This window comes from Legionella qingyii (assembly GCF_003990155.1).
GTDB lineage: Bacteria > Pseudomonadota > Gammaproteobacteria > Legionellales > Legionellaceae > Legionella > Legionella qingyii.
Genome location: NZ_RZGX01000016.1, coordinates 1 through 57,671 on the forward strand (window position 1 = coordinate 1; position 57,671 = coordinate 57,671).

The following is a 57,671-nucleotide window of genomic DNA, read 5'->3' on the forward strand; positions in this document are numbered from 1 at the left end:
CGCTTTGTTAGGAATGGGTTCCCGCCTTCGCGGGAATGACAGTGGGTTAAGGCTTTTTGTTATTTCGGAGACATTAAGAATTTTGTTATTCCCGGGCAGACATTAGGGATTTTGTCATTGCTGAGCAGAGTTAGAGATTGTTGTCATACCCGAGAAGGCGTTAGAGATTGTTGTCATTCCCGCGAAGGCGGGAATCTATTCATCAGTGGGCACGGCGCTTTGTTAGGAATGGGTTCCCGCCTTCGCGGGAATGACAGTGGGTTAAGGCTTTTTGTTATTTCGGAGACATTAAGAATTTTGTTATTCCCGGGCAGACATTAGGGATTTTGTCATTGCCGAGCAGACGTTAGAGATTGTTGTCATTCCCGCGAAGGCGGGAATCTATTCATCAGTGAGCACGGCGCTTTGTTAGGAATGGGTTCCCGCTTTCGCGGGAACGACAGTGGGTTAAGGCTTTTTGTTATTCCTGGGCAGACGTTAGGGATTTTGTCATTGCCGAGCAGACGTTAGAGATTGTTGTCATTCCCGCGAAGGCGGGAATCTATTCATCAGTGGGCACGGCGCTTTGTTAGGAATGGGTTCCCGCTTTCGCGGGAACGACAGTGGGTTAAGGCTTTTTGTTATTTCGGAGACATTAAGAATTTTGTTATTCCCGGGCAGACATTAGGGATTTTGTTATTCCTGGGCAACGTTAGGGATTTTGTTATTGCCGAGCAGACGTTAGAGATTGTTGTCATTCCCGCGAAGGCGGGAATCTATTCTTAATATTATCTTTATAAAAAGGGGAATTAATTTGTTGGTTGTTGAAAAAATTATTGGGCATCGAGGAGCTTCGGCTTATGCTCCAGAGAATACTTTGGCTTCATTTGAAAAAGCTTTGACTTTAGGATGTCGTTTCATAGAATTTGATGTAATGTGCAGTGCCGATGGTGAGCCTTTTGTCATTCATGACGACAGTTTAAAGAGAACGACCAATGGACGTGGAGATGTTGGTTTGGTTGAAGCCAGTTATTTACAATCTCTGGATGCTGGCTCATGGTTTTCACGGCAATTTAAAGGCGAGCATATTCCTCATTTTAAAGAAGTCTTGAAATGGTTGTCTTTTTCAGGCGTACAGGCAAATGTAGAAATCAAACCGTATCCAGGTGCAGAAGAACAAACTGCTGTAGCGGTGATGAGTCACATTCAACGTTATTGGCCACAGGGAAAAGACTTACCTTTAGTGTCCAGTTTTTCCTGGGATGCTCTAGTGTTATGTCGAAGTATTGCACCAGAAATGCCCTTGGGGTTGCTACTGCACACATGGGATGAGCAATGGTTGCAAAAAGCAAAACAATTGCAATGTTTTTCAATTCATTTTAATCGCAGAGTGCTAACAGAAGAGCGTGCAAAAGCAATTAAAGCTGCAGGTTATATTCTATGTGCTTATACAGTGAATCGCCGGCGTTTGGCTAATAAATTATTTGGCTGGGGTGTTGATGCAGTTTTTAGTGATTATCCTGACTTACTAGCATGAAAAAATTATTTCTTTTTTTATTCATTATCTTTTCTACCTTCTCTGTTCAGGCAAAACGGGTTGAGTTGATATTTTGGCATGGGATGGCTGGGCATTTGGGGGATGAGGTTAGATTACTTGCAGATGACTTTAATCAAAGTCAAAGTGAATACTTTATTAAACCCGTTTATAAGGGAAATTATGTAGAGACATTAACGAGTTTTGCTGCTGCATTTAGAGCACATCATCCGCCTGCAATTGTACAGGTTTTTGAAGTTGGCACGGCCATAATGGAGTCACCTAAAGGGGTAATCAAACCGGTAGACGAGCTGATGTATGAACAAGGAATGAGCTTGCCCAAAGAGGATTTTATTCCATCCGTCCGTGAGTTTTATAGTAAAGATGGGCAATTGATGGCTTTACCTTTTAATCTCTCTGTTGCAACTTTGTATTACAATCTGGATATTCTTGCCAAAGTAGGTTATTCGCAGGCTAATTTTCCGCGCACTTGGGCCGATATGGAAGTGCTGGCAAAAAAGTTAAAAAAAGCCGGTTATGATTGTACTTATACAACAGCCTATCCAGGTTGGGTGCTTTTTGAATCTTTTTTGGCGATTCATGGATTACCGTTAACTCAAGGGAATCCTGCACGTGCTGTTTATGCAACACCACAATTAGTCAGCCATTTTGAACGTTTGAAGCGTTGGCATTCACTGCGTTATTTTAGATATGCAGGTAGAGTCGATGATGCCACCATTTTATTTACCAGTGGTATTTGTCCATTATTTAGCCAGTCTTCTGGGGCTTATAACAGTTTATCCGCTTTAGTACCCTTCCATTTGGGGATAGCCAGTATGCCTTTGGATACCGCAGTGAGTCAGGTACGACATGCTAATGTGGCTGGTGGTGCTGCATTATGGGCAGTAGCTGGGCAATCAAAGAAGCAATATAAGGGAATAGCTCAATTTTTTGCGTTTATCGCAAAGCCTGAAACACAAAAGCGCTGGCATGGGCATACAGGCTATCTTCCAATAGGTTTACAAGGGAGCTATGCTGATATTTTGCAAAGCAGTAACCATCCTGCTTTATTAATGGCACGTACTGATTTAGCCGGTGAGTTACACGAAAAACAGTTACAAGGTTTTGGACCACAAAATCAGATTCGCGGTATCAATGACGAAGTTTTAGAAGCGATGTTTGCAGGTCTTCTGAGCCCAAAGGAGGCGCTGCAGGAATCTGCTGTACGAACTGATCATGTCTTGTTACGCTTTGTGAGAAATACTAGAGGACAATAATGATAAGGAATTAATCATTTACACAGCGATTTTGAATATTTGTGGGATGAGTATAGTGGATTCTTTCGTAAGTCCTGTGAAGATAAAAAAACCTCCGCCGAGGCGGAGGTTTAAACGAAGTAAAAGAACATTTAATCCTTAATTTACAGAGTCATCTCTTGGTGGGTGATGCCAAGGTTCTCTTCCAACTGCTCTTTCGTTTCTTGCATTTTTTTCAGTGCAGAGGTTCCTTCCTTGAACAATTTTTCAAATTTATTTTCCTCAACTTTTAGTTCTTCTATTTCCTTTTCTACTTCTTCTAGGTTTTTTTGTATTTCGTTTAATACGTCTACCCTATTGGTTGCTTTTATTTCCAGTACCTCTCTCAAGAGTGTTTCTCTCACCCACTGGAGATAGAAAAATGGATTTCTAGCAAATTCCTGCGGAAGAGCTTGACCCACTTTTCCTCCTGGGATAAGCGATAACTCCTTCTCAGCCTTAGCTAACTCCTCAAGCTTGTTTTTTATTGTTCCTTCTGTTTCCAGGCTCTTCTTTATATCATCTAATCGTTCCTGGACTAACTTCAAGTCGCCCTGCAGTTTCTCAATATCACGGGGTAACGGTTTATATTGTTGAAACAGTCTAGAGGTTTGATAGCCTTTTACTGCACTTTGTATGCGAATAGCGGCTTGTTCTTCTGCTTGAGCCCGTTTTTCTCTGTTTTCCATAACTGCTCTTGTTTTTGCTGCCGAATCTTTAGGATGAATGATCTCTTCTACCGTGAGAATTAGACCTTTACCTTCATATTGGTTATCAATGTATTGCTGAGCACGAGCTGAAACATCTTTATTTCTGACACAACGACCCGTTGCCTGAGGTCCTGAAAGGATTCCATTAATCACATTGATATCTGATTCAATCACCGGTGAATGAGTATTTATAATTTGCACATTCAGGATGTCTCTAATACTTACTCCTGTTGCAATGACCTGATCGGCTACAATATGCGTCCTAAGTCCTACTTCAATTTGAGCAAGTTGCTCACCAATTATAGATGAATCCGTACTCATATCGATTGCAGTGGCGTAATTCTCGGTTGCTTTTAATGCCTCCAAGTTAACTGGAGTTGCCTTGGCCACAATATCAGATATAGGTTGTGACGCTTTGATGTTCGCCACCATTGCTTCTGCTCTATCCAAAATCAATTTGACTATGGCGTTTCTTTGTTCAGCAGGCAATTTAGAAATGGGGGCTCCCAGCTTTGTCAGCGCTTCATTTAATTTTACTCTGTCTTTTGCTTCACACTCTTTAAGCTTTGATAAAAATAGATCATGTATCTCGTCATTTTTTATCTTATATTTCGAAATATGCTGATCCCACTCTTTCAAATATTCTTCCAATTTATGAGTTCGGTCCTTCTCAGCAAGATCGGTAGGCTTTTCATTAAAGACAAGTGCAAGAGCATAGCTGTTAATTGTTCTTTGAATATCTTTTTGCTGTTCCGTATCGATATCTTTTTTCAAATCCACTGCACGCACAGGGACGTCTTTTTCTATTGTTTCTTTCTCAATTGCACCATTAAATTTCTTAGCCAACTGTAGTTTTGCTTTGATTTCAGAGTTTCTTCTAAATTCAGCGACTTGAGCTTGGTATTGTTCAATGGTAGCTCCATCTCCACGGGCAATTTTTTGATAGATTTCAGCTAATTTCTCACGCGTTGCTTTGTCATCAGAAAAACCCATATTGCGTTGACAACGGATACGGTTTAATTCCAATGCTTGCTCAATGGCTTGTTGTTCAGCCACACTATCTTCAATCTCTATATGTGCTTTCTTGATCTGTTCTTTTAATTCAACAGGATTAGTATAACCATTCATCCCTTCTTCGAGATAATAATCGTCAAAGTAATGGGCTACAGCTTGTGTAACTAAATCTTTCTCAGCTAAATAAGCTACTTCTGGTTGAATTGGACGAATTGTTCCTAACTCAATTGCAGCTCCAAGACTTAAATCATCCAAAGGTTCCCCTGGGAAAAGATCATACAATTTGGAAGTTGGTGTTGCTGTTAATGCCAGGATTGAATTGCGATCCTTTAATCCTTTCAAAATTTGAGCGTCTTCATCATTAAATGTATGACGATGGCTTTCATCAATTAATACCATGGAATTTTTTATTTCATCGGCAATATACTTGAATAAAGGATGTTCAGCTTGTAAAACGATTTGATCAAAATGATCTTCAGAAGTATTTTCGATCACTGAGGCGAAATACTTCTTGATTTCTTCAATATCCAACTCGGTTAACTGATCCCAATCTGCAACGTCAACATTTCGTTTAATGGTTTCCAAAGTGAAAACGCTAGGAGTATGCTTATTACCATTGACAACACCTGCACCAAGCATTTTTTGTGTTTCAAGCGATTGTTGATCAACTAATGTCTTATCGGGAACAATCATGACGGTGCGTCCAACAGCTTGAGCAATACCCGCCATAACAATACTTTTACCTGAACCAGTTCCCATTACTGCAAGCCGTTGTTCTTTCCCTTCTTTCAGACTGTTGTAATATTTTGCTAATATTTCAGTTTGATAAGCATGTGGAATAAAAGATTTGGTTTCTACGGATAACCCTTTCTTGGTTACCGCACGAAGATCGCCTTCTTTGTCATAGATTAATTTAACGGTAGCTGCTTGAGACGGGTCAAAGAATAATTTTCCTCTACTAACTTCTGCATTAAGTTTACTGGTAATATTCACAGTATACTCTTGTTTATCCTCTTGTATTCCATCATAGGTCATATCAACAGTATATACAGCGCCACCAATAGTGATTGCGGCTTCAAGATGTGGCTTGTTATCTTCTTTTTTTACCCATTGACTTTTTTCTTCTCCTGGTTTGCCTGCCTTTGCTAAAATCGCTTTCACGACATTTCCAATTTTAGGATCTTTCTTTGAGTTTTCTAAATCAATCGAATCCTTCGCTGAGCCAACTGTAACTACTGCTCCACCGGAAACTACTTCTTTAAGTAAGTGAACAGCTGCAACGGTATCGGTGTAATCTTTAAGATCGTCAATTTGTTTTTCAACAATTTTACTTTCTGCGCCCATATGATTTTCCCCTTAAGAATACATTTCTAACATTAAAGTTTAAGTTAGGTCATTGTGAGTTGTATTTGATAAGGTGAGTCACAATTTACCTAATAGGTGGGATTATACAAAAAAAATATTAAGTGACTATTAAGTGATTTTGTTGAAAATAAATTGATCATATGAGGGTATAATTAAAAGGAGCAGTGATGGTAAAGAAAAGATGATTTTGTGTTTTTATTATTTATTGTATTTTAAATTTCTTTTCTTTGTTAATATTTGTGGCGAGATGGCTCTTTTTTTGATAAAAATAAAATTTTATTGGTTTTTATTTTTGAAAAAAAGATAAGATGACACAGGATTGTGAGGCGAGGGCGGCAAATGACATATCTAAAGTTCAATCAAAGTGGGATAAAGAATAAAATTAATTCTCGTCTGGTCAGTTTAGGTCTGGAATCTGATGAGCGAATGATACAAACTCTAGAAGAAAACCCTCAATATATTAATCGCCTCACTTCCTTATTCAGTGTATTAAAGAAATATAATGTTGTATTGAATGATCTGCTTCATAAGGCCATCGCAAGTAATGTTGCTCAAGCTGGTGCTGTGGTCGATTTATTAGAATTTATGCACGAAGTAGGGATCGATCCCGAATTTATTTCCCTGGAACGTGTATTCGTGAGCGCAAAATCAGAAACAACTCTGAAACAAGGGATGCAAATACTTAAAACTAATAACTCACTTGATTCAGCGAGCTTGAATCTTATGTTTGCTTATCCTGAGGAATCTTTATTAATTGCTGATTTAATCGTTAATTTTCAAAAACACGCTTATTCCACTGAGAAAATAATTGAAAAGCTCCATCAATTTTCCGAAGGAAAGATGAGTACAGTAATCGAGCTCTTTACGTTGCTCTTAAGTAAGAACCTCTATTATTTTGAATGTTTCGATATTTTTTTAAGACAACAAAAAAATATAGATAAAATTTATGAAGGTGCAAAAAAACTTGTTGCTAAAGATAAACTGGCGCCAAGCTATTTCGAAGTTATTGAAAAAGATCCAATGAATGCCAATATTCTTGCTAATATTATTTTGTTATTAGATCTCGCATCATTAATTGATTATCGGAAAACAGAAGATGTATTAATAGCAAGCAAATTGGGAGTAGGGGCGTTTCATTTTTTGACCCACTTACAGCATGCAGATATGTTAGATGCTGAAAATTATAACAAAGTTTGTCGATATAATAGTCCTATTCTAAACCACCCTGATGTGATTAAATTGTTTAGTAGTTTTCCTTTGTTTGAAGAATTTGACAGAGAAGAATTAGAAAAAATGTTGTCTTTAATTACTAAAAAAACAAGTGCAGATGCTGATTTGGAAGAATTCATTGAAATGATTGAAAAACATCAATTTAGCAGCAAGCAACATCCCTAAGCAATAGAATTTTTTGCTTAATATAATCATTTTGTGTTATATTTTGTCCTTAGAGAGCAATTTAAGGACAGTTATGGTTGATATAACTAATAGCCAAGATCCCGAGCCAGTGGGAAGTAATAATACTCAAAAGAATAGTACTCAAATGATAATGCAAGTATTAACTAATGATGCAAAATCCACAGCACCCATCCCTGATTTTATTAACCGTCTAAAAAGGTTAAATTTGGGAACCGATCAGCACATGATTAGTCTTATTTCAGACCATCCTGATTATGGTAACCGACTAATTTCTTTATTTAAAGTTTTGAAAGAAGCCAAAGTTTTTATAACTAACGATCTTGAATTAATCATTTCCAAAAATATTAACAGTGTCGGTGGAGCTGTCAATTTGTTTGGATTGATTAAAGAATTAGATATTGATCCTCATGTGCTTTCATTGGATCGTTTATTTAAAGCTGCACGATTTGATTCAAACGTAGCACAAAGCGCGCGAGAATTACATCAGCTAGGTGTGCTTGATTTGGACACTTTTGAATTGTTGCTGACTTATCCAGGACAATCTCTTGACATTACACGCTTGATTATTAATCTTCAAGAACATGCCTACAATGCTTCAAGTTTAGTAGAGAAACTTCGTGATAGTTCGATTTCAGCAAATCATATGAGTATAGCGCTGGATCTGCTTAATTTAATGCTTGAAAATAATAGCTATTATTCAAATGCAATTAATATTCTTTTAAGACAAGAACAATATATCAATAAAATTTATGAAGGGGCTAAAAAACTTGTAGCAGAACATTACCCATTGTGTACCTATTTTGAGTTGGTTGAGGAAAACCCCCAAAATGCTAATATTTTCGCGAAAAATATTTTGTTATTAACTAATGCATCACTCATTGATCGTGACAATCTAGATGATTTATTAATGGTAAGCAAATTAGGTGTTGGAGCCTATCATTTCATGAAGCATTTGCAACTGGCAGGTATGTTAAATGCTGGAAATATGCAAAGAATCTGTCAGCCCAATAATATATTGAATCAAAATGAAATTATTGGAAAATTAAGTAATCTTCCTTTGATAGCGAGATTCGAAAGCGAAGAATTGGAGCGGATGTTAGAATTAGTGAGTAAAGCCGCAAGTTCCGGGACGGATATTCAACTCTTCAATGAAATCATAGAGACACATCTTATTCCATGTGCCGGATGTTCACATCCAGGACTACCGTGATAAATGAGTAAGCAGCTTGGCTGTTTGCTCTTTACTCCTCCAAATCAAAATTGAGTTCAAACGACGAAACTTTTTTCTTGTTTGAGGAAAGTTTAACACGTGAGCACTCATTCTATTCTCGAATGTTTCCTGACTCTTTTACTGAATTTTTGGCAGAGCATTTAATTGCAACTGGATTGCTTGCCGTCTTGCAGCTTCATCCTGCTTTTCTTTTATGGCAATGGAATCATTTATGGCATTAATCTTATGTTCCTGTTGGACAACTTCAGCGCTGTCTATAGATGTATTCGCATCCACGGGTACATCTGGATAAGCTACTTGCGGCGGATTATACCCCGGGGCATAAGTATACTGAATTGGTTGATTTGTTGTTCCAACTACATAGGCTGTTGGAGCACAGCCTATGAGAATAAACATCATTCCTAAGAGACTAACAGTGCAGGTTACCTTTATCATGAGACATCGCCTTTAAAGCATAAGGTGTAATAGCTTTTCACCTCAATTGTATAATTATAGATCAAGTATGTAATTATTTTTTATTGATGGTCTGCACGAAGGCGCAGCTGTGATTTGGATTTTCTGATAATGTTCATAACCCAGGTTCCTATTTACTCCACCTGGGCTATGACTCGATTATAATGGTTCCAGGAAATTACCTAGATTAGGTTTTTGGCCTAAGCGATATTGATAAACAATATAGAACGCCATAATATTTTTTAAATAATTACGTGTTTCTTGCCAAGGGAGCGTCTCTATCCACACATCAATCTCTTTAGGTGGGTGAGTTTTTAACCAATAAACTACTTGTTTGGGCCCTGCATTATATGCCGCGGCAATGAGTATTGGGTGATTGCCAAATCGCTTTGCAAGCTGTTTTAAATAGGCTACACCAATATTGATGTTCTTTTGGGATACAAACAACTGCTTTTGATCATTATAAGGAATCTTGTCTGCTTTTGAGACAACTCTCGCTGTATAAGGCATAACTTGCATTAGGCCTCGAGCACCAACTGAAGAAGTAGCATCATCCCTAAACCCACTTTCCTGACGAATAATGGCATAAATAAATTCTGGTGCTACAGCATATTTTTTAGAATAAAGGGAAATACTGTCTTTATAAGCTAATGGAAATCTTAGCGTAAGTTGATTATTTAAGGTTTCGTTATTACTTAAATAGACCGATTTACCATGCCATTGCAGTTTTTGATCGATCCAGTAGACCAGTGCGCTTGCTTCATCTTTAGGTAATTCACTGATGAAATCATTGAGCAAACGTGATGCTTGAAGTGTTTGCTTAGAGATATAGAGTGTTTGGATTTGCTCAATAAATGTTTGATAGGGTTTCAATACATCCAGGTTTGTTGTGGGAATTTCATTGGTAAAGCTGGGCTTTTTATTAAGGCGGAGGCTGGCAAGAAAACCATAATACTGTCTGTTTTTTGCTAAAGGTTCATAGAGGGTCCGTGCTTCTGCCGTTTTTCCTTGTTCCTCTAAAGAGCGTGCTAGCCAGTATTGCCAACAGGGTTCATCTTTACGTTTTGAATCATTAATTAGCTCAGTGACTTGAGTCCAGTTTTTTCTTTTTAAAGCAAAGCGTATTTGCCAATCCAATAATATATCATTGTAGTATTGTGGTTTGACTTTGGTGAACCATTGCAATGCATCTTCATGATTCCGCATGGCTTTATAAAGTGCGACATGAGCTAAAAAGGCCTGTTGTTGGGCTTGATTAAGCATTTTTTGAGTTTTGCTTTGTTGCCATAGCTTAAGCGCTTTATCCATATTAATCGAAACCATACGCTTGAGGCCATAAAGGTAAATGCTGCTATTTAATCCACCTTGGGGCAGCTTAATGATGTACTCCGGATTTTGATAAACGGCATTTAAATTATTTAACTCAGCTGTATGAGGTGTTTTATATTGTTTTAATAAATAACGAGCTAATTGGATATTGCGTTGCTCCAAAGCTAAATCAATTCGTTGAGTAATTAAATTTTGGTCAAAGTTATTATCGTTTAGAAGCAAAGCAAACAAGCTGTTGCAAGAGGGTGGCCTTGAATCACCGCTTAGCCATAATGGAATTGAAGCTTTTAATGCTTCTTGTTCTTTGCCTGTATTGTAGTTTGCAATTTGCTCATAGCAAACGAGATTCAGATCATTAGAGGGTTGATAATATTGGCTAAAGTGAGTCCAGTCCTTATTTTTAGCTAATTCATACAGCCATTTTTCACGCAATTTTGTTGATAAAGGCGTTGTGCCATTAATAAAATCTAAAAAGCTTACACTGGGCGTAGCCGTAGGGAGATTTTGGGTAAAGGATAAATAGGTATTAAAACGTTCCATATAGGCTTCCCCTGAGAGGGCAAGGCAAACCTGAGAACTAATAAATCCACATATGAGTAAAATTACTTTTTTCATAATTTTTCTTAATTAATTTTCTTTGATACATGCTAATTGATTTCGCATGGCATCAATTGTTTCTTTATAATTGTTGCTCTTGAATACAGCAGCGCCGGCTACAAATTGGTTCGCACCCGCGCGTGCCAAAGTAGCAATATTATCTATAGTCACTCCACCATCGACACATAGATCAAGTTGAGGATAGAGTTTGCGGATTTGGGGGATTTTATCAATAATTTCAGTAATCATCTTTTGACCTCCAAAACCGGGATTCACAGTCATTATCAGGATAAAGTCGAGTTTATGGGCACACCATGTCAAGACATCAATGGGTGTTGCCGGGTTTAATACAAGACCCGCTTCACATCCTAAGTCTTTGATGAGTGTTAAACTCCGGTCAAGGTGTATGGTGGCATCAGGGTGAATACTGATTCGTTTTGCTCCGGCTTTTGCGAACGCTTCAATCAGAGCATCAACAGGTTCAACCATGAGATGAACATCGATAGGGAGTTTCGGAAACCGTTTGAGAAAAGCGTCGCAGAATGCCGGTCCAAATGTTAAATTGGGCACATAATGATTATCCATGACATCAAAATGAATAAAATCTGCTCCTGCGTTCATTACGGATTCTACTTCATCGCCCAGACACGTGAGATCAGCAGATAAAATCGAGGGTAAAATATGATAATTCATATGTAATTTTTTAAATTTGGATTGGTACGTATATCATATGCTGTCTTGAGAAAACATTCTACGATGTTCAACAAACTGTAGTATTTTATTGTTCCTGGTTAATTATAGCAACCATTGCAAGCCTCCCTGTGGCTTGAAAATTTGGTCAAAATATGAGACAATATGTATCTATTTCTGCTCTTGCGATTTTTGCAAAGTATCTCAAGATTAAGCGGAATTTCAGAGACCTAATCATGCTTTTTAGGGAGAATAATATGAGTCAGAACTGGCCTACCAGAGACAAAGATTTACAAGCCGCCCGGGTGATTATGGAAGAATACGCCAGTGAGCGCGAAAGTGGCTCTTTAGGTCTTTTTGAAATTGTTGTGGATCAAGCGGAAAAAAAAATGAGTTTCCGTTTATCCGGATGGGTCGTTACCTTAGCAAAACATTATAATTCAATGTATGGCGTGAGTCAGGGTGATTTTGTAACCCGACAAGTCATTACACGGTGCATTACTCAAGGACAAACATTGCATTAATTCGCCATGCGCGCTTAGAATTCAAACAGGTATTTATTGTAATTTAGCTTATAATCCTCAGAATTTTGGAATTGGACGAGGGCTTGGTTGAGTTGTGTTAATAAGTCTGGGTCAGCAGGATTAACAGCTATCCCATAGCCATTACCATACATATAAGGTGGGCCTATTAATTTAAATGAGTCAGATGAATTAGATGCCCAATAAACAGCAGTTGCATTATCCATCAGAATAATATCTACATCTCCTCTAGCCAATGCTGAGAGTTGGTCATCAATATCAGGATACTCCTTAATCTTGGGATTTTTTACTCCCATCTCAGTCAGTTGGTCTAAAAATACAGTTCCAGATTCTATTCCTATCGTTTTAGTATTTAACAGATCCAGGCTAAAATTTTCTTTTGCAATAGTTTTTCTTTCTAAAAAACGCGAATAACTAAGTAGATAAGGTAAGCTGAAATTGATTATTTTTGCGCGGTCGCTAGTAATCGTTATCGAACTGACAGCAACATCCAGTTTTTGATTTGCAACGGCATCAATTAATTGAGCAAAACGCATCACATGGAAGGCACACGTTCTATTCATGATTTTGCATAGGCTGTTCATCATATCAACATCAAAACCATAGGCTTCATTATGAGTTCCTTGCATGACGAATGGGGGATCAAAGCTTTCAATCCCTACATTTAAAGGTTCACCCTGAGCAAAGAGCGAGGAAGTGAAACAAATAAATGCAATCTGGATTATTCGGATCATTTTGAATCTATAGAATTGTTATTGAATTTTATAGGTTATATTATAACGAGAGTACTAATTTTGGGAATGAAAAATAAGAAATTTATGCAAATAGAAATTCCTGAGTTATTGCAATCAAAAGCATGGTTCATTGAAAAGCATCTCTCAGAGATGCATCATCCTTTGCGCGAAATTGCCATCAAATTACTCCTTATTAGTGATTATGCATGTAGACAGATTCATTTATTAAAAGCGTTACTTATGGAGGATGATTGTCGTTCTTTGCTGTCACGTGAGGAATACTTTCATAATTTGAAGAGCCTGTCATTTCATGTGCCTCAAGCGACTTATTTGCGTTCGCTGCGTCAATTTCGTAATACACATTTTTTGCGCTTACTTCTTCTTGAACTATCTGGTATTGCCAATACGGAACAAATTATGCGCGCATGGTCTGATTGTGCTGATGCGCTTATTTTGCATGCAATTGCTTATTGCAAACAAGAATTGTCTTTACGCTATGGTATTCCGCGTGATGAAGCTGGGAATGAAGTTGAGTTATTTACGCTGGCGATGGGGAAGTTGGGAGGCCGGGAGTTAAATTACTCTTCAGATGTTGATCTTATTTTTGCTTATACGGTTGTTGGTGAAACTGATGGCGAAGAGCGCATCGATAATCAGCATTATTTTAGTCGATTAGTTCAACAACTCGTACAGACATTACAAAATGTAACCTCGGATGGATTCGTATTTCGAGTCGATTTAAGATTACGACCTAATGGCGATAGTGGTCCTCTGGTTTCAAGCTTGGCTGCAATGGAAACTTATTACCAAGAACAAGGTCGAGATTGGGAACGATATGCCATGGTTAAGACACGGGTCATTGCTGAGAAGATGGATGAGGTCCAGCTATGGTTTGAGCGTTTAATAGTCCCTTTTGTATATCGACGCTACGTGGATTTTAGCGTAATTGAATCTTTGCGTAGTATGAAGGCTATGATTGAGCGAGAAGTCCAATTAAATCCACGATTGGATGATATAAAACGGGGGCAAGGTGGGATTAGGGAAGTCGAGTTTGTTATTCAGAGTTTTCAGTTAATTCGTGGCGGTCGTTTGCCGCAATTACAAGAACAAAACGCCTTGGCGGCTCTTGCTGTTTTAAAGCATGAGAAACTCCTACCTCATACCGATGCTTTAAAACAAGCATATCTTTTTTTACGTAAACTCGAAAACACACTCCAGAGTTTAAATGATCAGCAGACTCACTCCTTACCTGAAGATCCGGTGAAGCAAAAACAAATTACTTTAGCTATGGGGTATCCTTCCTGGGACGATTTATTAAATAAATTACATCAATATCAGCGGATTATCAGTTATGCATTCCATTCAGTGCTTGGCACTGTTAAAGATTATGAAGATGAGAAAAGATTATTAGCGAATCAATTAGCCAGCCTTTGGCAAGGGCATGTTGAAACCACTATGGCCATTAATTTGTTAACGAGTTTAGGTTTTGCCAATGCAACCCATTGCTACCAAATGATTCATTCCTTCCGTCATAGCCCTCGTTGTCGACGTTTAACCCAAGGTGCTCGAATGCGTCTGGACCGGTTTATGGTGATGTTGCTTGCTGAACTTACTCATGTTGAAAAAACGGATGAAGTTTTATTACAGGTAATGCATTTGCTCGAAAATATTGTGGGGCGTAGTGCGTATCTTGCTTTGTTAACCGAGAATCCGCAAGTTTTAACAGAATTGTTGTTTTGGTTTGCCCAAAGTCCATTTATTACTTCCTTATTAGTGAACCAACCCTTTTTGTTGGAAGTATTGCTGGATCAGGGACAAGAATGGCGGCCTCAATCGTTGCATCAATTACAAAGGCTATTGGTAGAAAAACTAGCCCATCATCCTGATGTTGAAGTACAAGAGGAACTATTGCGTCAATTTAAGCTTACCAATTGGTTAATGGCTGCACGCGCCGAACTTTATGGTTTCTGCAATGCAGTGCGTATTGGCCAATTTTTGTCGGATGTGGCACAAGTGATTGTAAATCAGGTGTTAGTGATCGCAAGCGAGCAATTGTGTTTGCGATATCCGGAAATGGAACAAGCAAAATCACATTTTGTAATTATAGCCTATGGGAAATTGGGCAGTCGCGAAATGAATTATGCCTCTGATTTAGATTTGGTATTTTTACATTCGGCAAAACCTTCCGAAGAAGCATTGATTACTCGGTTAACTCAAAAAATTCTGCACATGTTGACTACTCGTTCCCAGTCGGGGGTGCTTTATACAGTAGATACACGTCTGAGGCCTTCTGGTGCAGCGGGGTTGTTGGTGAGTCATGTTGATGCTTTTGTTGCATATCAAAAAAATCAGGCATGGACATGGGAGCATCAAGCGTTATTAAAAGCACGTATTCTGACGGGAAATGCGAAGATCAGACACACCTTTTTGCAATTGAAAAAATCTGTATTGTTATTGAGGCGAGATAAGCCTACATTGTTGCAAGATGTATTGTCGATGAGATCCAAAATGGAACAATATCAAGAGCGAAATTCTATTTCTGGTGGTTTGTTGGACTTGGAATTTTTAGTTCAGTTTTTAATGCTTCATTTGGGAGAGCCTTCTTTTGCTCGGTATACCAATACATTAAGTCAACTTCATCATTTGTTTTTAGCAGGTGTTTTAAGTAAAGAGCAGTACAATTTTTTTAAGAAAGCATATAAGAAACACCATCAATTACTGCATCAGAATTTACTTCGTCCAGGCGCCATAAAGAGCAAAAACATGCAGGATGAGATATTGGCAATGTGCAAAGAAATTTTTAATCGTTTCCAGTAGCATTATGGACAGAACTTACGAAAACCCCAATCTCTTCGTTAAAAAATGTTTTTAATTCAGTCAATTAGTATATCTAAACTCCCTCATTAAAAACATTTTTTGCCTCGACCTGGCATTTTTCGTAAGTTCTGATGGAGTAATGATGAAACTAGGGAAATAGAGCGCCAGAAATGTTCACGTCCTAGCCCACTGAGCGGCTGCATTCGGCACGGCTTGCACGAAAACAATACTTCAGAAGCCTCACATACTGTGATGTATGCTAGGTTTCCTCAACATCATTTTCGCGCAGCCAGCGCTTAAATCAAACTCACCCCAGGCTTTCATGCTATTATTTGAATTCGGCGTAGAGGTCGTAATCATCACTATCAGTAATCATGACCTCCGCAAAAGATCCCACTTTAATGCCTGGGGTAGGTGGTAGAATAACAAGACCATCAATTTCCGGGGCATCACTTTGGCTTCGTGCGATAATCTGTTCCTGATTAACCTCATCAATTAATACGGTCTGAGTACTACCGATTTTATTTTCTAACTTATTGCGGCTAATTTCTGCTTGTAATTGCATGAAGCGATGATAGCGGTCTTCTTTAATTTCTTCTGGAACTGGATCACTTAATTCATTCGCTTTGGCCCCTTCAACCGGGGAGTATTTGAAACAACCCACCCTATCTAACTGTGCTTCATCAAGGAAGTCGAGCAGCTCTTCAAATTCTTCTTCTGTTTCCCCGGGAAAACCAACAATAAAGGTTGAGCGCAGTGTGATATCAGGGCAAGTTTCTCGCCAAGAAGCAATACGTAATAAGGTATTTTCGCTGCTTGCTGGGCGTTTCATTGCTTTAAGTACTCGCGAATTAGCATGCTGTAATGGAATATCCAGATATGGAAGAATCAACCCATCTCGCATTAAAGGGATAATCTCATCTACATGTGGATAAGGATAAACATAATGCAGACGAATCCAAATGCCTAACTCGCCTAATTGTTCGCACAAATCATAAAAACGCGTGTTAACTGTTTTGTCGTTCCAGGTTATTGGTTGATACCGTGTATCTATTCCATAGGCACTTGTATCCTGAGAAATTACCAAGATTTCGTTTACACCTGCATCTTTTAACTTTTTGGCTTCAGTTAAAACTTGTGCCATTGGATAACTTTGTAATTTCCCACGCATGGTAGGGATAATGCAAAAAGTACATTTTTGATTGCATCCCTCAGATATTTTTAAATAGGCATAATGGCGTGGAGTTAATTTGATTCCTTGAGGAGGAATAAGTTGTGTGAACGGATCTGCAGGCGGAGGCAAATGCTGGTGAACTGCATTGATTACTTCTTCATAGGCATGTGCGCCGCTAATATGCAGAACATCTGGGCATGCTTCTTTAATGATCTCTGCTTTAGCACCTAAGCAACCTGTGACAATGACACGTCCATTTTCTGCCATTGCTTCTTTTATTGTATCCAATGATTCTTTGACGGCACTATCAATAAACCCGCAGGTATTGATGACTACCACACCTGCATCTTGATAACTGGACACCAATTCATATCCTTGAGCACGCAGCTGGGTAATAATGCGTTCTGAATCGACCAGCGCTTTGGGACATCCCAGGCTAACAAAACCTACTTTATGATTCATAAAACTCTAACTGTAAAAAAAGTGAACGAATTATACCTCTTAATGAGTCTTATTGTCGACAGGATTATGGTGATTTAAATCATTTTTTAATTGCTGTACGTACCTGATTATTTTGGTTTAAAAAAAGTATACGCTTTAACCATGGTTTTATTCTATAAAGGAGAATTTTGATTCTTAGAAAGATGAATAACTGTTCATTTGCAGTGATTAGGATTAATTTGACTCATTAAGGTTATTCGATCTGATTTAAGGTTTTTAAAAATTCATTTGCAGAAACTTCGCCAACCAGTTTGTGATTATAGAGCTCTTTACCTTGGGCATCCAGAAAGATAAAAGTTGGTGGCGCCACAACATGGAAGTAGTTGAGCAGGGCTTTATGTTCGGCATTATTTGCGGTTACATCAATTTTAATTACAACAAATCGCGCCAAGGCTTCTTGCACCTGAGGGTCTTTAAATGTTGTTGCCTCCATTACTTTGCAGGATGTGCACCAATCGGCGTAAAAATCAAGCATGACCGGTTTGCCATAGGCGTTTGCTAGGGCTTGTTTTATTGTGCTCAAGTCCTGTTCCTGTTGGGGGTTAATTGATGCAGCACTTGCCGATTGTATAGTTAAGGGCTGTAAGGGATTTGTTGCCCCCATACTGGCGCCGACTAAAATCAAGAAACCATAGACGAGTAGAATGAGTCCTACTCCTTGATTGAATTTTTCTCGATGGGTTACAGAATAGGTCAGGGCGCCACTGTAAATTCCTGAAAAAATAAGTAAGCTTGCCCATAAGAGCATACTGAGCAGTGGGGGAGCTATCCGAGCAATGAGGTTAATAGCAACGGCAATAAAAATAATGCCGAACAGTGACTTGATGGTATTCATCCAGCTTCCTGTTTCAGGTAACCATTTGCCAGCAGAAGTACCGATGAGTAGAAGTGGTGTGCCCATCCCCAAGCCTAAGACAAACAAAGTCAGACAGCCGAGGAGAACGTTTCCTGTTTGAGCGATGTAGGTTAATACCCCAATAAGAGGTGCCGTAACACAAGGCGAAAGAATCAGAGTGGATAAACACCCCATGATTGCAGCCCCAAGATAGTGACCACCTCTTCGGTTACTGGAGCCGTGTATTTTCGCTTGCCAAGAATGAGGTAGCTTGAACTCATAAAATCCAAACATGGATACGGCCAGCACAACAAAAATCAGGCTAAACACTCCAATAGCCCAGGGTGATTGCATACTAATTTGCAGATTGGCTCCAAGCAAAGCAACTACAGCCCCGATGATTGAATAGGTAATCGACATGCTAAGCACGTAGCTTAACGAGAGAAAAAATGCTTTTCTTGTGGTAATTTCTTTGCCGTGACCAACGATAATTCCAGATAAAACGGGAACCATAGGTAAAATGCATGGAGTGAATGACAAAAGTAAACCAAAGCCATAAAAGGAAAATAGAATTAAGAACCAATTGTGGCTCGAAAAGATTTTAGTTACCCCATCATTTTGTGATTCTTCAGTGACTGTGGACTCGATATTTGGGGAAGACTCCAGGCTCGCTTGTGCTAAAGCCAAATCATTATCTATGGATAGTTGGATTGTCTTGGTTTCAGGAGCATAACAAAAACCATCATCAGAACATCCCTGATAATGTAAATCAATCAAGGCCTCTCCTGGCTTATTCCCTAAAATTCCAACGGGAATGGTGACTTGATTGCGATAGACGGAAAATTCATGTCCTAGTTTGTCTACTTTTTTCTCTGGGAAAGGGAAACGCAGGGTTCCTAAATGAAATGTACCATTCTTTTTCGTTGTTAATTTAATGCGATCGCTATAAAGAAAATAATGCGGCTTTACCTGGAAATTAATCGCAAATGTATTGGGATCAACCTTGCTTATATTCACATGAAATACTTCAGCAGCCGGAAGCGGGTTTGCGTGTAGAGCAAATGTAGTTATGCAACAAAATAACAACAAAAACCATTTTCTCATTCTGAAAACCTTTATAATAAGGGGCTTGAACATATTTATATGTAACTATATCAGAACATCATGTAGAGTGAATGAATTAAAAATTAAAATTTTTTTTATTTTAACCCTTGAAACTCTGTTCCTTGGCCCCATATGGCTTTCAGTAACATTGCAAATTGACTTTAAAGTTTAATTAATCAGGAGATAAAAGCATGAAAATTCGTCCTTTACACGATCGAGTTGTTGTTCGTCGTATGGAAGAAGAGCGTACCACAGCAGGTGGTATTGTTATTCCAGATAGCGCTACTGAAAAACCAATGCGTGGTGAAGTCATTGCGGTTGGTGTTGGTAAGATACTAGACAATGGTGATGTTCGTGCGTTAGCAGTAAAAGTGGGTGATATTGTCCTGTTCGGCAAATACTCAGGTACCGAAGTGAAAATTGACGGTAAAGAACTGGTTGTGATGCGTGAAGACGACATCATGGGTGTAATTGAGAAGTAATCGTTTCATTAGGAGAGAGAGATAATGGCTAAAGAATTACGTTTTGGTGACGACGCGCGTTTACAAATGCTCGCAGGTGTTAATGCATTAGCTGATGCAGTGCAAGTAACTATGGGCCCACGTGGTCGTAATGTTGTATTAGAAAAAGCTTATGGAGCCCCAACTGTAACTAAAGACGGTGTATCTGTTGCTAAAGAAATCGAATTTGACCAACGCTTCATGAACATGGGCGCGCAAATGGTTAAAGAAGTTGCATCTAAAACTTCTGATACTGCTGGAGACGGTACTACTACAGCTACTGTATTGGCTCGTGCGATTGTGGTTGAAGGTTATAAAGCAATTGCTGCTGGCATGAATCCTATGGATCTGAAGCGCGGAATTGACAAAGCAGTTGCTGCAATCACTAAGAAATTGCAAGCAATGTCTAAGCCTTGCAAAGACAATAAAGCAATTGCTCAAGTAGGTACTATTTCTGCTAACTCTGATGAGGCAATTGGCGCTATTATTGCTAGTGCAATGGATAAAGTAGGTAAAGAAGGCGTTATCACTGTTGAAGACGGTAACAGTCTTGAAAATGAATTATCTGTTGTTGAAGGAATGCAGTTTGATCGTGGTTATATTTCTCCATACTTCATCAACAATCAACAAAACATGACTTGTGAGCTTGAGCATCCATTCATTCTGTTGGTTGACAAGAAAATCTCCAGTATCCGTGACATGTTGTCTGTATTGGAAGGTGTTGCAAAATCAGGCCGTCCATTGTTGATCATTGCAGAAGATGTTGAAGGTGAAGCTTTAGCAACTCTGGTTGTTAACAACATGCGTGGTATTGTTAAAGTATGTGCCGTTAAAGCTCCTGGTTTTGGTGATCGTCGTAAAGCAATGTTGCAAGACATCGCAATTTTGACCAGTGGTGAAGTAATCTCTGAAGAAATTGGTAAGAGCTTAGAAGCTGCTACTTTAGAAGATTTAGGTACTGCAAAACGCGTCGTAGTAACCAAAGAAAATACTACGATTATTGATGGCGAAGGTAAAGCTGCTGATATCAATGCACGTATCGCTCAAATTCGTGCTCAAATCGAAGAAACTACTTCTGATTATGATCGTGAGAAATTACAAGAGCGTGTTGCTAAACTTTCTGGCGGTGTTGCGGTCATCAAAGTTGGTGCTGCTACTGAAGTAGAAATGAAAGAGAAAAAAGCTCGTGTTGAAGATGCATTGCACGCTACTCGCGCTGCTGTTGAAGAAGGTATCGTAGCCGGTGGTGGTGTTGCTTTAATCCGTGCACAAAAAGCTCTGGACTCTTTAAAAGGCGACAATGACGATCAAAACATGGGTATCAACATTCTACGTCGTGCTATTGAAGCGCCAATGCGTCAGATCGTATCAAACGCTGGTTATGAAGCTTCAGTAATTGTAAACAAAGTTTCTGAAAACAAAGACAACTATGGGTTCAATGCTGCGACTGGTGATTTTGGTGACATGGTTGACATGGGTATTTTGGATCCAACTAAAGTAACTCGTATGGCATTACAAAATGCTGCTTCTGTAGCAAGTTTAATGCTGACTACTGAGTGTATGGTTGCTGATTTACCAAAGAAAGAAGAAGCTGCTGGTGATATGGGTGGCATGGGCGGAATGGGCGGTATGGGAGGCATGGGCGGCATGATGTAAGCCTCTCTCCATTTCCATTCCTTTAAAAACCCGCCTTTATGGCGGGTTTTTTATTGAAAATAATGGAATTTTTGCTGTGTATCATCCAAAATGATGTTGAATAATAAAGTCAGGAGTCATGATGGGAGCAATGATTAAAAAGTTGGAAGTTGTTTTAGCAGATACATATGCTTTGTATCTTAAAACACAAAATTATCACTGGCATGTTAAGGGAATGCAGTTTAAAAGTTTGCATGAATTATTTGAAATGCAATATAAAGCATTGGCAGATGCTGTTGATGAAATTGCAGAGCGAATTTTAATTATGGGGCATAAGGCGCCGGCTACTTTTACGGCATTGAATCAATTAAAAACAATCAAAGATGGTGACTCAAATATTGATGCGAATCATATGGTGAGTGAACTGGCTCAAGATCATGGGGTTTTGGTTAAAGATTTAAACACAGCGGTTAAACTCGCACAGGAGCATGGTGATGAAGGGACGATTGCTTTGCTCAGCGAACGTATTGCAGCTCATGAAAAAGCACGCTGGATGTTAAATGCGTCTATTGGCTAAAATAATTTATAGTTATTCGTAGCCTGGGGGAAGCAAAGCGAAACCCAGGTTATATTCACGGTTTCACTCATTTTATCAAAGCTATATCTGTTATTTGTTCATTATCGTTTTCGTTTCGGCGCCTTTTTTTATGACAATGATGCTGATACGCCTGTTTTCAGGACTGTAGGGATCTTGTTGATTAAGAGGCTCAGTTGATGAAAAACCGGCTACACGCACGACTCTATCGGGATTCAAACCTGCCTTAACCAAAGCACGACGGGCAGCATTGGCTCTTTGAGCCGATAGTTCCCAGTTGGTGTATTCTAATTCATCCGGATTATGGTATGGATGTGCATCGGTGTGCCCTTCAATAGTAATTTTATTGGGGACGTTCTTAAGTAATTTTGCGATTTGGGTAAAGATCTGATCCATGCCCGGATTAAGTTTGTCTGAACCCACATCAAACATAGGTTTATTTTGATTGTCGATTAACTGAATACGCAACCCATTATTTACTACTTCCATAATTAATTGATTTTTTAAACCAGCAAGAGAAGGATCTTCTTTAATACTTAAATTAATCTTTGATTTCAACTCTTCAAGTTTTTGGGTTTCATTTTCAGTTGACTGAATTACTTGAATGTCTTGGGCTTTTTTATTCGGAGCAGATGGGTGATCTGTTGTTGAAACTTGACCATTCGTGTCTTTTACTTTAGGTCCACCTCCCTTAAGATTAATTTGCTGGTTACCCACATTTTCACCTCCAAAAAAAGTGATTTTCATTGGTTGTTTAAAATATTCGGCAATACCGTCTTTTTGAGCTTTATTCAGTGAGGCAATCAACCACATTAACAAAAAAAATGCCATCATTGCTGTTACAAAATCAGCAAAAGCAATTTTCCACGATCCACCGTGATGCTTGTGCTGATTTTTTTTTATTTTTCGAATTATAGGTGTTGAACCAGATTTTCCTTTATTGCTGTTATCATTCATTCTATAACCTCATTAGCCTGGAGTAGGTTCCGCAGAAGAACTCTCTCCTGAATCGGATGAGGATGCTGCTGGCTTGAAATTTTTAATTTCTTCATTGAGCTGGGTAAAGGAGGGACGTTGTGCGGAAAACAATACTTTACGTCCGAATTCCACTGCAATAATAGGTGGATTATTGTGTAAACTCGCCAATATTGTCGCTTTTATGCACTGTAGCATCAATTGCTCCTGATTGGCATGATGCTCCATTGCTGAAGCTACAGGACCAATAAATCCATAACCGATTAAAATCCCCAAAAACGTACCTACAAGAGCATGTGCAATGAGAACTCCTAATTCTGGCGGCGGCAAATTGATCGATTCCATGGTATGTACTACACCAAGAACTGCCGCAACGATACCAAAGGCGGGCATGGCATCAGCAAGTTTTGTTAAAGCATTAGCAGGAATCATTTCTTCCTCATGATGCGATTCAATTTCCATATCGATTAAGGCCTCCAGCTGAAAAGGTTGGAGATTTGAAGTAATGATTAATCTTAAGTAATCACAAATGAACTCAATAATATGATGGTTTTTCATTATTGAAGGATAAGCATTGAAAATAGCGCTTTCTTGAGGTGCTTCAATATCCCTTTCCAGAGACATAAGTCCTTGTTGGCGTGCCTTATTCAGCAGAGTGTATAATAGGCCTAACAGATTACTGGAAGTTTCCTTAACGGATTTTTCCCCACGAAAAACCTTGGGTAGTGCTTTTAACAATGATTTTAACACTGTAGCGCTATTCCCTACAATTAGTGAGCCTATGGCTGCTCCTGCAATAATAAGCAATTCAATCGGTTGAAAGACCGCAGCAAGATGACCTCCACCCAAAGCGAATCCTCCAAAAACACAGAGTAGTATGACGATATAACCAATTAGAATTAACATTTTTATTTGAACTCCAAATTCCCTTTAAATTCTTGCAAATTCTTTATTTAAGATAATCGTGGACAACACGACCATAAGGCAAGGTGAGATCTGTCAATAAATGTACACCATTTACGATGCGTTTTACGGGGAGATTTGCTACAGGAGCCAATGCATGATGTGCTAATTGCAATTGAGCTGGTCCTTGCCAAGCCCCTTTGATAACCACATTTTCAAGATAATATTCAACAAGCTCACAAATTCGAACACTACCATCAACATGAGGGATGATTTTAAGTAAATAATTTGGCGTAGCGAGTGATTCTGCTACTTTTTTTACATCCAGCGCTTCATATTTATAACCCATAGTTGCTGTAGCGATCCGACAAGGGCCATATTCGAGAGTGCCCAACAACGTTTCATGTACGACTTCCAGTTTGGGTTGTGCCAGCTTTTTGGGAAAGCCCCAAATTTCTCGACCACCAGCTATAGGAGGAAGATCATCTAAAAACATAGCATGGGTGTAATTTCCTATTTTACCTTTATAACGTACCGGGATGACTTGACCTGATTCTGTATAATCTCCAAATCCCGTTGAATCAGGCATGCGAATGAATTCAAACTTGACTAGAGGTTCTACTACTTCTAACGGTTCAGGAACCACTTCACGAAGCAGATCTATATCAGTTTCATAGGTAATAATTAAAAATTCCCTGTTGATGAAACGGTAAGGGCCACGAGGATAAGATGGACTGATGAGTGGCATGGCAAATGCTCGTTGAATTACATCCGCTTCATTCATTTTCAGACTCCTCCTTTAGATGTTTATTTGACGCCATATCATATACGGCAATACCCGTTGTATCTGGCATTTTTTTGTTCCAAGGTGATTTTTTGATGGCTTTTCTCCCATCAATGTAGCCGTGTTTTATGCGTTCCAAGATGCTTTTGTTTGAAAATTCATAATCTTTTGAAGAAAACTCAGTCTCATCATGTTCGTATAAAAAGCGAACTAAAGAAATTGTAGATTGATGCCCACGTGCCATACACAGTTGAAGTTCTGGATTTTCCTTTTCTTCTTCAGGAATATAACGCGAAAGAATATGAATGGTATTTTTTAAAGCATGAATTTGCTGATACGTTTGTACTGCTTTGGAAAAGCGGCTGGAATACTCTATGTCTTTTTTTCGTTTCAGTACGGCATCTAATGAAGTGGGATAGAGGCCATAAGAGTCAAATAAATGAATTGAGAAACACAATAAATTATGGGGGCATTGATTTGCAGATAATATATAAGTTACCGGGGAATTACTGGAAATTCCACCATCCCAATAATATTCACCTTCAATTTCAACAGCTGGAAAACCAGGAGGTAATGCGCCGCTGGCCATGATATGCTCAGGCCCAATTTTTGTATTTTGTGAATCAAAGTACACCATTTCACCAGTGCAAATTTCAACGGCACCAATGCTTATGCGTGTCTCTTGAGCGTTATTGAGTCGATCAAAATCAATAAATTGTTCTAGAGTCGACTTTAAGTTTTTGGTGTCGTAAAAACTCAAGGTATCAGGCGTGTCATAATATCCCATAAGCAGCGGTGGAAAACGAGGTGTAAAAAAACCTGGCTGGCCAAAAAGTAGTGCGGTTTGGGCGGATAGAATATGTTCAATTCTACGGCTTGCATCATCATTTGGAAGGAGTTTGCTCTCGATAAAAGAAGGAGTGGCTATGGTCTCCCAAAATTGATACATTTTTTCAACCCGTACCTTGGGTGGATTACCTGCTGCAATTGCCGCGTTAATCGCGCCGATTGAGGTGCCGGCAAACCAGTTTGGGTTATAACCAGCCTCATCCAAAGCATGCAAAATTCCCACCTGGTAAGCGCCTAAAGCGCCTCCACCTTGAAAACAACAAGCAACATGATGATGGGGCATTGTAGTCTTACTTTTTTTTGTTCGAGCCATAGGCCTTACTCCATGAACCATCCATGACTAACAATTAGCGACTGACCTGTCAGAGCATTTGATTCAAAAGAAGCAAAAAATAATGCAGTTTGTGCTACGTCATCGGTGGTAGTGAATTCTCCATCCACTGTATCTTTCAGCATTACATTTTTAATGACTTGTTCTTCTGTAATTCCTAATTCTTTAGCTTGTTCAGGAATTTGTTTGTCGACTAGCGGGGTACGTACAAATCCTGGGCAAATCACGTTAGCTCTTACGTTATGGGCGGCTCCTTCTTTGGCTACCACCTTACACAAGCCAATTAAACCATGCTTTGCTGTCACGTACGGTGCTTTCAGTTTAGACGCTTCTTTAGAATGGACTGAACCCATATAGATAATGCTTCCTCCCTTACCAGAAGCATACATATGTCTTAGTGCAGCTCGAGTTGTTAAAAATGCTCCATCCAATTGAATTGATATTAATTTTTTCCAATCAGAAAATGACAGTTGCTCTACAGGGCTGATAATTTGAATTCCTGCGTTGCTGACCATAACGTCAAGGCCGCCAAAGTATTTAGCAACATCATCCACGCCTTTATCAACCTGATTTTCATCGGTGACATTCATGGCAACGGCCATGGCTTCTCCACCTTTAGACTTTATTTCTTCAGCTGCAAGATTTGCTTGATCTAGATTAAGGTCTGCAATGGCAACTTTGGCTCCTGCTTTTGCATAGACTAAGGCGATTTCTTTACCTATGCCACTGGCGGCACCGGTAATTAGTGCTACTTTGTTTTTTAAGCGCATGATTACAATCCTTGTATAAGTATTATTTTGATTTAACGATCAACTATTTAGGCTTAATCTAAAATTCTTTTACAAAGTATAGCAATGGAAATTTGATATTGCCTTATATTCCTAAGATTTTTGTTATCATTTAGAAAATTATAAAAACAAATCCTTTTTTAATAGGTGGCCTCTTAACCTCATTTTGGAGGTTAAGAGGGAATTTTACTTGTATTAGTAGTAATATGGACGATAGTAATGATGATAGTAATAAGCGCGACGATCCTGTTCTTGGCCGATTGCATTTCCTACTAGTGCTCCAGCTCCTGCGCCAATTACAGTTCCAACTGCACTGCCTCCAGATACAGCATAGCCTATACCTGCTCCGGCAGCACCGCCAGCGGCAGTACCTACTTGAGTATTGGTGCATCCCCCAAGCATAAAAGCTGATAAACCAATAAAAAATAAGGGAGCGATAATTTTTTTCATAGTGTAACTCCTTTTATAGTGTTCAGGATTTTTGTATTGATAGAGCACAATTCAGTACAAAAAATCCTAGTTGCATCATCTTCACTATGATTCTAGTACAAAAATAACATTTTATGTAAAATAAGTGAGCATAAATTGTATTGCATACTATTTTTTAAATATCTAATTTTACTCTGACCCACATTTTCCAGTAGTATTAGTAGTATGAAGAATAATAAAAAACAGAGGACTTTATGTTTAAAGGAAGCATTGTCGCTTTATTAACACCCATGAAGAATGATCAGGTGGATGTCCCACGTTTGCGAGAATTGGTCGAGTTTCATATTGAAATGGGGAGCCATGGTCTTGTCGCAGCCGGTACTACCGGAGAATCAGGTACTTTATCACATGAGGAAAAACTACTAGTCATTAAAACAGTAGTTGATCAAGCCAAAGAACGAATTCCTGTTATTGCAGGCACTGGCATGAATGCAACCCGGGATTGTATTCAACTCACCCTTGAAGCTATGGAGTGTGGTGCTCATGCTGCGTTGATTATGACCCCTGCCTATATCAGACCGACTCAAGAAGGGCTATATTTACATTATAGCCAGATAGCAGAAGCGGTTGCTATGCCGATTATTCTGTATAATGTACCAACGAGAACTGCTTGTGATATGTTGCCTGAAACAGTAGCCAAGCTTGCAAAGATTTCCAATATTGTGGGAATAAAGGATGCTACAGGACAGATGACTCGCTTACAGCAAATTTTGCGTCTTTCAGAAGGCAGTATCGATGTGTATAGTGGAGATGATTTTACTGCTGCATCTTGGATGTTGGCTGGAGCGAAGGGAAATATTTCAGCAGCGGCTAATGTGGTTGCCAAATTAATGGCTAAATTATGTGACTCGGCTTTAGATGGTGATCATGCAGCATGTTTACGTTTAAACGAACAATTAATGCCTTTATATGAATTATTGTTTGTTGAAACGAACCCGATTGCAATAAAATGGGCAGCAAATAGAATGGGGCTAATGGAGAATGAATTAAGATTGCCATTAACCCGTTTATCAAAAGAACATCATGAGCCATTGGAAAAGATGATGAAGAATTTGGAGTTGATTTAAGTGAAAAAGTTGTTTTTTTTAATTTTTGTAACACTTGTGCTCTGTGGTTGTAGTCGTTATGCCAGTAATGGTGAACATCTTTACTTGAGTAGTCGTAATGGCCCCCCATTGGAAGTTCCACCGCCATTATCGAAAGCAAACATTAGTAGTTTTTATGATTTGCCTCAACAGAACCAGGATGCGCGTGTAAGTATCGCACCACCTGTATCATAAGGGGTTTATTATGACACCATCAGAATCAGCTGAGTTACTTATTGTACAGGAGTTATCGCAGCGTATTGTGGAAGCGCAGCGTAAAATCAGGATTCTTGATAGTATTAAATGGGATGAATCAATAAAAAAGGAATTTTTTAAACATAAAGGCAAAAAGCTTCCAGTTGTTGATAAAGAATATTACGATAAGAAGCCTATACCTTTCGATGTTCATGATAAACAAGAAGAATTCCGGATTATTTTGCGTGATACCCAGAATCAACTTGGACAGTATTCTACTTTAACTCGTTTAATACGCCGTCAGTGCGAAGAATACAGTCGGGCTACGCAAATGCTTGCCAAACGAGGTACCCCTGCATTTTCCGAGTTGGCAATGGAATTATATGGAAGTCCAAACGATGTATTCTATGCAGGTGGGCCACGAATGTCAGAGATGGGCACTTTGCTCTTTGATGTGTTAACAGGGCTTAGTGTCCAATTACAATCTGAAGCCGATGTAAAACGTTACACGCCCCAGCAGGCTCAAGAAATTTTGCAAGCGCGTTTAGGTCAATTTTTTGATAAACATCCTGGCAAGGTAACTGTGATGGTCAGTGATGATATGATTGCGGATGCTTCTGCAGGAGCAGATAGCATTAAATTGAGCCAGCAAGCAATGTTTAGTGATCGCGATCTTCGTTATCTTGAAGTACATGAAGGTTGGGTTCACGTTGGAACAACCTTAAATGGCTCCATGCAGCCCAATTGTTTTTTTCTTTCCAAAGGCTCGCCATCCAGCAGCGTCATTCAGGAAGGTTTGGCGGTGATTACGGAGATTGTAACTTTTTCTTCATATCCTAGCCGCATGTTAAAGATTACCAATCGCGTAATTGCTTTGGATATGGTGACACAAGGGGCAGATTTTCTCGATATTTATAATTATTTTATGGATTGTGGTCTAAGCGAAGAAGACAGCTACAATCAATCAGTACGTGTCTTTAGAGGAAGTACGCCTACAGGTGGTCCTTTCACCAAAGATTTGTCTTATGCCAAGGGCTTTGTATTGATTTACAATTACATCCGTTTTGCGATTAGCCGCAAGCATGTGGAGTCCATACCTTTATTATTTACCGGGAAATTAGTGCTTGACGATTTGCCTTTACTTACTGAACTTAAGGAGCGTGGAATTTTAACCAATCCTGTTTATCTTCCCCCCCCATTTCAAGATTTGGCAGCGTTAAGTGCGTGGATGAGTTTTTCTTTGTATTTGAATCAATTTGATTTAAATGAGATCCAAAAGAATTTCCGCTTTTTGATCGTTTAAAACATCCCCTAGCCTTGACGCGCAGCGGACCCCGGAAATGAATGTGACTCCGGGGCTACCGCTCCGCTTTCACCCATAGCAAAACCCGAGGATGAATATATGGAGAGTCTGGGTTACGGACTTTGCTTTCACCCAGGACTAAGACATTTAAAATTAAGCTTTACATGCTAAAGCTTCAACAAGCTCAACAGGTTCTTCTCTTAACCGTTGATGTGTAAAGAAGCGAGCGTGGTTATAACTTAAATTAGGTTTCTCTTGCTCTTTTATTGTTTTTGAAAGTTCAGGGTATTCATCCAAAAGCAATCGAGCTTGTTCTTTGATGTATGAATCATTAGATTTATTAATCATATTGAAATAATAGGTCGCTGTTTGTAAATCATTGGCATCATTTGAGTTCCCCAATATTTGCACCATAACCAGCATGGCATTAGTGCATTTCAAATTCGCGGCCTGGCGCATGGTTTGTTTGTACTCAGAAGATGTTGGTGGATAAATATGGGCTAAATGGTATAAAGCCATAGGATTATCTCGAGCTAAAACGATCATTTTAGGTAAATGTTGGAGCACAGCTTGTTGTAAAACATGATCGTTAGGTGAGCTGTGTAATTGATTTACCAGCGCAGCAAACTCATTACTTGAAGTGGCCATATCCTACCCCCTAACATTGACTACATTCCCTTGTAGGATAAAAGGTTAAGGTTAAGGCAAGATTAACGGAGGGAGGCTTTACGATTTTTTTACGTTTTCAAATGCTGCCCAGCCTATATGGAATAACATATGAGCCAAAATCGCTGCAATAAGCCCATGTTGCCAAAATAAATATCCAAAAAGTAATGATTGACAAAGGCTAAGTGTGATCAGCGAGTAAATGAAACGTCGGTTTGAAGTACAACCGGCAGCAAGGTACGCAGGAAGTTGGCTTATTGCTAATACCAATCCACTAATAAGCATTGAAATCCAGATGATCAAGTTAGGAAATTGCTTTGTAAAGAGTAATGCGAAAAAGGTTGCAAGGTTCATTAACCCCCATCGCCCAATAATTTCTTCTGCTACCCCGCCATAAAGAACACAGCCATCAACACCAAGGGCTGTGCGTAGATGAGTCATGACTTTCATGTTGTTCTTATCGATGATGCGTGCGATGAGACCATAATAGAGAACTAAAAAAAACATTAGTCCAAAAAAGGCATACAAAACAGTAGGTAGTAAAATAGGAAGTAATACACTTATTCCTGCTGTACCCTGTAACAGTGCCTCAAGTTTTGTATCATGTAATCCCGTCGCAGGAGATAACACGGCGCCTGCAAAACTTAGGATAAAGATCATGAATAAGGTTTGCAAAATGGCAAACCGACTCATCCTTTTTTTTAGTTCTTCGGAGTTATCAGGCAATAAAAAATAAATCAATCGTTTGATTGCAATGACTACCCCAGGGATGGATAAGCAGAACAAAACAGTGATTACAGGCCAATTGATTGTCATTTTTTATCCTTAAATAGCACTGCATAGAAAAATCCATCCATATCTTGTTCTCCCGGTAAAATTTGTTGACCATGTCCAGTAGCGTGGCCCCATGCCCTAGGTTCTTTAATTATCGTACAGTCTGGATGGGTTGCAACAAAATTTGCGATTTGCTGCTCATTTTCAGCGGACATCACCGAACAGGTGGCATAAAGCAGTAACCCACCTTTTGCGAGTAAGGGCCATAAGCAATTCAACATGTTATGTTGGATTTTAGTTATGGTAACGATTTCCTCGTCGTTCCGTAACAGCTTAATGTCCGAGTGGCGTCGAATGACGCCTGTTGCAGAACAAGGGGCATCTAATAAAATACGATCAAAGAGTTGGCCATCCCACCACGTGGCAGGGGTTAATGCATCACCTTCTACTAAATTGGCATGCAATTGAAGGCGATCTAAGTTTTCTTGAACGCGTTTCAATCGTTTCGGATCAACGTCCAGAGCAATACATACAGACAGGTTTGGTTCCTTTTCTAGAATATGACAGGTTTTTCCTCCAGGAGCACAGCAGGCATCGAGAACACGTAACCCAGGTTTTAAAGACAGTAAAGAAGCTGCTAATTGCGCTGCACCGTCTTGCACAGAAACTCGACCCTCTGCAAATCCGGGAAGTTGGCGTACATCGCAAGGTTTGGTTAGAGTAATCCCTTCAGCTGCAATAAGATGAGGTTTAGCGGCAAAGCCTGCTTCATTTAAAATCTGTAAGTATTCAGTAACAGAATTTTTTTGCACATTAACACGTAATGTCATGGGCGGATGCATATCGTTTGCTTGGGCGATTGCTTGCCAGTTATCAGGCCAATCTGTTTGCAAGCGTTCCAGTAACCATTGGGGCTGACCATGAATAAATCGGGGATCCTTGCTCAGGCGGTCCAGAATTTCATTTTGCTGGCGGCAGAAATTGCGCAAAACAGCATTAACCAACCCCTTTGCCCATGGTTTTTTGATTTTTTCAAGTAAGGATACCGTTTCTTTTACTACAGCATAATCAGGTACCTGCATGTAGTGCAATTGATAAAGGCCAATGAGTAATGCAATCCAAATTTCCAGTTCTTTTGGTCTTTTTTGAAGCAAACATTCTGCTAAGGCTTGTAAACGAAAATAATGACGGCAAAAGCCAAAGCAAATCTCTTTAGTCATTGGTGTAGCTTCGGCTGTTGCAGGCATAAGCTGGGATAAGGATGATTTATCAGTCAATAACTGGGTTAAAATTTTTAAGGCGTGCAGTCGTTCATTCTTGTTCATTAAAACACAAATCCTGCATGTACTTGTGCTTTAGATGAATTTAACCAATCGGCAATGGAGATCACTTTGGCACCTGGAAGTTGGATTCGTTCTACAAGCAAACTTTGGTCTCCTGTAGCAATCAACATGCCTTTTTTATCGATACTAATGACTGTGCCTGGCGCTTGTGAAAATGATTGGTCTACGACTTTAGCTTGATGAATGCGCAAAGTTTCCTCTCCGAGGGTTGTATAGGCGATTGGCCAAGGATTGAACGCGCGGATTTTTCGATCAATTTCTGCTGCGGAGTGTTGCCAATTGATGCACGCATCTTCTTTGTTAATTTTGCTGGCATAAGTGGCTAATTCATTATTTTGGATTTCGGGTTTTGCGGCTTGAGCAGCTAATTCATCCAGGGTTTGCAATAAAGGTTGCGCAGAGATCTGTGCCAGCTTGTCATGTAACGTTTGCGCGGTTTCTGATGCAGTTATAGGGCAGGCAACTTTATGAAGCATCGCGCCTGTATCCATACCTGCATCCATTTGCATAATCGTTACTCCAGATTCTGTATCGCCATGCAGTAGAACTGACTGGATAGGGGAGGCACCACGCCAGCGAGGCAACAAGGAGGCATGCACATTAATACAGCCTAAGCGAGGGATTTCAAGCACTGCTTTAGGTAAAATTAATCCATAAGCAATAACAACCATGACGTCTGGCTTTAATGCGGCAAGCTCTGCAATTGCCTCAGGATTCTTGAAATTCACCGGTTGATAGACTGGAATTTTCTGGTTTAAAGCCCATTCTTTCACTGCAGAAGCTTGTAATTTTCTACCACGTCCAGCAGGACGGTCAGGTTGCGTATAGATTGCTTTAATATGATGTTTTGAATGCAATAATGCCTCAAGACAAGGCAAGCCAAATTCTGGAGTTCCAGCAAAAACGATATTCAATGTGCTCATGGTAACTACCTGTTTCGATCAAGGATCGTCTTTAGAGGACGTATCTTAATGAATAATCTTATGGAAAATACAAGACTTATTTACGTGCATGTTGACGCTTGAATTTATCTAATTTTTTTCGTGCCATAGCTTTTTTCAATGGGGAAAGTAGGTCAATGAACAGTTTGCCATTCATATGATCAATTTCATGTTGCAAACATTCAGCGAGCAGGCCTTCTGCTTTAATCTCAAAAGGGTTTCCGTTTCTATCTAAAGCTTTTACAGTAACCTTTTCTGCGCGAATAACTGTATCATAAGCACCTGGGACAGAAAGACATCCCTCTTCAAATTTTTGTTCGCCTTCAGAAGTAATGATTTCTGGATTGATGATAACCAATTGATTCTGCTTATCTCCCGTAATATCAATCACAGACAAACGCAAACTCACACCAATTTGAGGTGCTGCCAGTCCGACACCACGTGCGTCATACATCGTTTCAAACATATCGTCGATTAACGTTTGCAATTTATCATCAAAATGCATAACCGGTTTTGCAACATCTCTTAATCGAGAGTCAGGTAAATATAGAATCGTATGAATAGCCATTGTTTATCTGGTTCTGTGTACAAATATCATGTTAATATTATCCTTCATATATTGTAAGGCTGCAAGATATTCCAACAAAGGATTGACTCTAATGAGATTTATTCTCTTTATATTCTTTTTTTCCCTCGCTAATTTAAACTATGCTCTAAGCTTAAAAAAAGATGCTCCGGCACGTTATGTTGTTCAACCGGGTGATAGTTTATGGACCATAGCCAATCGTTACCTAAATAATCCTTGGGAGTGGAAGGAACTCTGGCATGCCAACCCTGAGATAAAAAATCCCAATCGTTTATACCCTGGTGCAGTGCTCGTTTTAAGTTATTCTAAAACCAAACCTTACCTTAAGGTATTATCAAATGGCACAATTAAATTATCACCCAATGTTCGGCCCTTACCTTTAGATGAGCCCATTCCTGCGATACCTTTAAGCGATATTAAGCCTTTTTTAAATGAATCCTTGATATTGGATCAGGATGTGGTCAGTCGAGCACCTTACATTGTTGCGTTAGTAGGAGAGCACATGATGGGTGGTCAAGGGGATGAGGCCTATGTTCAAGGATTGCATCCATCTCGAGAAATACCTCCGGGGAGCATTCCTGCTTATTCCATTTTCAGAGGGGGGAAAGATTATGTGGATCCAAAAACTAAAGAGCTCTTGGGATATCGAGCTGATCTGGTAGGTTATGCAGAGTTGATTGCGGGCGGTGAGCCAGCAACTATTTTATTAACCAGCATTAATGAAGGTATTCGAGTTCACGATAGTGTTCTGATTAATAATAGCCCTGAATTTAATTTGTTCTTTGAGCCTAAAGCTCCTCTATTTCTCGTAAGAGGATATATCATTGATATGCCTAATGGGATGCCTAACGGGAATGTCGAGGAAGCTGCTGGTGGTGTGGCGGTGATTAGTTTGGGTGCCCGTGATGGATTGGAAGCTGGGGATGTTCTGGGTATCTATAGAGAGTCAGGCACCGTTAATGACCCTAAAAATCCTCTCATGCCTATTTTATTACCGCCTGAGCGTATTGGCGAGCTTATGGTATTTCGGGTATTTAGCAAAACCAGTTTCGCCTTGATTGTTCGTTCAACACGCGCAGTTTATTTATTAAATTATGTGGCTAATCCATGAGTAATTTACCTTATTATCTTGCATTAAACCGAATGGAACGAGTTGGACCGCGCACTGTAGCCAAACTACAAAAGCGTTGGCCTGATTTGCAGCACATGTTCCAGCTTTCAGCAATGGAACTCGAGCAAGCGGGCTTACCGCAGGCCCTGGCGCATACTATCGCTCACTTCGATATGAATGTGATTCAAGAAGATTTAAGTTGGTTGGCGGCAGCAGACGATCATCATCTACTTACTTGGGACTCCTCTGAATACCCTCCTTTATTGAAGGAAATTATGGATCCCCCCATTGTTTTGTATGCAAAAGGCCAGCTTGCTTGTTTAAATCAACCCAAATTAGCTGTGGTAGGTAGTCGTAATCCGACTGTAACTGGAAGTGAAAACGCACGGCAATTTGCAAAGGAGATCGCTTCACATGGCGTGACTATTGTGAGTGGTTTGGCTTTAGGTATTGATGCCCAAGCCCATCAAGGTTGTTTGGAGGCAGGGGGACAAACAATTGCGGTGCTGGGTACAGGAGTCGATCGCATTTATCCTCATCGGCATCGCTCATTGTCGCACGAAATTGCTCAAAATGGCCTATTAATGAGCGAATTCCCCTTGAAAAGCCCTCCTATCTCTGGACATTTCCCCCGGAGAAATCGTATAATAAGTGGTTTATCATTGTGCATTTTGGTTGTTGAGTCAGCAATCAAGAGTGGTTCGTTAATCACAGCGCGAATGGCTTTGGAACAAAACCGAGATGTTTTAGCGATTCCAGGCTCCATTCATAATCCTCTGGCTCGAGGGTGTCATTACCTGTTGCAGCAAGGAGCCAAATTAGTTACTTCAGTTGCCGATGTTCTTGAAGAGTTACGGATTGATTCGGAACAGCAAACAACTGATAAAGCTATTTTACCTCTTGCCAGCGGGAATAAAAACCTAGTAAAGTTCATTGGCTTTGAAATGACTACAGTGGATCAGATCATTTTACGTAGCGGATGCACCGTTGAGCAAGTCACTAGTGAGCTTGCAGAATTAGAATTAAATGGGGCTGTTGTATCTGTGCCCGGTGGCTATATGAGGTGTTAGTATATGAAAGATAACTTATTTGAGATGTTATTGAGTTTATTTGAACAAAGTCTTACCCAGCTGCAAGAAAGCCATAAAACCGCTGATCAGGATGCATCGGAACAACTAAATGAGGATGAAAACTTAGCTTCTGAAGAACAAGTTTTACATTTGAAATTACAACAACATACATCAACACGAGTCTTTACGTATGATGAGCAAATGAAACTGACTAAGGCCAGTTATCAATTTCTCATGCGTATGAAATTATGGAAAGTTCTTAATCCAGAATCATTTGAAATGATTATGAATCAATTGCAATTTTCTGAATCTCGTATCGTAACTCTTCAAGAGACCAAATGGACTATAAGAAATGCATTATCGAGTTCTTTGAATGAAGAACAATTGGCTTTTCTTGATTTAGTTCTTTATCAATCAGAAGATGAATTGACAATTCATTAAAAGATCGTCTATTACCTATATTACTAGAAGTTGGTGATATTTCATTTTCAGCACCATTATACCGTGTTTGCTCTTAAGCACGGGTATTTTTGATGCTTAGGGATGAAGTGAAAAGGATAAGGTTAACGTTATATGAGTAAACATTTGGTGATTGTAGAATCACCCGCTAAAGCGAAGACAATTCAAAAATATTTGGGTGGTGATTATGAGGTTGTGGCCTCTTATGGACATGTGCGTGATTTGCCAGCACGCAAGGGCTCCGTTAATCCCGAAAATCATTTTGCCATGACGTATGTTCCTATTGAAAAGAACTCACGTCATATCGAAACGATTGCCAAAATGCTCAAAAAGTCAGATTCCTTATTGCTCGCAACGGACCCTGATCGAGAAGGCGAAGCCATTTCCTGGCATATTTATGAATTAATGAAAGAAAAAAATCTAACAAAAGATAAGCCCATTCACCGGATTTTTTTCAATGAAATTACTAAATCAGCAATTCAGGATGCAATAAATAACCCACGTTCTATTTCGATGGATTTAGTCAATGCACAACAGGCGCGGCGCGCGTTGGATTATTTGGTGGGATTTAATTTATCTCCCCTGTTATGGAAAAAAGTGCGAAGAGGACTTTCTGCAGGACGAGTGCAAAGTCCAGCATTGCGACTTATTGTGGAGCGAGAAGAGGAAATCGAACGTTTTATTCCTCAAGAATATTGGAAGATTTTAGCTGAATGTATTCATACAAAGGTGTCCTTTGAAGCGCGTTTGACGCATTACAAAAATGAAAAATTACAGCAATTTACGGTAACCAAGGAAGAGCAGGCCCAACAAATCAAAGAGGATTTGGTTCGAGAAGCCCTCGGCTATTTACTCGTTACTCAAATCGAGAAAAAACAACGCAAGCGTAAACCATCACCTCCGTTTATTACATCGACTTTGCAACAAGAGGCTGCACGAAAATTAGGTTTTACCGCGCGAAAGTCGATGATGGTTGCACAACAATTATATGAAGGAATAGATATTGGAACGGGGACTGTCGGTCTTATCTCTTATATGCGTACCGATTCGGTGAATTTATCGGCGGAAGCAATAGAGGAAACACGGCAGTTTATTACGGAACGTTATGGTGCCGATAATTGTCCTGCAAGTCCAAGAGTTTACAAAACCAAATCCAAAAATGCTCAAGAAGCACATGAGGCGATTCGCCCCACATCGATTAAACGTACACCGGAAATGGTGCAATCGGCATTAACTGCTGATCAATACAAACTGTACAGTTTAATCTGGAAACGTACCGTAGCCTGCCAAATGGCTGATGCGATATTGGATACGGTTGCTGTAGATTTAAGCTGCGGTGAAGGCAATATGTTCCGCGCGAATGGTTCTACAATTACCTTCCCAGGATTCCTCTCGGTGTATGAAGAAGGTCGTGATGATACCAAAGATGATGAAAATGAAGGTTCATTATTACCTGCATTGAATGTCGGTGAAAAAGTCAAAGTACAGGACATATTAGCCAATCAACACTTCACAGAGCCGCCACCAAGATACTCGGAAGCAACTTTGGTTAAGGCACTGGAAGAATATGATATTGGACGACCGTCAACTTATGCATCCATTATTCACACATTGCAACAACGCGAATATGTTATTGTTGATAAGAAAAGATTCTTTCCAACGGATGTTGGTCGGATAGTAAACCGCTTTTTGACGGGTTATTTTACGCGGTACGTAGATTATAAATTTACTGCAGAACTTGAAGATACGCTTGATGCTATTGCGCGGGGTGAAAAAGAATGGATTCCGGTCTTAGAAGAATTTTGGCAGCCATTTGTGCAACAAATTACAACTACGGATCAACAAGTACAGCGTAAAGATGTAACCTCTGAAGTTTTAGATGAACAGTGTCCGAAATGTGGAAAACCGTTGTCAATAAGACTAGGTAAACGTGGGCGTTTCATTGGTTGTACTGGCTATCCAGAGTGTGATTACACCCAAGATATAGCAGGTCAGGATAATGAAAAAAATGAACCTGAAGTTGTCGAAGGAAGAGTATGTCCAGTATGTTCCAGTTCATTACATATAAAAACGGGACGTTATGGCCGTTTTATTGGCTGCAGTAATTATCCTCAATGTAAGCACATGGAACCTATAGAAAAACCAGCTGATACAGGCGTGGAATGTCCCAAGTGCCACGAAGCAAAAATCCTACAGCGCAAATCAAGAAAAGGGAAAATTTTCTATTCCTGTGGTAATTATCCTAAATGCGATTATGCGTTGTGGAATGAACCGATTAACCATCCATGCCCAAACTGCAGTTGGCCAATTTTGACTGTGAAAGAAAGCAAAAAATTCGGTCGACAAATCCTATGCCCACAGGATGGATGTGGTTATTCTACCAAGGAAGAACTAGAGGCAATGAAATAAGATACATTAAGCCTGGGTACAGTGTTTGCTGCACCCAGGTATCAATGTTTTGATCAATAAAAATCAATAGTTGTCGTAGTCACATCTAAAGGACCTACAGGATAAGAATAAACCGATACGGGTTCAACAACTGGTGCAACAGCGGGTGTAACAACACGCGTAACAGCGACAGGTCTGTATGAAACTACAGGTCTATATCTAATCACGGGTTTGTAGGTAACTGCTGATGTATATGCGATTGCCGGAGTATATACCGGTGTATATGCGGTGGTACAGCAACATCCTGCCATCAAAACAATACTTCCTAACAAAATTATCCATTTCATTATGTAGCCCCCTTTAATGGATGCCTACAAAAAGTGTAGATTATTTAGTCATAAATCACAAGAATTGAGCTATCTGGTTTTTTGGGGCGTTATTAAGATGCTGGATCTTTCTACAAAAGGGAGAGGGCCTGGTGGGAGGGAACTTATACCCATTGAATACAAACTCATTCTTCCTGTTCATTTTGAATCAGTATATACTCATCATCATCTTCTTCTTAGAAATAACTCAAACAGGATGTAGTGATGTTAGACAGGACCATTGTAGTTGATGAGCAATTTTTAAAGCGAGTACAACAAGCAGATTTTCCAAAACCTAATAGTACAATGAGTCCGGAAACGGCGGAATTGGATAAGAAAACTGCTATAGAGCTCTTTGATTCGCAAATCAAGTCACGTCTTCTTGATTTGATTGCCAGGCAGCTTAAGGAAAAGGGTTTATCATTTTATACTATAGGCAGCAGTGGACACGAAGGTAATGCAGTTTGGGGACAAGTATTTCGTCCCGATGACATGGCCTTTTTGCATTATCGGAGCGGGGCTTTTTATTTACAGCGTGCCAAGAAATTACAAGCTACTGACGGAGTGAGGGACATTTTACTTTCTTTAGTTGCCGCAGCAACTGATCCCATTTCAGGAGGACGCCATAAAGTTTTTGGAAGCGTTCCGCTAAATATCCCGCCACAAACCTCGACTATTGCATCACATTTACCTAAGGCTTTGGGCGCTGCATTATCGATTACGCGAGCCAAAGAATTAAATATTCACAGCAATCTAAATCCAGACTCCATCATTATCTGTTCCTTTGGTGATGCATCAACAAATCATGCTTCAGCGCAAGCTACCTTGAATGCATGTTCATGGATTGCCCAACAAAATTATCCTGTACCGATCGTGTTTATTTGTGAAGATAATGGAATAGGAATTTCAGTACCCACACCATCACAGTGGATTGAGCGTTCTGTCAGTGCTCGACCAGGTTTGCATTATATTGCATGTGATGGCTTGAATATTGCTGATGCTTATGCGAGTGCACAAGAAGCAGAATACTTGGCGCGTGTAAAAAAACAGCCTGTTTTTTTACACATGCGGTGTGTGCGTTTATTAGGTCATGCCGGTTCTGATATTGAATCACAATATTGTACACAAGCTGAAATTGAAGCCAGGGAAGCTCAAGATCCTTTATTGCATACTGCTGGTCTTTTATATCGTGAAGGCTGGATGAGTATTCAAGACATACTGAGTCTTTATCGAGATAATAAAGATTTAATTGAAGCCAAAGCAGTGGATGTGATAAGACAGCCTAAGCTCTCCAGTGCTGAAGCTATAATGTCTTCATTGATTCCCAGTGTACCGAAGAAACAACCATTCCCTTTGCCAAGTGAAGAGAAGCGTGCAGAAGTATTTGCCAATGCATTTTCACAATTAACTCAAAAGCGAAATTTATGTCAGCAGATTAATTTTGCATTGACTGATTTAATGCTGCAATATCCTAATATGTTGGTATTTGGAGAAGACGTAGGCAAGAAGGGTGGGGTGTATCGAGTGACGGCTGATTTACAGGCGCGTTTTGGACAACGCCGAGTATTTGATACGATTTTAGATGAAACCACAATTTTAGGAACTGCAATTGGCATGGCGCACAACGGATTTATTCCCGTGCCAGAAATTCAGTTTTTGGCTTATTTGCATAATGCAGAAGACCAACTTCGTGGTGAGGCCTCCACTTTATCCTTCTTTTCCAGTGGCCAATATCAAAATCCTATGGTTTTGCGGATTGCTTCATTAGCTTATCAGAAAGGATTTGGTGGTCATTTCCATAATGATAATTCTATTGCTGTATTACGTGATTTGCCTGGAGTGATTGTCGCATGTCCTTCAAATGGTCCAGATGCAGCAAAAATGTTGCGTACATGTATGCGTCTGGCTTATGAAGAGGGACGGGTAGTTGTCTTTTTAGAGCCGATTGCTTTATATATGACCAAAGATTTACATGAGCCTGGTGATAATGGATGGCTATTTAATTATCCAGAACCAGATGCTCTGATTCCGCCGGGAGAGGTAGGTGTTTTTGGAGAAGGACCAACCGTTATCTTAACCTATGCCAATGGTTATTATTTATCACGGCAAGCGGCTAAGGTATTGCAAGAAGAACACAATATTCCTGTGAAAATAGTGGATTTACGTTGGCTTAGTCCCTTACCGGCCGAAGCAATTTTGAAAGAAATAGCCAAAGCAAAACAGGTATTAATTGTCGATGAAGGCAGACAAAGTGGTTCAGTAAGCGAAGGCTTGATGACCTTGCTATTAGAAGAAGCCTCATCCAGGTTGAAAATCAAACGCATTACCGGTAAAGATTGCTTTATTCCTTTGGGTAATGCTTGGCAGTATTTGTTACCCAGTAAAGAAAGTATTATTGAAGCGGTTATTGCGTTACAGTCTGATAAAAGGGAGAAGGAAAGTGGACGACTTGTTGTTTCTTGATGAACAGTTGAATGGCGATGAACGCATGATACGTGATAGTGTCGCGCGTTTTGTCTCCAATGATGTAATGCCTTTGATGGCTGAGTCTTTTGAAAATGCTCAATTTCCACGAGAGCTTATTAGAAAATCTGCAGAACTGGGATTGTTGGGTTTGACCTTACCCGCGGAGTACGGTGGTGCCGAAGCATCTTATGTCTCTTACGGATTGGTTTGCCAGGAGTTAGAACGCGGCGATAGTGGATTACGTAGCTTTGTTTCGGTACAAAGTTCCTTATGCATGTTTCCTATTTTTCGTTTTGGTTCTGAAGAACAACGGGTGCGTTTTTTGCCAGGAATGGCTGCAGGTGAGATCATTGGCTGCTTTGGTTTGACTGAGCCTGATTTTGGTTCCGATCCGGCCGGTATGAGAACGACTGCAAAGAAAGTTAAAGGTGGATGGACTCTAAATGGTGCAAAAATGTGGATCACCAATGCACCAATTGCGGATATTGCTATTGTTTGGGCAAAAACAGATGAGGGTGTTCGTGGTTTTATTGTAGATACTAAATCAGAAGGATTAAAATGCCCTGAAATCAAGTTAAAGATGTCATTACGCGCATCGATTACCGGTGAATTGGTTTTTGATAACGTTTTTGTCCCCGATGAAAATTATCTTCCTGGCAGTGAGAAAGGTTTAGGCGCTCCTTTAAGTTGCTTAAGCCAGGCGCGATATGGTATTGCTTGGGGCGCCATGGGCGCTGCAATGGCCTGTTTTGATATTACTCGCGACTATCTGTTAGAGCGTAAACAATTTAACCAGCCTTTGGCATCGTTTCAGCTTATTCAAAAAGATCTGGCAGATATGTATACTGAAATTATTAAGGCACAATGTCTTAATTTACAGATAGGCCGAATAAAAGATAATCATCGTGAAAGTCCCGTGATGATTTCCCTGGCTAAAGGTAATGCATGTCGTGAAGCATTAAACATTGCGCGAAAATGCAGGAATTTATTGGGAGCAAATGGAATCAGCCTTGAATATCATGTGATTCGTCACATGCTTAACTTAGAATCAGTCTTTACGTACGAGGGTACGGATAACGTTCATACTCTGGTACTAGGAAAACATATTACTGGAATTAATGCTTTTGCTTAAACCAGGCACGAAAAGGTTAAGCACCAAGATCAATGACTTTAATGGCAACCCGGAAACTCAGCCCGGGTTGCCATTTGTTTCGCCCAGCACAAGTCATTGGCATCGGTAGAGTTTAACAGGGGTTCCTTCTTCAAAGTGGAACTTATTCTTCATGCAATGGGATTGTGTGAAGTAAAGCAGGTTTATTGGGCAACTTACAGGAGTATCTATGTTTAAAATGATTTTAAAAAGAGCGTTAGTATTAAGTTTACCTGTATTAAGTATGAATGTGCAGTCCGGGCCAAGCAAGGAGTTTTTAGCCAATCAGTGCTATGAGCTTTCACGAGTGGTGTTATCCTTGGCAGATAATCAGGAAAAAAAGATTTGCATTAATAAGCTTTATATGGCCTCCGTACAAATGAGCACCGCATCTTTTTTAATTATGGAAGACACTTCTGATGTAGCAAAAGAGATATTGAATAATGCAGTAGCAGCTCTGCAATATGCAGAATTACTAAGCTGCAAACAATACATTCAAATTGCACACTCTAAATTTGAGGCTCAGAAGATTAAAACATTATTGTAATAATTGATACTCTTCAAGTGCTTACAGAAGCCTTGAAGAGTTGTTAGGAGCTTTTAAGTGTATTCATATTTAAAAATTATTTTCTTAGTTCTCATTGTTTTTGTTGTTGGCGTTATGGCAGGAGTTCATTTTCATCCGTCAATTCATGAATACATGGAAAAAATTTGGAATAAATTCACGCAAGAGAAAGTAGCTGAGGAAGTTCATTTTTGTCCTCCACCTAATATTGTGCAAAAACATCAATATGATCCCGAAGCATTTCAAGTAGAAAAATTATACTGGCAGATGGAGTATCAGGGCTGGAAAGCCCCTGAGAATATAGGTTTTATGCAAGCACTTATTAATTCAAATAATAATTTAGTGTGTTATTACCAATGGCCAAGTCCAAAAGATAAAGGTACTTATTTATGGATGACCATACACTTATCTCCCTCGGTACATCAAAGTGTGAAGCCTTACGGTCCATACTGGTCAATTCAAAAGAAAGAAAAGCAAGCACGGTGTAATTCAGGAATAAATGCCTGTGGCATTATCCTTTTAGAAAGCACTCAATGAATCATTACCTCAAAAATAAATGCACTAGCAGTATCCTGGTGCAGCGCAGCTCAACCCGGGTTAAGAGGAGCAAAGATCTCGGATTCGACCGCGTTGCCCCAGGCAAAAAACAACTATCATCCAATAACCCCTTGTTATTTCTCCCAGACTTAGTTATCATTTGCCGACCAAGTCGGGGCGTAGCGCAGCCTGGTAGCGTACTAGCATGGGGTGCTAGTGGTCGAAGGTTCAAATCCTTCCGTCCCGACCAAAAAATCCCCTTTAAAATCAATCAGTTACACATCCAATTTTAAATCAATTTTTATATAAAAATATTTTTCTGGGTACTTTGCTGGGTACTTTTTAATTTACCATAATTGGGGTTGAGCCAATAGTTCGGACAAAAAAAAGCAGGCTGAAAGCCTGCTTGTCTAATATATTGGTAGTATTATAATGCATCTTTTTCACCATTTAAAATAGTTTGTTCAATCCATTCATCTATTTCATCGCTATGCCACGCAAGTGTTGTGCCATTAAGTTTGACCGGACGGGGAAATTTACCTGTAAGCCACCAGCGGCGTAGGGTGACTCTGTTTCTGCCGATCATTTTTTCAAGGTCTGGTACGAATAATACTTTTTGTGAAATTAGCTGTTGTACTCCTTCGATCATGGTGATCTCCTTTGTATCCAATTTTGTTCGGTTTATGGTATCGGCTTGGTTGTCGGACTTACCGCTAGTAAATGTTTTAAACATAAGCTTGCTCTCCATAAAAGTGCCTTCGTAATCCAGTAAGAGAGCTATTTTCCTGATTCTTATTTATTTCAAGAACAATCTGATATAGCTTCATAAGCTCAATTTCAGATTTAAAATTGTTTGGAACTGAATCGTTGCAATAGATCATTCTAAGGTTATCAAGAGATGAGTTTGACAGCTGAGCGATGTGTTTGAGGGTGTAGTGTGTTGAGTCTAAGATATACTGAATCATTCCTTTGTAAATGTTCAGCTTTGAATGGTGTTCCATAGATTGACCTCCTCCTTACTGCAAAGTATGTATATAAATGCTGGTGATTGCGCTAATTGGGTAATAATTTCTACAAAGTCACTAATAATCTACATGAAATTGGCGTAAATTATGGTAGTATCTATTTTTACATCAGTGTAATTAATTACGCCGGTGTAATTTATTACATGAATGTAACTAAGTCAAGGTATGTCTAATACTATTTTGAATGAATCGAGCCAATTGTTATTGGCGCAGACACTTAACGATTTAATTGGGCGTGATAGAAAACTCTCACCGGCTGCACTCGCGCGAAACTTAGGAATCCCAACCAATAAAATCACCAGAATTTTGAATGGTGACGTGACCGATCCGAAAGCCAGTACTCTAGTTCAGATTGCAAACTACTTTAATATCAGCATTGAACAATTACTCGGTTTAGAACCTATCGTTCGCAAAGGGGAATATGAGCAGCAAGAAGTAACAAGACCTTTACCTGTTTTTGAATTTAGTAAGGTAGCGCAATCAAACTCACCAAAAGAATGGTATCGATGGGCAGAGAATGATGTTGATGGGGAATATTATGCTCTTGCAATCGATACTGATTTATATGAACCAACATTCCCACAAAACTCGCTACTCATTATAAATCCAGATATCAAACCAGATGATCGTTCATATATTGTTGTTAAAAAGAATGGTTCAACACATTACTCAATAAGAAAATATGTTGTTGAGGGGAGCGAGAGTTATTTGTATCCCATCAATCCCAAATTGCCTGTAGAAATTTATGATGAGAGTTTATACACTGTTGTAGGCGTGATCCTTGAGGTACACCAAAAATTGCGCTCTAAAAAGTAAGTTGTTTAAGTTGTAAGGATGTAACCATGGAAAAATGGAGCCCCAAAAGTAAATTTCTACGCATTATCTATCAGCAAATCGTTGTGCGATTCACTCGACAGGTGAGAGAACCCTATCTAATCCGGATTGATCGAATCTTTACTGATCCAGATACCAATATATTATCAGTGGCGTTTCACATCGCGAACAAACGTGTTAATCAGGAGATGTCAGTAGCCAATTTTGTAAAGTCGGATATGATTTATCTCATTGATCCCCGTGTTGTCTTTGATATGGGACAGCAATTTGGTGCACATGCTGAACAGCTCACCATCTTGGAAAAGAAGCAACTGAATTTTAAAACAAAATGTTTTACTGGCTTAAAGCGAGTGTTTGTTGATGAGTAGCCAATTGATAGGTAAATCAAAAACGCCACTTCAATTTAAATTGTTTCATACATTGATAGGCTTTACAGTCTTCTTCACCTTAATTACTGTTCCTGCAGAAGCACAAGTTATCAATTTATTTGGAATACCAATAGCATCAGAATTTCTGTGGTGGCCAGTTGTATTTTTTTTCTTTCAGCTGATACAAAACATTTATGGCTTTGCCTACCTGCGCCATGCCGTGTACTTGGTGATTTTATTTCGCGCTATCTACATTTTGTTTTTAAAATTTGCTATTTGGTTACCTGCATCTTCATTCTGGCAAATGCAGGATATCTATACGCAGGTGCTTGGTAGGAATTTATTCTACCTCATTGAGAGCTCGATGTTTTTATGGGCTGCTGTTCTTTTGCCATCCGCTTTTTCAAAAGCCTCTAACGAAAAAGAAGCCAGTCATGTGATGTTAGCTTCTCTCATGATATTTTCGCTGCTAAATATGTTATGGCTTAGCCCTAAAGATATAGTCGGTGCTTCTCAGCTTATTATTCCACCTTTGATTTATTGCTTTTTAAATATTTTTTCACGTGTGTTGATGGGTATTATTGCGAATGTTGAACAATCGGATCGTAAGAAGAACGTAAATAAGCAAGTGTTTAAATTTCAGCTGCCCAGTGTAGCGGATAACAAAACTAATAATATTTTCAAATATCACCACATTCTTTTCTGCTCCAGCATCGTATTTTTTATTGCATCTAAAACGATGGCGGCTAAATTCATCTCAATTGGTTTTTTGACTATTAATGTGGGTGGAATTGTATTTTCTTTGGCTTATCTCGCTGCTGATATGATGACGGATGTCTATGGTATCGAGCGTACTAAACAAATGGTTCTGTTCGTTATATTTTGCAATTTACTTTTTGTGTTCGATGTTTGGATAACTAACCTGCTAGCCGTAGGTGTGAATAGCTCATTTAAATTAATTTTACATAATCAAGCGCGAATGTTTATTGCTTCGGCGACAGCTTTTTTTCTAGGGATGACAATTAACTCGACTGTAATTTCAATTATAAAATTAAGACAGCGAAGGAGGGGGATTTCGCTTAAAAAAGAATTTATTACCACGGTTTGGACAAGAATCGCAACATCCTCCGCTTTTGGAATCATAATTGATGTTAGTTTGTTTTCCCTGGTAGCATTTTACGGTATTGTACCAACTGATAAACTGGCAAGTGTTATCCTATTTGAGGATGCATATAAAATATCTTATGAAATCGTGTTGGCGCCAATATCAATTCTATTAATCTATTTTCTCAAGGTGAAAGAAAAAGTGGATATCTATGATGAATTATCTAACCTGAATCCATTTAGAATTGATACCGATTACAAAATTAGTGCTAACAAGTTTGATGAAAATTATATTCAACCAAAGAGAAGCAATGATGGATAAGAATATTTATGATTTTATGGCAGAAACAATAAAGATAGCATCAGAAAACCCAATAGCCCCATATGGTGCCATAATTGTTTATGATAACAAAGACATTCTTTTAAAATCAGTTAATAGTGCGCACCATCATCCTTTGATGCATGGTGAATTGTCGGTTATACATACGCTGTTTAATAATGGTTTTGATGGTGATGTCAGCAAATTGAGCCTCTACACAACTGCTGAGCCTTGTCCTATGTGTGCCGCTGCCATTTATTGGGCGATGATACCTAAAGTAATTTACGGTAGTTCAATATCTTTTTTACACGATTTATTTGGTAGGCAGATTCAGCTTAGGGCTGAGGAAGTTCTGTCTAAAACGCCAGATTTTTATAGCTGTCACTTGATTGGTGGAGTGATGGAAGACGAGTGTAATAATCTATTTATTAAAGCAAAACAATTAAGAGAGTAATCGTTATTTCATTAACTGAAGAATAACCTTCTATAATGAGTAATTAGTGTATGAATATGCTTGGATATCATTGTATAGAGCCTAATTTTTAATTCTTTCAGAGATTATTTGCACAAGTTCTGAAAAAAATTAAATAAAAGCTTGCATGCATTATTTATATCTATTAAATTTCGCGCGTTCTTTATTCTTCATAAGAATAACATTCTCGGTTTAGAATGTTCCTGAAAAATGTATATAAACGGAGTTACAGATGGATACTATTATCAATAATCAATCTTCTGAAATCGATCTAGATAATGATGAAACTGTTGTGTTTGATGATGTAGGCGAATTTGATGCGTCTATGTTAAGACCCATGCAGGAAGATTAATCTAAATTTCCTTTTGTTTCTTTTATTCTTGTTAAAGGATTGTCGCGGGGTAAATATGTCAGCTAATTCACTACTTTCCACATCTATTCCAGATGAAGAAGGGGCGAAAAAACTTATAATTTATGCTGCAGAGAAACAAAAAAATGATTTATTGGATTTATTGAAGAATTGTGAAAAAAAACTCCGCTATGACCTAAATGATCTTGCGGAGTTCATACAAGAAATAGATTGTAGTCAAAAACTTTCTCCAGCATTTTTTTTATACACCCAAGAATTGCGCGATGCCATAAAATCCACATCTATTGATAAAATAATGGATGCTATTCAACATGTATCATGGTTGAAAACATATGGAATATATGAGCAAGAATTACGAATCAGTTCTGTTTTATCGGAGTTTTGGGAAACTTCTTATGTCTCAAAAATGAGACGATATGAACAAAAAAATATTTGTGGTGAGACCACATTGGTCAGACCAGTTTCTAGCAAACAATTAGAGTTTCATGCTTCTAACATAAGAAAAGCAATTGACCTGATCAATACAGGTGATATGGATGTTGCTCATGAAATATCGATACTTATCTCTTCCATTAAAATCTTTCAAGGCAGAGTACTTCGAGGTCAGGCATCAGGAGATACAATGGGTGCTGTCTGGTTAAGAATACCTGATCCCCATGATGATCAAGTTGGCTATTGGATAGAGCATATCGTTCATGAAGTATCACATTTACGATTACATGCAATGTTTTTTCAGGAAAAGTTTGTTCTAAATCCTGATGATGAGTATAAATTTAGAGCTCCAATACGCGACGATTTAAGGCCGATGCTGGGTGTTTTTCATGCTACTTTTGTTTTGGCCAGGATGATTCGGGTCTTTAAGAAATTATCATTTAAAGGCTATGCTTCAAGATTTCGAGATCGACTTCAACTATGCCAATTACAATTTGAAATTGGTCTTAATTCTGTTTACTCGAAGGATGCGGAATTAACTGATAATGGGAAACTAATCCGTGAGAGTTTTAAGGAATGCGCTTTAATACTGGAAAATTAGAAATAGAAAAAATTCCAATAAGATTTTCTTGGTTTTATCATCCGCTCGATTCAAATTTGATTATTTCTGATAGTGTCTCTTCGATTAGAGATAAGCAATCCATTTCACATCGTTTTTTTGGCCATGCTGCGGGCTATGACTTAGAAGAAGTAGTCCATAGATCCAGCTATGAGGTTTTGGAAAGGATGCTTTCTTTCAGTGCAAGTTACTCAGAAAAAAAATTGCATGAGGGCTTTCTGGCAAAAACTATTTTTGCAGAGGAGACTCAGGAAAAAAGAATATCTGCTGAATCAATATTAGTACGCACAAATAATGAATTGGCTTCAGCCAGTGGTTTAAGTCTGCATGTTAATTTAGACCTTGCAATTCAACATGCCGTTTATGAACTTATTGAACGAGATATATTGTGTAGACTTTGGTACTTTGATTATCAGTTGTATCAAATAAAGAGGGAACTCGTAAAAGATGATTATTTCATTGAGTATTATACTGTTGTAAATATTCCTGTCCCTTTTGTATTGGCCATTGTTAAATCCAAAAACAATTCGATTATGTATTGTGGTTCTCGCTGTAGTGCAAGTTGGGAATATTCCTTAAAAAAAGCTAGAGAAGAGGCTTTATTATTAATTACTGATCTACTTTGTCGTCAGCGGAACAGTAATATAGGAAATCGTTTGGATACTATTCAAAGATTAAATACCTTGTCTGGAGAAATTGCCGCGCAACAAGAAGAGCATTTGGAGCGTAAGTTACTGTCCAATTTGGACAAGCAACATTTTGAAGATACAAGTTTTGAAAAAATCATTTCTAAATATTTTAAAAATTTAAGTCTTTTATATGTTGCTGAACTCAGACAATGGGGTAGTTATTATCTGGTAAAAGCATTCTCTGAAGAGTTACTTACAAAACCTTTAGTTAGGACGATGGTACAAAATAACAAGATATCGGCTGTTCCGCCAGATCCCTTTTGTTGAGAATGAATAATGAAACAAATATCTGACATAAAATGGTTGGCATTAAGCGCCGGAGTTTCATCTTTAGGTTGCGCTATGTCGATAATATTTATTCCATTAATGATATACAACAAAACTCATAATCCATTAATAATGGCCTTGCAGGTATTCGTTCAACTATTGGGTAATTTTGTTGCTTGCCAAGTAATTGGACGTTTTAAAATAGGAAATAACGATAAATCCTCTTTAGTGATATGCAATTTTCTTCTAGCAATAACGATTCTGATTTTAGCCTGGGTTAGTGACTCTCTTCTCGTTCCAAGCTTCTTTATGGTGACCATGTTATCGTCAATTCTTAATACGTGTAGTCGTGGTTATTATGAAAGTTTAATTGGAACAATTAGTCATGAGTCAGCAAACTCTCGTCAAAATCTAATTGGCATTACAAAATCCTATGAAAATTTTGGCACAATCTTGGGGTCATCTTTGACTGTACCCTTGTTGGCATGGGGATCTTCTTCGACTGTTTTCATTATAGATTCTGTAACCTATCTATTCGCTGCAATGTTAGTAAGTAACTTAAGGTGTGTAGGCCAAGCTTTTACACGTATGTCTACACAGCCAATTACCTTATTCATTTTGTTTAAACAAAAATCTAGAAATTTGACTATTTCGCATGGTTTTCTTGCAATGTCTTTATTTCTGCTAAATGGCTCTGTCATTTATGTCTTAAAAGAATCTTTTAATGTAAGCGATAGATTAATATCTTTTTATTATGTTTCTCAATTTACATTTAGCTTCTTGGGAGCTTTTATAGTTTCTTTAATTACGAAAAAGCGAATTATCAATTCATCTCAAGCACAATGGTTGCGTTTATCTTATGCAATACCGTTTCTTATTATCGCAACCCATAATTCAGTCTACCTTTTTGTTATAATGATTTCTTTTTTAGCGTTTGTTCATACATTTTCGCTGCCTGTATGGCAAAGTTTCTTTCAAGATTGTGCTGAAGAGGCTTCTGATTGGCGATTGATTGGTGCTGCTCGCAAGACCTATGTTTCTATTATTGGTGGGCTAGGCAGCTTGCTGGCAGGTTTGTTATTAACCATTACGGATTATCAAAAAATATATTTGTTAGCTAGTGCATGTTGTATTTGTTCTGCATTATGCTTTATAAAATCCTCAATAAGGATGGAGCCGTCAAAATCATGATAGTTGAATGTAAGACACTTGGTGATACTGAATTAGGAATTATGTACAGTCAATTATTACTAAATAGTAAGTTACTTGCTTTAATTGAAAACCAAAGTGTCACTGAACCCATACAAATATTCAAAGTTTCAAATGAAAAATTAGCTGTATTTAATCCTAAAAAAAATAGCTTATTTTTTTCTGCAGCTACAGATCCTAAAAGTGCTTTAGATATTTTCATTCATTTAAAAGCGAATTACATCATTAAGATTATTGAAGGTGCTGAAGAGTTAGTCGATAAAATCGGGGATTACTTACAAACATTAAGTGAAAAATACAGTAGCGCAAAAATGCTTTTGATGTCTAAAGAAGTAAATGAATATATTACTTCGCTATCATCAGATTTTGAATTTCTTAAGGGAGAATCCCTTAACGATTTTGGCGCAGATGTTCTTGTTGCCAAGTTTTCCAAGGAGCGATTGAATGTGGCTCTGGATGAAGAAGAGGCCAAGAAATTAATTTTATCTTCCTCAAGAGAGTTTATGGGCTTAAAAGTAAGCGACGAGGTTGTAAGTATTGCAGCATGGATCAGAGAAATAAAAGGTTATCGTTGCCTCAGTTATGTTTATACAGATGAAAAGCATAGAGGGCATGGTTTTAGCCAATTACTTTTATCCAAGTTGTTAAATGATATTTGTGGTAAATATAAAGGAGCATTTTTATTTGTAGATGAATCCAATATTCCTGCATTGAACTTATATCGTAAATTTGGATTTAAGGAATCTGGTTGTTTATCACAAATGAAATTGAATTAAAAAGATGTTGGATTTAGAACAGATAAAAGAGATAGATGTACTTGTCATTGGTGGAGGGAATGCTGGACTTTGTGCTGCAATTTCTGCTGTGTGCAAAACTCCAAATGTCGTAGTAATTGAAAAAGCCAGTTATGAGGAGCGTGGTGGAAACAGCTCTCTTACAATGAATTTTAGATTTGCCCATTCAGATATTGACGACCTATTAATGTTATTAAATTTATCTGAAATAAATGAAGAACAAGTAGCGCGTTTAGAAAAACATTATTTAACTTACTCAGAAAATGAGTTTTATAGTGATTTAATGCACGTTTCAAATAATCGTGCTGACTCTGAATTATCCTCAATTCTTGTTAAAAACTCATATGATACGGCTCGCTGGTTACATAACCTTGGGCATAGATGGGAAATAAAGCCACGTATACTCGCTGGTAGCTTGCCTATTAGGATTGTTGGCGGTGGCAGAGAATTACAGAATATCAATTTTTCTGTGGCTGAGCGTCATGGGGTTCATATCGTTTATGAATGTGAACTTATAGATTTGGTGGCATGTGATAATTACGTTAAGGAAGCAAAAGTATTATATAGAAATAAGCAAATTTCTATCAAAGCAAAAACAATCATCCTCGCGTGCGGGAGCTACGAATCAAACTCATCAATGAGGAAAAAATATCTTGGTACTCATTGGGAGGATACCGCATTAAGAGGTGTTCCATTTAATACCGGGCAAGGGATTGTGTCTGCTTCAAATATTGGTGGCGTTCTTTATGGCGATTACTCTGAATGCCATGCAACGCCTCAAAATAGCCGTTTAAAATCCTATATGCTTCCTGGAGAAAATGAGGAAAGTCAAAATAACTCAAGATATGCATTCAATTATGGTGTTTCAGTGAATAATCAGGGGCAAAGATTTTTTGATGAAGGTGAAAACCTGCCTAATTTTCTTTATGCAAAGCTGGGAAGAAAAATCATTGAACAGCCTAATCAACTGGCATATCAAATTTTTGACCATAAAACAGCAAGATTTTTACCTCAAAGTTATTTTGAAGATGGAAATTATGTTGAAGCAGGCTCACTGGTTGAATTGGCGAAAAAGCTTGATATTAACTGTATAGAATTTGAAAAAAATATTGATCATTTCAATCAAGCAACAACCACGAGAAAAATTAATTTGAGTAGGTTAGATGGAATAAGTACTCTCAATCTTGATTTGCCAAAAAGTAATTGGGCTATTGCAATTAATAAACCTCCCTATTTCGCTTTTCCTGTAAAGGCGGGAATTACATTTACTTATGGTGGTTTGAAAATTAATAAAAACACCCAGGTAGTTAGAGAAAATAATACTCCTTTTCATAATTTATTTGCTTGCGGAGAAATTGTTGGAGGATTGTTCTGGGGGAATTATGCTGGGGGCAGTGGTCTTATGGCTGGATCCGTATTTGGAAAAATTGCAGGAGAGTTTGCTGCTAAATTGGTTTTAGAATATTAGAGTTGAGACTATTACATGAGTGATGATGCTCCAGTTTGTCATAAGACTATTTTTTCTCAAAAAGCATATTTCTATAAACATTCCAGGCCTAAATATCCGGATTCTGTTTTTGAGTATCTGGCTAGATTATTAAAGTCTGGTTCAAAAATCGTTGAATTTGGATGTGGCACGGGTATTTTTACAAAAGACTTAATTAAGTACGGTTATGAGATTTATGCAGTGGAACCTTGTGCTGAAATGCTTGCAGAGTGCAGGGCAGAGCTAATTGACTATGATAAGTTAACTTTTATAGAGTCTAGTGCTGAAGAGGTTAGTTTACCTGCGGCTAGTATTGATGCTTTTATCTTTCCACAATCATTACATTGGATGAATATAGATAAGTTAAAAGATATAATTGCCAATGCTGCAAATAATCATTTTAAAATAATTACTGTGTGGAACTCACGTAACAGCTGCAAAACAGATTGCGCAAAAGAATATAATAAAATTATTAACAACCACAAAAAAGAACATGCTCTAGCAATTCAGGTACAGACTGATTCGTATGAATTGCTGAATCAATTATATGGCAAAGAAAAATATAAATTATTTAAATTTCATCATACTCACCAAGTTACTCAACAAGGATTGGAGTATCTGTTTCTATCCACGTCCGATATTGATTTGAATTTATTTGATTTAGTTATTAAAGAGGAATTAAGTTCTTTTTTTTATCAATACAATGTTAATGGTTTTGTTTCTATTGAATATGATTGCTTCATGGCCATATCACGTAATTAGTATCTAGAGTATTAGATATCCTTCTCATTAATATTCTAATTTCCTAATTAGGTTGAACAATTATTGGTATACTTAATTAAAGATAGGGCCACCCAACAATAAGTATTTCTATTAAATAATTGCTTTTGATAAAGTTCAAAAAAAAAATTATTTAAGTGTCGTATTTATTAAATACAAAATGCTCTATAATTTATCATATGTAATGGATGGAAAATATTATGAATCCCATGAAATTGACAGCAGTTATTGAACAGGACGAATTTGGTTTCTCTGCCTACATTGAACAAATATCGGGTATAAATACCCAAGGCGATGATCTAAATGAAGTTAGAGATAACTTAAAAGAAGCCTTGTCAATTATTGCTGACATCAAAGGAATTCATGATTATAAAATTACCAAGGAAGTTATAATTGATAAATCGTCATCAATTCATCAAACATCTAGAGAATCATGATTGTAAGCTACATCGTCATGGTAGCAAACATGATATTTATATCAATACAATTAATAAATTGGGTATATCGACTGTACCTAGACATGTACAAATTAATCCCAATACAGCAAGAAAGATTTGTAAAGATCTTTTGATCCCCGTATTTCCATAAAATATTTTGCTACCTTAAAATATGCTCGAGAGAAATAAAGATAAACAAACAAGAACCAATCAAAATGACGGTTGATGACAGCAATGCATACCTACTAAATGTCCGAGCCTGTTGTGTTATATCACGAGCCTCAGCCAATGAGCTAGATATCATATTTTTCATAGCTTCTATGGATTCATTGGTAGAGTCGTGTATTAGTTTGGACATAACCTCTTTACTTCCTGCTAAAGTCAGGTTAAGAATTTTTTCCGCTTTTTCCTTAGCGTCATCCTTCCATTGAGAGGAAATACTCTCAATTTCCTCTCTGAACTTCGCTAGCATAGCCTCTTGCACGCGGCGGTTTTCCTCAAGCAGTTTTACATTCATGGTCTGAAGGATAAGGATTGGATCATCTTTGCCTAAAACCACACCATGTCTTACAGCGATGTCCTGAATGACCTCATTAAATTTATCTGACATTAGATCACCATGGCATTATCTAATTGGCCGAACAACTGATCGCGAATGATCTTTAATCGCTGACGGGTCATAAGGTTTTTTTCTGGCATTGCCAGTACTTCATTAAAAGTTAGTTTTTGTTGTAGCATCTCTGTTAGATCCCGGCTGTAGGTTTCTTTTTTCAGGTCAGGAATTTGAATTAAGGCTGATATTCGATCTTTGTTATCTCGGTAAGCTTTCATTTGTTCAAAGGCTTTGCCCTCATGCTCTATGGCTCCCCAATAGGGATTGAGCCAGACGACAAACTGTGCTTCATTTGAAAACTGGTCAATCAGCTGTGCAAAACCATTAATGGTGTCCAACAAGGCCTGGCCGCCGGTGATGACCGTATGAATCACCATTTCATGGCCTAATTCTTTTAATAAAGCTGGAACTTGGTTGCTTATGAGGTAATGAGATAGCGGTACAAAAGAACTGGCACCGTTGTCAATGACTACATCATTAGTTGTTACGACAATTTTTTCGATGAGGGCATCGAAAAGCCGTGGGTTGATTTCATCGCCGCTCATGACTTGAATATGGTCAACATTTAAGGCTTTAAAACCATGAAAGGTTGAATTGATAGGGTCGGTGTCAATGCACAATGGGGCTTGGCCTTTGTGATATTTGTATTGTGCAGTGGTTGCTGAAATAAATGATTTGCCGACACCGCCTTTTCCCTGCAGTGTGATATGTATTTTTGCCATTACAAGAGTTCCTCCAAGTTGGGTTTGGGATTAAAAGTAAAGCCGCGAATTTCGTTTTTTGCCTTACTTTTAGCCTGTTCATCCTTGGTGTTCTCCTGCATAGATGGCTTTTTTTCTGCAGCAATCAAACGTGCTACATAGCCACAAAATGTTTTATATGAAAATGAGATTTTGCCTTCTTCAACTAAGGTTTCCCAGACAAGCTTTATAGACCAGCCGTCGGCTAGCGCTGAAGCGATATCTTTTTTTAGCGCAAGAAAAGCGGCTTTGTTGACCGATTTATCAGAGCATTTCCTATTTATCTGCTTGGCTGCGATTCGTTCGCTGAGGGAGTTTCCCATGTCATATTGTCAATTTATTGTTGTTCTCTTCGATGGTATGAAATATTACGTTAGACTGCAATAGGGTATGTAATTTTCCTTCCTTTTAGCGTAATTAAATAAACCATTAAACGTACTTAAGTGTAACTTATCGTAATTAATGGTAATTATAAGTAATTAATAGGGCGTTACGAAAAATAACCTTGAAATTACATAAAATTACCTGATAGTATCCCATTTAATGAACTTAAAACGCAGGGCAAGATAGGTGAAGTTAGCTAACCAGCAAGCTGGCTACCAAACCTCATTAATCTTATTCGCACCTTCGGTGCTCAACAAAAAAACTGTGTTTTGAGATCAAATCGATACTCAAAGGATTGCATAACCACTTAATTAAGAGGTCGGCATCCTTATGGACGAGAAACTTAAAACATCCACCAGAAAAAATGGTCGTCATCTTCGCGTACCTGTTTTGCCTTCTGAAGAAATTCAAATTAAATCGAATGCAGCTACAGCTGGGCTTTCAATTGCCGAGTATTTAAGAAGGATTAGTCTCGGTTATCAAATTCAAAGTAATGTTGATAAGGATTATATACTGCAGTTAGCCAAGATTAATGGAGACTTAGGACGGCTTGGTG

57 protein-coding genes and 1 tRNA gene (1 of these 58 running past the window's edge) are annotated in these 57,671 nt (G+C 38.6%); 34 read left to right on the plus strand and 24 right to left on the minus strand.

The features are described 5' to 3' along the window. Window positions 1-796: 796 nt before the first annotated feature. A complete protein-coding gene (gene ugpQ / locus ELY20_RS12025) occupies window positions 797-1,516 on the plus strand; it encodes a glycerophosphodiester phosphodiesterase (protein ID WP_110142827.1) in 720 nt (239 codons plus the stop codon). Continuing rightward, window positions 1,513-2,790 carry an extracellular solute-binding protein gene (locus tag ELY20_RS12030; RefSeq protein WP_110142821.1) on the plus strand — a complete coding sequence of 426 codons (1,278 nt, stop codon included), beginning with the start codon at window positions 1,513-1,515 and terminating at the stop codon, window positions 2,788-2,790. The genes ugpQ and ELY20_RS12030 overlap by 4 nt, the downstream gene beginning before the upstream one ends. Before the next feature lie 143 nt (window positions 2,791-2,933). Here the strand turns inward: ELY20_RS12030 and ELY20_RS12035 are convergent, their stop codons facing one another. Beyond that, window positions 2,934-5,876, minus strand: coding sequence for a DEAD/DEAH box helicase family protein (locus ELY20_RS12035; protein ID WP_110142820.1), 2,943 nt, complete (start codon window positions 5,874-5,876; stop codon window positions 2,934-2,936). Window positions 5,877-6,236: 360 nt separating this feature from the next. On the opposite strand from ELY20_RS12035, the gene ELY20_RS12040 reads away from it, so the two are divergent. Continuing rightward, complete coding sequence (locus ELY20_RS12040) at window positions 6,237-7,292, plus strand: hypothetical protein (RefSeq protein WP_110142819.1); 1,056 nt, start codon at window positions 6,237-6,239, stop codon at window positions 7,290-7,292. Between the two features lie 73 nt (window positions 7,293-7,365). Continuing rightward, a complete protein-coding gene (locus tag ELY20_RS12045; protein ID WP_110142818.1) occupies window positions 7,366-8,523 on the plus strand; it encodes a hypothetical protein in 1,158 nt (385 codons plus the stop codon). Between the two features lie 138 nt (window positions 8,524-8,661). Here the strand turns inward: ELY20_RS12045 and ELY20_RS12050 are convergent, their stop codons facing one another. From ELY20_RS12050 to rpe, 3 genes are all read right to left on the minus strand, one after another. Then, complete coding sequence (locus ELY20_RS12050) at window positions 8,662-8,979, minus strand: hypothetical protein (protein WP_110142817.1); 318 nt, start codon at window positions 8,977-8,979, stop codon at window positions 8,662-8,664. 177 nt (window positions 8,980-9,156) lie between these two features. Further along, a complete protein-coding gene (locus ELY20_RS12055; RefSeq protein ID WP_110142816.1) occupies window positions 9,157-10,941 on the minus strand; it encodes a transglycosylase SLT domain-containing protein in 1,785 nt (594 codons plus the stop codon). A gap of 12 nt (window positions 10,942-10,953) precedes the next feature. Beyond that, a complete protein-coding gene (gene rpe / locus ELY20_RS12060; protein ID WP_110142815.1) occupies window positions 10,954-11,616 on the minus strand; it encodes a ribulose-phosphate 3-epimerase in 663 nt (220 codons plus the stop codon). Between the two features lie 254 nt (window positions 11,617-11,870). On the opposite strand from rpe, the gene ELY20_RS12065 reads away from it, so the two are divergent. Beyond that, window positions 11,871-12,137: a hypothetical protein gene (locus ELY20_RS12065; RefSeq protein ID WP_110142814.1), complete on the plus strand. Its 267-nt coding sequence runs from the start codon at window positions 11,871-11,873 to the stop codon at window positions 12,135-12,137. A gap of 14 nt (window positions 12,138-12,151) precedes the next feature. Here ELY20_RS12065 and ELY20_RS12070 read toward each other — a convergent pair whose 3' ends face one another. Next, on the minus strand, window positions 12,152-12,889 hold the full coding sequence (locus ELY20_RS12070) for a transporter substrate-binding domain-containing protein (RefSeq protein ID WP_110142813.1): 738 nt from the start codon (window positions 12,887-12,889) through the stop codon (window positions 12,152-12,154). An 84-nt stretch (window positions 12,890-12,973) separates the two neighbouring features. Here ELY20_RS12070 and glnE point away from each other — a divergent pair, with 84 nt between their 5' ends. Beyond that, window positions 12,974-15,706 carry a bifunctional [glutamate--ammonia ligase]-adenylyl-L-tyrosine phosphorylase/[glutamate--ammonia-ligase] adenylyltransferase gene (gene glnE, locus ELY20_RS12075; protein WP_233590587.1) on the plus strand — a complete coding sequence of 911 codons (2,733 nt, stop codon included), beginning with the start codon at window positions 12,974-12,976 and terminating at the stop codon, window positions 15,704-15,706. Between the two features lie 328 nt (window positions 15,707-16,034). Here the strand turns inward: glnE and rimO are convergent, their stop codons facing one another. Together rimO and dsbD are read right to left on the minus strand one after the other, a co-directional pair. Next, window positions 16,035-17,342, minus strand: coding sequence for a 30S ribosomal protein S12 methylthiotransferase RimO (gene rimO, locus ELY20_RS12080; protein ID WP_110142811.1), 1,308 nt, complete (start codon window positions 17,340-17,342; stop codon window positions 16,035-16,037). A gap of 232 nt (window positions 17,343-17,574) precedes the next feature. Further along, entirely contained in the window at window positions 17,575-19,320 is a 1,746-nt protein-coding gene (gene dsbD / locus ELY20_RS12085) for a protein-disulfide reductase DsbD (protein WP_110142810.1), read from the minus strand. A gap of 191 nt (window positions 19,321-19,511) precedes the next feature. Between dsbD and groES the strand changes: the two genes are divergently transcribed. From groES to ELY20_RS12100, 3 genes are all read left to right on the plus strand, one after another. Then, window positions 19,512-19,802 carry a co-chaperone GroES gene (groES, locus tag ELY20_RS12090; protein WP_110142809.1) on the plus strand — a complete coding sequence of 97 codons (291 nt, stop codon included), beginning with the start codon at window positions 19,512-19,514 and terminating at the stop codon, window positions 19,800-19,802. Between the two features lie 24 nt (window positions 19,803-19,826). After that, window positions 19,827-21,476, plus strand: coding sequence for a chaperonin GroEL (groL, locus tag ELY20_RS12095; protein WP_110142808.1), 1,650 nt, complete (start codon window positions 19,827-19,829; stop codon window positions 21,474-21,476). A gap of 121 nt (window positions 21,477-21,597) precedes the next feature. Beyond that, a complete protein-coding gene (locus ELY20_RS12100) occupies window positions 21,598-22,032 on the plus strand; it encodes a Dps family protein (protein WP_110142807.1) in 435 nt (144 codons plus the stop codon). Between the two features lie 90 nt (window positions 22,033-22,122). On the opposite strand, the gene motB is transcribed toward ELY20_RS12100, so the two are convergent. From motB to ELY20_RS12130, 6 genes are all read right to left on the minus strand, one after another. Further along, entirely contained in the window at window positions 22,123-23,007 is an 885-nt protein-coding gene (gene motB / locus ELY20_RS12105; RefSeq protein WP_110142806.1) for a flagellar motor protein MotB, read from the minus strand. 12 nt (window positions 23,008-23,019) lie between these two features. Further along, window positions 23,020-23,931 carry a flagellar motor stator protein MotA gene (gene motA / locus ELY20_RS12110; RefSeq protein ID WP_110142805.1) on the minus strand — a complete coding sequence of 304 codons (912 nt, stop codon included), beginning with the start codon at window positions 23,929-23,931 and terminating at the stop codon, window positions 23,020-23,022. A 43-nt stretch (window positions 23,932-23,974) separates the two neighbouring features. Beyond that, the gene (locus ELY20_RS12115; RefSeq protein ID WP_110142804.1) at window positions 23,975-24,712 is read right to left on the minus strand and encodes an acetoacetate decarboxylase; all 738 of its coding nucleotides are present in this window, start codon (window positions 24,710-24,712) and stop codon (window positions 23,975-23,977) included. After that, window positions 24,705-25,874 (minus strand): patatin-like phospholipase family protein, encoded by a 1,170-nt coding sequence (locus ELY20_RS12120; RefSeq protein ID WP_110142803.1) that lies wholly within the window; start codon window positions 25,872-25,874, stop codon window positions 24,705-24,707. Before ELY20_RS12120 ends, ELY20_RS12115 begins: the two co-directional genes overlap by 8 nt. Before the next feature lie 5 nt (window positions 25,875-25,879). After that, window positions 25,880-26,662, minus strand: coding sequence for a 3-hydroxybutyrate dehydrogenase (locus tag ELY20_RS12125; protein WP_110142802.1), 783 nt, complete (start codon window positions 26,660-26,662; stop codon window positions 25,880-25,882). Between the two features lie 213 nt (window positions 26,663-26,875). Continuing rightward, window positions 26,876-27,130 (minus strand): glycine zipper domain-containing protein, encoded by a 255-nt coding sequence (locus tag ELY20_RS12130; RefSeq protein ID WP_110142801.1) that lies wholly within the window; start codon window positions 27,128-27,130, stop codon window positions 26,876-26,878. Window positions 27,131-27,363: 233 nt separating this feature from the next. On the opposite strand from ELY20_RS12130, the gene dapA reads away from it, so the two are divergent. The 3 genes from dapA to ELY20_RS12145 are packed head-to-tail and all read left to right on the plus strand — an operon-like array spanning window position 27,364 to window position 29,752. Further along, window positions 27,364-28,236: a 4-hydroxy-tetrahydrodipicolinate synthase gene (gene dapA / locus ELY20_RS12135; protein WP_110142800.1), complete on the plus strand. Its 873-nt coding sequence runs from the start codon at window positions 27,364-27,366 to the stop codon at window positions 28,234-28,236. Next, the gene (locus ELY20_RS12140; protein ID WP_110142799.1) at window positions 28,237-28,449 is read left to right on the plus strand and encodes a hypothetical protein; all 213 of its coding nucleotides are present in this window, start codon (window positions 28,237-28,239) and stop codon (window positions 28,447-28,449) included. 10 nt (window positions 28,450-28,459) lie between these two features. Then, a complete protein-coding gene (locus ELY20_RS12145) occupies window positions 28,460-29,752 on the plus strand; it encodes a flavohemoglobin expression-modulating QEGLA motif protein (RefSeq protein WP_110142798.1) in 1,293 nt (430 codons plus the stop codon). Between the two features lie 153 nt (window positions 29,753-29,905). On the opposite strand, the gene ELY20_RS12150 is transcribed toward ELY20_RS12145, so the two are convergent. The 5 genes from ELY20_RS12150 to def all read right to left on the minus strand — a co-directional run bounded on the left by ELY20_RS12150 (window position 29,906) and on the right by def (window position 34,044). Further along, window positions 29,906-30,400 carry a hypothetical protein gene (locus ELY20_RS12150; RefSeq protein ID WP_110142797.1) on the minus strand — a complete coding sequence of 165 codons (495 nt, stop codon included), beginning with the start codon at window positions 30,398-30,400 and terminating at the stop codon, window positions 29,906-29,908. Between the two features lie 78 nt (window positions 30,401-30,478). Then, on the minus strand, window positions 30,479-31,234 hold the full coding sequence (locus ELY20_RS12155; protein WP_110142796.1) for a CPBP family intramembrane metalloprotease: 756 nt from the start codon (window positions 31,232-31,234) through the stop codon (window positions 30,479-30,481). Next, window positions 31,231-32,517, minus strand: a complete 1,287-nt coding sequence (rsmB, locus tag ELY20_RS12160) for a 16S rRNA (cytosine(967)-C(5))-methyltransferase RsmB (protein ID WP_110142795.1) — start codon at window positions 32,515-32,517, stop codon at window positions 31,231-31,233. Before rsmB ends, ELY20_RS12155 begins: the two co-directional genes overlap by 4 nt. After that, window positions 32,517-33,458 carry a methionyl-tRNA formyltransferase gene (gene fmt / locus ELY20_RS12165; protein ID WP_110142794.1) on the minus strand — a complete coding sequence of 314 codons (942 nt, stop codon included), beginning with the start codon at window positions 33,456-33,458 and terminating at the stop codon, window positions 32,517-32,519. The genes rsmB and fmt overlap by 1 nt, the downstream gene beginning before the upstream one ends. Before the next feature lie 76 nt (window positions 33,459-33,534). Then, window positions 33,535-34,044, minus strand: coding sequence for a peptide deformylase (def, locus tag ELY20_RS12170; protein ID WP_110142793.1), 510 nt, complete (start codon window positions 34,042-34,044; stop codon window positions 33,535-33,537). Between the two features lie 91 nt (window positions 34,045-34,135). Here def and ELY20_RS12175 point away from each other — a divergent pair, with 91 nt between their 5' ends. The 4 genes from ELY20_RS12175 (at window position 34,136) to topA (ending at window position 39,111) form a co-directional block, all read left to right on the plus strand. Continuing rightward, a complete protein-coding gene (locus tag ELY20_RS12175) occupies window positions 34,136-35,173 on the plus strand; it encodes a LysM peptidoglycan-binding domain-containing protein (RefSeq protein WP_110142792.1) in 1,038 nt (345 codons plus the stop codon). Next, window positions 35,170-36,243, plus strand: a complete 1,074-nt coding sequence (gene dprA, locus ELY20_RS12180; RefSeq protein WP_110142791.1) for a DNA-processing protein DprA — start codon at window positions 35,170-35,172, stop codon at window positions 36,241-36,243. The genes ELY20_RS12175 and dprA overlap by 4 nt, the downstream gene beginning before the upstream one ends. Before the next feature lie 3 nt (window positions 36,244-36,246). Then, entirely contained in the window at window positions 36,247-36,684 is a 438-nt protein-coding gene (locus tag ELY20_RS12185) for a DUF494 family protein (protein ID WP_165831602.1), read from the plus strand. A gap of 132 nt (window positions 36,685-36,816) precedes the next feature. Next, window positions 36,817-39,111 (plus strand): type I DNA topoisomerase, encoded by a 2,295-nt coding sequence (topA, locus tag ELY20_RS12190; protein WP_110142790.1) that lies wholly within the window; start codon window positions 36,817-36,819, stop codon window positions 39,109-39,111. 53 nt (window positions 39,112-39,164) lie between these two features. Here topA and ELY20_RS12195 read toward each other — a convergent pair whose 3' ends face one another. After that, complete coding sequence (locus ELY20_RS12195) at window positions 39,165-39,437, minus strand: hypothetical protein (protein ID WP_110142789.1); 273 nt, start codon at window positions 39,435-39,437, stop codon at window positions 39,165-39,167. A 243-nt stretch (window positions 39,438-39,680) separates the two neighbouring features. Between ELY20_RS12195 and ELY20_RS12200 the strand changes: the two genes are divergently transcribed. The 5 genes from ELY20_RS12200 (at window position 39,681) to ELY20_RS12220 (ending at window position 44,423) form a co-directional block, all read left to right on the plus strand. Then, window positions 39,681-41,918 carry a dehydrogenase E1 component subunit alpha/beta gene (locus ELY20_RS12200; RefSeq protein WP_110142787.1) on the plus strand — a complete coding sequence of 746 codons (2,238 nt, stop codon included), beginning with the start codon at window positions 39,681-39,683 and terminating at the stop codon, window positions 41,916-41,918. After that, entirely contained in the window at window positions 41,896-43,053 is a 1,158-nt protein-coding gene (locus tag ELY20_RS12205; protein WP_110142786.1) for an acyl-CoA dehydrogenase family protein, read from the plus strand. Before ELY20_RS12200 ends, ELY20_RS12205 begins: the two co-directional genes overlap by 23 nt. Before the next feature lie 208 nt (window positions 43,054-43,261). Beyond that, window positions 43,262-43,618: a hypothetical protein gene (locus ELY20_RS12210; RefSeq protein WP_110142785.1), complete on the plus strand. Its 357-nt coding sequence runs from the start codon at window positions 43,262-43,264 to the stop codon at window positions 43,616-43,618. A gap of 57 nt (window positions 43,619-43,675) precedes the next feature. Beyond that, the gene (locus ELY20_RS12215; protein WP_110142784.1) at window positions 43,676-44,173 is read left to right on the plus strand and encodes a hypothetical protein; all 498 of its coding nucleotides are present in this window, start codon (window positions 43,676-43,678) and stop codon (window positions 44,171-44,173) included. Between the two features lie 173 nt (window positions 44,174-44,346). Beyond that, window positions 44,347-44,423, plus strand: a tRNA-Pro gene (locus ELY20_RS12220). 177 nt (window positions 44,424-44,600) lie between these two features. Here ELY20_RS12220 and ELY20_RS12225 read toward each other — a convergent pair. Together ELY20_RS12225 and ELY20_RS12230 are read right to left on the minus strand one after the other, a co-directional pair. Continuing rightward, complete coding sequence (locus ELY20_RS12225) at window positions 44,601-44,822, minus strand: helix-turn-helix transcriptional regulator (protein ID WP_110142825.1); 222 nt, start codon at window positions 44,820-44,822, stop codon at window positions 44,601-44,603. A gap of 76 nt (window positions 44,823-44,898) precedes the next feature. Further along, a complete protein-coding gene (locus ELY20_RS12230) occupies window positions 44,899-45,174 on the minus strand; it encodes a hypothetical protein (RefSeq protein ID WP_110142783.1) in 276 nt (91 codons plus the stop codon). A gap of 189 nt (window positions 45,175-45,363) precedes the next feature. Between ELY20_RS12230 and ELY20_RS12235 the strand changes: the two genes are divergently transcribed. From ELY20_RS12235 to ELY20_RS17195, 12 genes are all read left to right on the plus strand, one after another. Further along, window positions 45,364-46,014 (plus strand): helix-turn-helix domain-containing protein, encoded by a 651-nt coding sequence (locus tag ELY20_RS12235; RefSeq protein ID WP_110142782.1) that lies wholly within the window; start codon window positions 45,364-45,366, stop codon window positions 46,012-46,014. Between the two features lie 26 nt (window positions 46,015-46,040). Beyond that, window positions 46,041-46,400 (plus strand): hypothetical protein, encoded by a 360-nt coding sequence (locus ELY20_RS12240; protein WP_110142781.1) that lies wholly within the window; start codon window positions 46,041-46,043, stop codon window positions 46,398-46,400. A 4-nt stretch (window positions 46,401-46,404) separates the two neighbouring features. Then, window positions 46,405-47,826, plus strand: a complete 1,422-nt coding sequence (locus ELY20_RS12245) for a VUT family protein (RefSeq protein ID WP_233590589.1) — start codon at window positions 46,405-46,407, stop codon at window positions 47,824-47,826. Next, window positions 47,816-48,277 (plus strand): nucleoside deaminase, encoded by a 462-nt coding sequence (locus tag ELY20_RS12250; RefSeq protein ID WP_233590590.1) that lies wholly within the window; start codon window positions 47,816-47,818, stop codon window positions 48,275-48,277. Before ELY20_RS12245 ends, ELY20_RS12250 begins: the two co-directional genes overlap by 11 nt. A 425-nt stretch (window positions 48,278-48,702) precedes the next feature. Beyond that, window positions 48,703-49,698, plus strand: coding sequence for an aKG-HExxH-type peptide beta-hydroxylase (locus ELY20_RS12255; RefSeq protein ID WP_115504293.1), 996 nt, complete (start codon window positions 48,703-48,705; stop codon window positions 49,696-49,698). After that, on the plus strand, window positions 49,674-50,672 hold the full coding sequence (locus tag ELY20_RS12260) for a YcaO-like family protein (protein WP_110142779.1): 999 nt from the start codon (window positions 49,674-49,676) through the stop codon (window positions 50,670-50,672). Before ELY20_RS12255 ends, ELY20_RS12260 begins: the two co-directional genes overlap by 25 nt. Before the next feature lie 9 nt (window positions 50,673-50,681). Continuing rightward, entirely contained in the window at window positions 50,682-51,863 is a 1,182-nt protein-coding gene (locus ELY20_RS12265; protein WP_110142778.1) for an MFS transporter, read from the plus strand. After that, entirely contained in the window at window positions 51,860-52,657 is a 798-nt protein-coding gene (locus ELY20_RS12270; protein WP_158618879.1) for a GNAT family N-acetyltransferase, read from the plus strand. Before ELY20_RS12265 ends, ELY20_RS12270 begins: the two co-directional genes overlap by 4 nt. Before the next feature lie 4 nt (window positions 52,658-52,661). Beyond that, a complete protein-coding gene (gene tcuA / locus ELY20_RS12275; protein WP_110142776.1) occupies window positions 52,662-54,143 on the plus strand; it encodes an FAD-dependent tricarballylate dehydrogenase TcuA in 1,482 nt (493 codons plus the stop codon). 15 nt (window positions 54,144-54,158) lie between these two features. Beyond that, window positions 54,159-54,923, plus strand: a complete 765-nt coding sequence (locus tag ELY20_RS12280; RefSeq protein ID WP_110142775.1) for a class I SAM-dependent methyltransferase — start codon at window positions 54,159-54,161, stop codon at window positions 54,921-54,923. 218 nt (window positions 54,924-55,141) lie between these two features. After that, on the plus strand, window positions 55,142-55,378 hold the full coding sequence (locus ELY20_RS12285) for a type II toxin-antitoxin system HicB family antitoxin (RefSeq protein WP_110142774.1): 237 nt from the start codon (window positions 55,142-55,144) through the stop codon (window positions 55,376-55,378). After that, window positions 55,335-55,529 carry a type II toxin-antitoxin system HicA family toxin gene (locus tag ELY20_RS17195; protein WP_199742194.1) on the plus strand — a complete coding sequence of 65 codons (195 nt, stop codon included), beginning with the start codon at window positions 55,335-55,337 and terminating at the stop codon, window positions 55,527-55,529. The genes ELY20_RS12285 and ELY20_RS17195 overlap by 44 nt, the downstream gene beginning before the upstream one ends. Window positions 55,530-55,538: 9 nt before the next feature. On the opposite strand, the gene ELY20_RS12295 is transcribed toward ELY20_RS17195, so the two are convergent. The 3 genes from ELY20_RS12295 to ELY20_RS12305 are packed head-to-tail and all read right to left on the minus strand — an operon-like array spanning window position 55,539 to window position 57,054. Then, on the minus strand, window positions 55,539-55,988 hold the full coding sequence (locus ELY20_RS12295) for a conjugal transfer protein TraM (RefSeq protein WP_110142773.1): 450 nt from the start codon (window positions 55,986-55,988) through the stop codon (window positions 55,539-55,541). Further along, on the minus strand, window positions 55,988-56,713 hold the full coding sequence (locus tag ELY20_RS12300; RefSeq protein WP_110142772.1) for an ArsA-related P-loop ATPase: 726 nt from the start codon (window positions 56,711-56,713) through the stop codon (window positions 55,988-55,990). The genes ELY20_RS12295 and ELY20_RS12300 overlap by 1 nt, the downstream gene beginning before the upstream one ends. Then, window positions 56,713-57,054: a TraK family protein gene (locus ELY20_RS12305; protein ID WP_110142771.1), complete on the minus strand. Its 342-nt coding sequence runs from the start codon at window positions 57,052-57,054 to the stop codon at window positions 56,713-56,715. Before ELY20_RS12305 ends, ELY20_RS12300 begins: the two co-directional genes overlap by 1 nt. Before the next feature lie 391 nt (window positions 57,055-57,445). On the opposite strand from ELY20_RS12305, the gene traJ reads away from it, so the two are divergent. Beyond that, window positions 57,446-57,671: the 5' portion of a conjugal transfer transcriptional regulator TraJ gene (gene traJ / locus ELY20_RS12310; protein WP_110142770.1), read on the plus strand. Its footprint extends 128 nt past the window's final position; 226 of the gene's 354 nt are visible here — the first part of the coding sequence; the start codon lies at window positions 57,446-57,448; the stop codon falls past the right edge of the window.

Coding starts and splice junctions, on each gene's coding strand:
- ELY20_RS12030 (WP_110142821.1), top strand. CDS start 1,513: ATGAAAAAATTATTTCTTTTTTTATTCATTATCTTTTCTACCTTCTCT.
- ELY20_RS12035 (WP_110142820.1), bottom strand. CDS start 5,876: ATGGGCGCAGAAAGTAAAATTGTTGAAAAACAAATTGACGATCTTAAA.
- ELY20_RS12040 (WP_110142819.1), top strand. CDS start 6,237: ATGACATATCTAAAGTTCAATCAAAGTGGGATAAAGAATAAAATTAAT.
- ELY20_RS12045 (WP_110142818.1), top strand. CDS start 7,366: ATGGTTGATATAACTAATAGCCAAGATCCCGAGCCAGTGGGAAGTAAT.
- ELY20_RS12050 (WP_110142817.1), bottom strand. CDS start 8,979: ATGATAAAGGTAACCTGCACTGTTAGTCTCTTAGGAATGATGTTTATT.
- ELY20_RS12055 (WP_110142816.1), bottom strand. CDS start 10,941: ATGAAAAAAGTAATTTTACTCATATGTGGATTTATTAGTTCTCAGGTT.
- rpe (WP_110142815.1), bottom strand. CDS start 11,616: ATGAATTATCATATTTTACCCTCGATTTTATCTGCTGATCTCACGTGT.
- ELY20_RS12065 (WP_110142814.1), top strand. CDS start 11,871: ATGAGTCAGAACTGGCCTACCAGAGACAAAGATTTACAAGCCGCCCGG.
- ELY20_RS12070 (WP_110142813.1), bottom strand. CDS start 12,889: ATGATCCGAATAATCCAGATTGCATTTATTTGTTTCACTTCCTCGCTC.
- glnE (WP_233590587.1), top strand. CDS start 12,974: ATGCAAATAGAAATTCCTGAGTTATTGCAATCAAAAGCATGGTTCATT.
- rimO (WP_110142811.1), bottom strand. CDS start 17,342: ATGAATCATAAAGTAGGTTTTGTTAGCCTGGGATGTCCCAAAGCGCTG.
- dsbD (WP_110142810.1), bottom strand. CDS start 19,320: ATGAGAAAATGGTTTTTGTTGTTATTTTGTTGCATAACTACATTTGCT.
- groES (WP_110142809.1), top strand. CDS start 19,512: ATGAAAATTCGTCCTTTACACGATCGAGTTGTTGTTCGTCGTATGGAA.
- groL (WP_110142808.1), top strand. CDS start 19,827: ATGGCTAAAGAATTACGTTTTGGTGACGACGCGCGTTTACAAATGCTC.
- ELY20_RS12100 (WP_110142807.1), top strand. CDS start 21,598: ATGGGAGCAATGATTAAAAAGTTGGAAGTTGTTTTAGCAGATACATAT.
- motB (WP_110142806.1), bottom strand. CDS start 23,007: ATGAATGATAACAGCAATAAAGGAAAATCTGGTTCAACACCTATAATT.
- motA (WP_110142805.1), bottom strand. CDS start 23,931: ATGTTAATTCTAATTGGTTATATCGTCATACTACTCTGTGTTTTTGGA.
- ELY20_RS12115 (WP_110142804.1), bottom strand. CDS start 24,712: ATGAATGAAGCGGATGTAATTCAACGAGCATTTGCCATGCCACTCATC.
- ELY20_RS12120 (WP_110142803.1), bottom strand. CDS start 25,874: ATGGCTCGAACAAAAAAAAGTAAGACTACAATGCCCCATCATCATGTT.
- ELY20_RS12125 (WP_110142802.1), bottom strand. CDS start 26,662: ATGCGCTTAAAAAACAAAGTAGCACTAATTACCGGTGCCGCCAGTGGC.
- ELY20_RS12130 (WP_110142801.1), bottom strand. CDS start 27,130: ATGAAAAAAATTATCGCTCCCTTATTTTTTATTGGTTTATCAGCTTTT.
- dapA (WP_110142800.1), top strand. CDS start 27,364: ATGTTTAAAGGAAGCATTGTCGCTTTATTAACACCCATGAAGAATGAT.
- ELY20_RS12145 (WP_110142798.1), top strand. CDS start 28,460: ATGACACCATCAGAATCAGCTGAGTTACTTATTGTACAGGAGTTATCG.
- ELY20_RS12150 (WP_110142797.1), bottom strand. CDS start 30,400: ATGGCCACTTCAAGTAATGAGTTTGCTGCGCTGGTAAATCAATTACAC.
- ELY20_RS12155 (WP_110142796.1), bottom strand. CDS start 31,234: ATGACAATCAATTGGCCTGTAATCACTGTTTTGTTCTGCTTATCCATC.
- rsmB (WP_110142795.1), bottom strand. CDS start 32,517: ATGAACAAGAATGAACGACTGCACGCCTTAAAAATTTTAACCCAGTTA.
- fmt (WP_110142794.1), bottom strand. CDS start 33,458: ATGAGCACATTGAATATCGTTTTTGCTGGAACTCCAGAATTTGGCTTG.
- def (WP_110142793.1), bottom strand. CDS start 34,044: ATGGCTATTCATACGATTCTATATTTACCTGACTCTCGATTAAGAGAT.
- ELY20_RS12175 (WP_110142792.1), top strand. CDS start 34,136: ATGAGATTTATTCTCTTTATATTCTTTTTTTCCCTCGCTAATTTAAAC.
- dprA (WP_110142791.1), top strand. CDS start 35,170: ATGAGTAATTTACCTTATTATCTTGCATTAAACCGAATGGAACGAGTT.
- ELY20_RS12185 (WP_165831602.1), top strand. CDS start 36,247: ATGAAAGATAACTTATTTGAGATGTTATTGAGTTTATTTGAACAAAGT.
- topA (WP_110142790.1), top strand. CDS start 36,817: ATGAGTAAACATTTGGTGATTGTAGAATCACCCGCTAAAGCGAAGACA.
- ELY20_RS12195 (WP_110142789.1), bottom strand. CDS start 39,437: ATGAAATGGATAATTTTGTTAGGAAGTATTGTTTTGATGGCAGGATGT.
- ELY20_RS12200 (WP_110142787.1), top strand. CDS start 39,681: ATGTTAGACAGGACCATTGTAGTTGATGAGCAATTTTTAAAGCGAGTA.
- ELY20_RS12210 (WP_110142785.1), top strand. CDS start 43,262: ATGTTTAAAATGATTTTAAAAAGAGCGTTAGTATTAAGTTTACCTGTA.
- ELY20_RS12225 (WP_110142825.1), bottom strand. CDS start 44,822: ATGATCGAAGGAGTACAACAGCTAATTTCACAAAAAGTATTATTCGTA.
- ELY20_RS12230 (WP_110142783.1), bottom strand. CDS start 45,174: ATGGAACACCATTCAAAGCTGAACATTTACAAAGGAATGATTCAGTAT.
- ELY20_RS12235 (WP_110142782.1), top strand. CDS start 45,364: ATGTCTAATACTATTTTGAATGAATCGAGCCAATTGTTATTGGCGCAG.
- ELY20_RS12240 (WP_110142781.1), top strand. CDS start 46,041: ATGGAAAAATGGAGCCCCAAAAGTAAATTTCTACGCATTATCTATCAG.
- ELY20_RS12250 (WP_233590590.1), top strand. CDS start 47,816: ATGATGGATAAGAATATTTATGATTTTATGGCAGAAACAATAAAGATA.
- ELY20_RS12255 (WP_115504293.1), top strand. CDS start 48,703: ATGTCAGCTAATTCACTACTTTCCACATCTATTCCAGATGAAGAAGGG.
- ELY20_RS12260 (WP_110142779.1), top strand. CDS start 49,674: ATGCGCTTTAATACTGGAAAATTAGAAATAGAAAAAATTCCAATAAGA.
- ELY20_RS12265 (WP_110142778.1), top strand. CDS start 50,682: ATGAAACAAATATCTGACATAAAATGGTTGGCATTAAGCGCCGGAGTT.
- ELY20_RS12270 (WP_158618879.1), top strand. CDS start 51,860: ATGATAGTTGAATGTAAGACACTTGGTGATACTGAATTAGGAATTATG.
- tcuA (WP_110142776.1), top strand. CDS start 52,662: ATGTTGGATTTAGAACAGATAAAAGAGATAGATGTACTTGTCATTGGT.
- ELY20_RS12280 (WP_110142775.1), top strand. CDS start 54,159: ATGAGTGATGATGCTCCAGTTTGTCATAAGACTATTTTTTCTCAAAAA.
- ELY20_RS12285 (WP_110142774.1), top strand. CDS start 55,142: ATGAATCCCATGAAATTGACAGCAGTTATTGAACAGGACGAATTTGGT.
- ELY20_RS12295 (WP_110142773.1), bottom strand. CDS start 55,988: ATGTCAGATAAATTTAATGAGGTCATTCAGGACATCGCTGTAAGACAT.
- ELY20_RS12300 (WP_110142772.1), bottom strand. CDS start 56,713: ATGGCAAAAATACATATCACACTGCAGGGAAAAGGCGGTGTCGGCAAA.
- ELY20_RS12305 (WP_110142771.1), bottom strand. CDS start 57,054: ATGGGAAACTCCCTCAGCGAACGAATCGCAGCCAAGCAGATAAATAGG.